The organism is Comamonas odontotermitis (assembly GCF_040396735.1).
Lineage (GTDB): Bacteria > Pseudomonadota > Gammaproteobacteria > Burkholderiales > Burkholderiaceae_C > Comamonas > Comamonas odontotermitis_C.
In genome coordinates, this window is sequence record NZ_JBEBNZ010000008.1 from 112,646 (window position 1) to 155,684 (window position 43,039).

The following is a 43,039-nucleotide window of genomic DNA, read 5'->3' on the forward strand; positions in this document are numbered from 1 at the left end:
GCAGCACATCGAGCGATACAGTGCGCTCGTTCGTGATGACCTGGAGCGTGAACCAGGGAGAAGGCAGCTGGCGCTTCAGCAATGGCTCGGATGAGGGCGCAGTCTATGCCAACCGTCTGACGCAGGGATCGGGGCGCATCACCGGTATTCTGCGCAAGGTGCCTGCCGAGGCCACGCCAGAGCAGGCAAACAATGACGCCGCGCTGCGTGCAGCGCTGGAAGCACTGGCCGCTTCGCGCTGAAAGCTGCCTCCCATGCCAAGCCCCGGCTCTGCCGGGGCTTTTTTCATGGTGCGGTGGTTCTGCCTGGGGCAACTACGCAGCTGCCGCCGTCGGTCGCGCTGAGTGCGATGCGGGGAATAGTCCTGGCCGCTACAATAACGGCCTCATTATTTGTCGTCCCAATGGGTTCCCTCGCCCCCATTCACCAAAAAGGATTGCCATGACACCCGTTCAGGCATCGCCATCGCGCGTGCCGCTTTACCTTCCCCTCCTGGTGGCGTTCCATATCGCCATCGTCATCGCCAGCAACTACCTGGTGCAGTTGCCCATCACGCTGCTGGGATTTCATAGCACCTGGGGGGCGTTCAGCTTTCCATTCATCTTCCTCGCGACCGATCTGACGGTGCGCCTCATTGGCAAGGGGCCGGCACGGCGCGTCATCGCGCAGGCCATGCTGCCGGCGTTGGTGGTTTCCTACGTTGTCGGCGTGCTGTTTCATGAGGGGCGCTTCAACGGAATGGATGCCCTGTTCGGTTTCAACAGCTTCGTCTTCCGGATTGCATTTGCCAGCTTTGCCGCCTATGTATTGGGGCAGCTGATGGACATTCAGGTGTTCGACCGCATTCGCCAGCAAAGCCGTGCATGGTGGCTGGCGCCCGCGGCCGCTTCGGTGTTCGGGCAGGCACTGGATACGGTGGCGTTTTTCTTCATTGCCTTCTGGCGCAGTGACAACGCCTTCATGGCCGCGAACTGGGTGGAGATTGCCATGGTCGATTACGTCATCAAGCTCGCTGTGAGCCTGCTGCTCTTCGTGCCTGCGTACGGCGTGCTGCTGGCGGCCATCGTCCGCAACATGCGGCAGGGTACCGTACCTGCGGTGGCAGCGCCATGAATTCGTCACGGCGAGCGCTGGTGCTGTTTTCGGGCGGGCAGGATTCGGCCACCTGCCTTGCATGGGCGTTGTCGCGCTATGGGCATGTGGAAACCCTGGGCTTCGACTATGGCCAGCGCCACCGTGTCGAGCTGGACTGCCGCACCAAGCTGCGCGAGGGGTTGCTGGCCATGCAGGCACAGTGGACAGGGCGACTGGGCGATGACCATCTGCTGCATGTGGATGTGCTGGGCCAACTGGGCGCCAGTGCCATGACGGATGACGTAGCCATCGCCATGCAGGCCGACGGGCTGCCCAACACCTTTGTGCCAGGGCGCAACCTGCTGTTCTTCACCCTGGCTGCGGCACTGGCTTACCGGCGTGGGCTGGACGTGCTGGTCGGCGGAATGTCGCAGACGGACTACTCGGGCTACCCGGATTGCCGCGACAACACCCTCAAGGCGCTGCAAGTGGCATTGAGCCTGGGTGTGGACCGGCCGTTGACCCTGGAAACCCCGTTGATGTGGATCGACAAGGCGGAGACCTGGGCGCTCACGCACGCGCTGGGTGGCGATGCACTGGTGGAGCTGGTGCGGCGCGACTCGCATTCCTGCTACCTGGGGCAGCGAGAGCAGCTGCACAGCTGGGGTTATGGTTGTGGAACGTGCCCCGCCTGCCAGTTGCGCGCCCGGGGGTGGGAGCAGTGGAACGAGCTGTCTTGAGCGGGAAGCTGCGAGGCGGAAATCTGCAGTTTTCTGTGCCTGCTGTGAATGGATGAAAAGATGCCCTGTGTAGAAACAGGGCGTTTTTCTTTTGCGGTAGACGCAGTCGTTCAGTCGACCCGCGCGCCCGTGGCCTTGACCACGGCTGCCCACCGGTCGATTTCGCGCTGAATGTGCGTGCCCAGCTCCTGCGGCGTGGAGCCCACAGGCTCATAGCCGCTGGCCGCCAGCTGCGTCTGTACCTGCGGGTTCTTCAGCGCCTTGGCAATTTCCTGGCTCAGTTTGGCGGTGATGTCGGCGGGTGTGCCCGCAGGTGCAATCACGGCATACCAGCCGGTGATGTCGAAGTCCTTCAGGCCTTGCTCCTGCACCGTTGGCACTTCGGGTGCCAGCGCTGACCGCTTGGCGCTGGTGACCGCCAGGGCATGCAGCTTGCCACTGCGCACATGCGGAATGGAGGTGGAAATGCTGTCGAAGGTCAGGTCGATATCGCCCGCCAGCATGGCGTTGACCACGCCCGCGCTGCCCTTGTAGGGCACATGCGTCATCTTGATCCCTGCGGTGCTGGCAAACAGCTCGCCCGCCAGGTGGCCCGTATTGCCATTGCCAGCCGAGCCAAAGGTCAGTGTGCCAGGGTTTGCCTGCGCGGCCTGGATCAGCGCAGGGATGTTCTTGGCTGGCAGTTTGCTGCTGCCCACCACGATCATCGGCAGATTCGCCACCAGCGAGACCGGTGCAAAATCCTTGCGCGTGTCGTAGGGCAGTTTGGGGTAGAGGCTGTCGTTGATGGCATGGGCGGCCAGCACCATCAGCACGGTGTAGCCGTCAGGCTTGGCGCGTGCCACATACTGCGATGCCAGGGTGCCGCCTGCGCCAGGTTTGTATTCCAGCACCACGGATTGGCCCAGCTGCTGCTGCAGCTGCATGGCCAGCGGCCGGCCCAGCAGGTCGGCGCTGCCGCCGGGCGGGTAGGGAATGACCAGCTGTATGGGCTTGCTGGGCCAGTCTGCAGCGTGGCCCAGGCCGGGCTGCAGCGAGCAGGCGGCGAATGCCAGGCTGGCGAGCAGTGCGCGGCGCATGGTGGAAGGGCGGGGGTGGTGCATCCGTGTCTCCTGGGCCATCGTCAATTGAGAGGTCATGCAGCGCTGGTGTGCGTGCGGGCATACAGTTCGCGCAGCTCGCGCTTCAGTACCTTGCCGATCTCGCTGCGGGGCAGTTGTTCGGCCAACACCACGTCAGCCACGCGCTGGGTCTTGCCAACGCGGCTGTTGAGCCAATCCTGCAGCGCCTGTGCCGCAGGCCCCGTGCCTGGCTGGGCCACCACATAGGCCACGGGGGTTTCACCCCAGGCGTCCGAAGGCACGCCGACCACGGCGCATTCGCGCACCTCGGGGTGCTGCAGCAGTACGCTTTCAATGTCGCTTGGATAGACGTTGAAGCCACCGGTGATGATCATGTCTTTCTTGCGGTCGCCCAGCACGATGAAGCCGTCTTCATCCAACTGGCCGACATCGCCGCTGCGTATGAAGCGCTCGCCGCTGGCGCTGAACCATTCGGCTTCGCGGGTCTTGTCGGGCAGGCGGTAGTAGCCCGTCATCATGCCCGCAGAGGCGCCGACGATCTCGCCCAGGGCGCCGGACGGTAGCTCGTTACCCTGCTCGTCGATGAAGCGGATATCGGCACCGGGGCCGGCACGCCCCACGGTGTGCAGCTTGTCCGGAAAGTCGTGGCAATGCAGCTCGCAGCGCACGCCGCCTTCGGTCATGCCGTAGTACTCGATCAGCTTGCCAGGCCAGCGGCGCAGCACCTCGGCCTTGAGCGAGGCCTTGAACGGCGCACTGGTGCAGAACTTGTTCTGCAGGCGGCTCAGATCGGCTGCATCGAATGCCGGGCAATCGAGCAGGCGCTGGTACTGCACCGGCACCAGCATGGTGTGGGTGGCATGGTGCTGCTGGGCCAGTTGCAGGTACTGGGCCGCGTCAAACTTGCGCATCAGCACCAGGGTGCCGCCCAATGCGAGCGTGGGCAGGGCTGCCACCAGGGTGGTGTTGGAATACAGGGGCGTGGCGCACAGCGAGACGGCGTCGGGCCCATAGCCATTGGTGACGGCGCGTTGCACATGGGACCAGCGCATGCCCCAGCTTTGCACGATGCCCTTGGGCACGCCGGTGGTGCCCGATGAGTAGATCAGGTTGAAGGGCCAGTCAGGTTGCGGCGCAATGGGGGCGGGCTGCACATCAGCGGCAATGCCGTGGAGCCATGCAGACCAGGACATGCCTGCCTGCGGTGCATCGTCCAGCGCAATGCATTGCACCTGGGTGCTTTCCTGCACCGGCCATTGCGCTGCCACTTCGGCATCGCGCAGCACCAGCCTTGCTTCGGAATTGGCAAGCATCGCGCTCAGATGCGCTGCCGTGGCGGAAGGCGCGAGCGGCGCCACGACCACACCGGCACACAGGGCTCCCAGGTAGGCCAGCACATAGCGGGGCGAGCTGCTGGCGCAGATGGCGACGACATCGCCTGGCTGCAGGCCCTGGCGTTGCAAGGCGCATGCCACCTGGCGCATGCCTTGCGCCACCTGCGCGTAGTTGAGCTGGGTGTCGCCCAGGACCAGGGCGGTATGGGTCGGGCGCTCTTTGGCGTTGGCCTCCACCATGGCGGGAATGGAGCCAAAGGCCTGGGCCAGTTGTTCGGATACGGAAGCAGTCATGACAGCAGAAGAAGAATGGAGGGAAGGATCAGTCCAGCGAGAGGTTGGCGGCCTTGACGATCTGCGCCCAGTTCTTGCGCTCCTGCGCAATGAAGGCGTCGTGCTCGGCAGCGCTTTCGCCACCTGGCACGCCGCCCAGCTCGGCAAACTTGCTGCGGATCTCTGCGGTCTGCATGGCGTCGTGCGCCACCTGCTGGATACGGTGAACGATGACGTCCGGCGTCCCTGCGGGTGCCAGCAGGTCGAACCACGCCGTCACGTCCATCGGCACCCCGGCTTCGCGCATGGTGGGAACATCTGGCAACTGGGGCGAGCGCTCCTTGCTGGTGATGGCCAGTGCGCGGAACTTGCCCGATTTGATGTGCGGGATGGAGCTGGGCAGGTTGTCGATCATGAAATCCGTCTGCTTGCCCAGCAGGGCAGTCACGGCAGGTGCTGCGCCGCTGTGCGGCACCAGGGTCACATCCAGCCCGGCTTTCTGGCGGAACATTTCGGTGGACATGTGTGGTGACTGTCCGATACCCGAGGTGGCCGCAGTCAGTGGCTTTTGCTTGCCCCAGGCAATCAGCTCCTGCACGTTCTTGACCGGCGTTTCGGCGTTGACGACCAGGATGTTGGGCACCGAGATCACATTGGTGATGCCACGCAGGTCCGTCTCCTTGTACTGCAGCTTCTTGTACAGGCTGAAATTGATGGCCACCGGGCCGATATTGCCCATCAGCAGGGTATAGCCATCGGGCTTGGCGCGGGCGACGAACGCGGTGCCAATGCTGCCACCGCCGCCGGCCTTGTTTTCCACGATCACACTGGTTTTGAGCGCAGAGCCCATCTTCTCTGCCAATACGCGGGCGGCGATGTCGGTCGTGCCGCCTGCGGCTGCCGGCACGACGATGGTGATGGGGCGTTCGGGCCAGCTGGCCGCCAGCGCCATCAGTGGCGACAGCAGCAGGGCTCCAAGGGCGTGGCGGCGCAGCATGCGCATGGCAGTCTCCATATTTCTCGGTAGGGACCCACCATACGGAACCTGGCCCCGATGCGTGATGGGGTTTGCCTGCAAAACCACACCCAGAGGCTTCGCACTTGCGAAAGCCATGCTTCAAGCGACTGGAAGCATCGCCGGCGCGCGGCAGCAGCAAGCTCCCAGTTTGGTGGGCCGCATGGCTGCAACGAAAAAGCGGCCCGAAGGCCGCTTTGCTGTATTGAAGAACCCTTGCTTTATGGGTACAGACCGCGCATTTCGCGTGCGTGCAGAATACGGCGGCAGGCGATGATGAAGGTCGCCGTACGCAGCGATACCTTGTTCTCCTGGGCCACTTGCCATACGGCGGCAAATGCCTCCTGCATGATGCGCACCAGGCGGGCGTTGATCTCGTCCTCGCTCCAGAAGAAGCTGGAGAAATCCTGCACCCATTCAAAGTAGCTCACCGTCACGCCACCGGCGTTGGCGATCACGTCTGGCAGCACCAGCACGCCCTTGTCGGTCAGGATGTCGTCGGCCTCAGGGGTCGTCGGGCCGTTGGCGCCTTCGATCACCAGCTTGGCCTTGATCTTGCCAGCATTCTTGGCGTTGATCTGGCCTTCCAGTGCGGCGGGGATTAGGATTTCGCAGTCCACAGACCAGAAATCGTCGTTGGCCATCTTGTCGGCGCCCTTGAAGCCGCCTACGCCGCCGGTATTGGCCACGTGTTCCAGCACGGCTGGCACATCCAGGCCCTTGGCGTTGAAGATGGTACCGGTATGGTCCTGCACGGCCACCACGATGGCGCCAGCTTCGGCAAACAGCTTGCCTGCGGTGCCACCCACGTTACCAAAGCCCTGCACGGCAACACGTGCACCCTGCAGCGCCAGGCCGGAGAGCTTGGCAGCTTCCACGCCTACGGTGAACACACCACGGCCGGTCGCTTCCACGCGGCCGAGCGAGCCACCCAGGTCGATAGGCTTGCCGGTGACCACGCCGGTTGCGGTGGCGCCGGTGTTCATCGAGTAGGTGTCCATCATCCAGGACATGATCTGGCCGTTGGTGTTCACGTCTGGCGCAGGAATGTCCTTGGAAGGGCCGATCAGCAGGCCGATCTCGCTGGTGTAGCGGCGGGTCAGGCGTTCGAGTTCACCCTTGGACAGGGTCTTGGGGTCGACGCGGATGCCGCCCTTGGCACCGCCGTAAGGCACGTTCACGGCGGCGTTCTTGATCGACATCCAGGCAGACAGGGCCATCACTTCGGACAGCGTCACATCCTGGTGGAAGCGCACGCCACCCTTGCCAGGACCACGGCTGAGGTTGTGCTGCACGCGGTAGCCTTCGAAGTGGGCGATGGTGCCGTTGTCCATTTCAATCGGCACATCCACGATCAGCGCGCGCTTGGGGCGCTTGAGGGTTTCGACCCAGCGGGCCAGCGAGCCCAGGTAAGGAGTGACGCGATCGACCTGTTGCAGGTAGATGCCCCAGGGGCCCAGGTGCTTGGGATCCAGGTACGAAGGCAGCGGATGGTTGGAGGCTGCTGCGGGGGTGCTGTTGGATGTCATACGATCCATGCGGTTGAAAAGGTATGCATAGCTTAAATTCTCTCCCCCCGTCTTGTCCAAGGCCGGATGATAGGCGTGAAATGCAATATATGCATAATCATGATTAAAAAATAATCATCAAAAACAAGAGCTATCAGTCCCTACGATATATGGGATTGAAACCTGTTTGATTGATATTTCAAAGTGGCGTTCGCCACCATATAGTTTTTGAAAGTTTTCCTCACCATGCCGCACTTCGATTCGCCTCTCGCTTTTGCACCGACCGATCTGGCGCATGCCTTGCAACATGCCACCGTCTCGGGCCTTGCGCTGGATGCTGCCGTATGGCCGCAGGTACAGTCCGCAGCCGATGTGCTGGGCGTGCACCAGGCGCGGGCACATATGTGGGGCGACACGGAGCGCGCACCCCTGCACTGGAAGAGCGGCGGCGCAAGCCGCAGCCAGCCGTTGTCCCATGCGCCGCTGCCTCCTCAAGGCGTACGCGGCACTGACGCGGATCTCAAGGACATCCCTTTTCTGCTGCGCGGGGTGGAAGCGGAGATAGCACTGCGCATGGGCCGCGATGTGGATGCCGACGCTGCAGCGCGCCTGGACGAAGCGGACGCCGTCGCACTGGTGGACGCAATGGCTGTCAGCATCGAGATCGTCGATTCGCGCTGGCAGCAGCAATTGCAGGCGCCCGAAGCACTCAAGGCGGCCGATCTGCTATGCCATGGTGCCCTGGTGCTGGGCGAATGGCAGCCCTATCACGCGCGGGATTGGGCGTTGCAGCGCTGCGCCGTGCAGGTGGGCAGACAGCCATGGGTGGAGCGCCAGGGCAGCCATTCGCTGCAGGACCCTGCCTGGCTGCTTTCGCAGTGGCTGCGTCATGCCACCCGCCATTTTGGCACCGTGCAGGCCGGCACGGTGGTGACGACCGGCAGTTGGTGCGGTTTGCTCCTGGCGGCAAAAGGGGATGCCATCCGCGTGCGCTTCGATGGCATCGGCGAAGCGGCTCTACAGCTATGAGAAAAGCACCGATTGCCGAAGTGATGTGAGGTGGCTGTGCCTGGGTTGGCAGTTTCGGGTGCTGAATGCGCTGGTGCGTTGCAGCAGGGGCGCTCAATAGTCCGGCGAGGGCGCCAGGCTCATGAACAGTCCGTAAATGCCCAACTGCCCCACAATCTGCGGCAGAAAGCTGAACAGCATGTACAAAGGCACCGCCACCAGCAGACTGCATTGCTGTGCCAGCCAGGCCAGGGACGCCGCCTGCAGCGGAATGCTGACGACCAGGAACAGCAGCCCAGCGAGCGTGGCACCTATCTTGTACAGCACCGGCATCGGAAAGATGTACAGCACCAGGGCATGCACGGCCGGCAGCAGCCACAGCATGGCCAGGCCCATGTCCAGGATGTTGTCTGCCAGCAGGCGATTGACATCACTCACGGCGAGGGCCGGGAAGAACTCATAGGACAACAGGCCGACGATCGCCAGAACGGCAACGATGCGCAGGCCGTAGATCAGTGGCAGGCGCTCCCGGGACAGGAGCAGCGAAATGGCCATCAGGGCGGCGGATATACCGGCCCCCAGCCACCATTGCAGGAGACTGGGGGGCGGCACATAGAAACGCGTGCGCACCACTTCGACGGACAGCCACAGGAAGGACACGACAGAGGCCTGCACATCGCTCGCATCCCCCAGGCCCAGGTGCGGCCACGCCCATGCCAACACCTGCGACCACAGCTGCACCGCCAGCGGCGCACCCCACCACAGCACCAGCCAGAAAACGGCCAGCAGCAGCACAAGCTGGATGGCGTGTTGCCAGGTCCAGATATAGCTTCTGAGCCCGCGATGCTGACGGGTCATGCGAAGGTGTGGCACGTTGCTGGGTCCTAGAAATCAAAGAAAAGCGCGGCGCTCAGTCCCTTGCGGTTGTAGTAGGGGTTGCGATAGAACTGCCCGCCCACGACGTATCCCCAATCCTTTGCCAGCCACTGGCGCCACTGCAGGCTGAGTTCGGTGGATTGAAAGCCGACATGGTTGCCGCTGTCGGCGATGGCGCCGGTGGGCAGATAGCCTTCCTTGCCATGGTCGATGCGCGCCGTGAAATAGTGCTGCTTCTCGGTGCCCAGGGTCAGCGCTGCAAAGCCGCGAAAGCCATCGACCGCACCGGGGTTGGACTTGTTGTAGACCACGCCGCCTTCGGCAACCCATGCATTGGTGGAGTAGTACGCCACCGATGCGGTGACGCCGGTGTCGCGATGGACGCCGTCACGGCTGGCAGATTTCATCAATGCCAGGCCGGTGACCCACTGCTGGGTGTCGGTCCATTTGCGGTAGATGGCAATGTCACCCCGGTACTTGTTCTGAAAATCGGCAGAGCCCGCGCTGGCGCCGACGGACATGTACCACCAGGGCGACAGGGTATGGGTCAGCGACAGGGCGCCGACCGTGCCACGCTCGTCGAAGTGGCGCTGGCTGGACAGATCCCAGTTCAAGGTGGTTCCGGGCTTGAGTCCTATATGGCCACGGACGAACTGGTCGTTCCAATTGCTGTTGCCACCCGTCAGCGTGGAATACCCCATGCCGACGTCCACCCGGCCACGGCGCCCGGGCTCGAAATCAGCGGGTGGTGCTGGCGCTGGCGCCGCTTCGGGCGCCGTGGCTGTGGGCGCCGCAGCTTCGCCTTCTGCGGTCTGGGCGGATGAGATGCCGGGCATCCACAGACTGGCTACGCTCAGTCCCACGAATGCAAGGGTGGTGAGATGCTTCATAGTGATCGGTTGTTGGGGGTTGCGGCAGGAGCGTTGTGCAGGTGTCTGTGCAAGACGGCGGCAATCTGGGCGCCGCTGGTTCCGTCGCCAAAAGGATTGGCCTGCCCTTGGGTGGAGGCAAGGCCGGGTAGGCGACCATCGGCCAGAACGCTGGCTGCAGCCGACACGATACGCAGCGGGTCGGTACCGACCAGCAATCCGCCGCCGCAGGTAATGACCTCCGGGCGCTCGGTGACATCGCGCATCACCAGCAAGGGCTTGTGCAGAGACAGCCCTTCCTCCTGAATGCCTCCCGAGTCGGTGAGCAGCAGGTTGGCGGCATCCATGATTTCTACCATGGGAGGATAGTCGAGCGGCGCGGTGAGGCGCCAGCGTTGCTGGATATCGGGCGTGCTGGCGGCATGGACGGCGCGCACGCTCTGCTGTACCAGAGGGTTGAGGTGCAGGGGCCAGATGACGGCGGCATCCGGGCATTGCTGCAGCAGGGTGGCCACGGCACTGGCGATCTGTTCCATGGGCGCCCCCCAGTTTTCGCGCCGGTGGGCGGTGACCAGCACGAGCTTGCGCAGGCCGCTGTCCAGAAACCACTGGAAGTCCGGGTTGGCGATGGGCTGGCCCGCCAGACGCTGGGCGCGCACATGCTGTGCCGCCAGCAGTACGGCATCCACCACGGTGTTGCCGACGATGGAGATCGTGCCCGGTACATTTTCCTTTTCCAGGTTGCTGCTGGCCTGGGCAGTCGGCGCAAAGTGCCAGTGGCTGACGCGACCGATCAGGCTGCGGTTGATTTCTTCGGGGAAGGGCTCATCCATGCGTCCCGAACGCAGACCCGCTTCCACATGGCCCACGGGAATCTGCAAAAACGCGGCGGCCAGCGCTCCCATGGCAGCGCTGCTGGTGTCACCGTGCACCAAGGCGGCTGCGGGCTGCAGGCGGGAGAGCTGCGTGCCGATGGCCGACATCAACTCGCTTGCCAGGGCCGGCAAGGTGGGTACTTCGCGCTTGAGACGGATGATTTCCTCTGGCTGGATACCGAAGAATTCATACAGCGGCCAGGCCATCTCTTCGTGCTGCCCGGTATGCAGCACATGGGTCGGTATGCCCTGTTCGCGCAGTGCGAGGACGACAGGTGCCATCTTGATGATTTCGGGGCGGGTGCCCATGATGGCTACAACGGATGAGCGGGTGGGTGATGTCATGGAAGACGGTGCAATACCATTATGAGTTGTTGGCCGGCTTTTGCGCGCACCAGCCAGGTCTGGTCTGTGCCTTGCACATTCGCCTCCCCGGACTGTATCTGGACGCCGGAATACCGGGCTTTGGGAATCGACCAGGCCATGGAGGCGAGGGATTGGGGATGGGAGGCCGTCAGGACGTCGTCGTCGCCCTGCTCCTGCAATGACCACTGCACCTGCGCCCGGCTGCTGAGAAAGTCGGCAGCTTCGGTCATCGATATGAACTGGCATTGCGCGCGGTCTGCACAGCCCTGCATGGTCTCTATATACGCCTTGACGGCCGGCAGGTAGCTGACGGCGCCGATGGGGTGAAAATAACTCAGCCGGATGGTTCGTGTCTGTTCAATGAACCGGGCAAGCTGCTGCAGCCATTGCCCGAATTCATTGACGGACATGTGCTGGAACGAGGCCTCTTCGGCCGACGCCACCTGGCCATAGGTCAGCACGGGGAATGCCCAGGCATCGGCGACCTGTCGAAACCCCAGCCACAGGCGGGTCGGTGGCATGCCCACGCTGCCGGAGGTGTAGTAGGCCTGCACCCCATGGGCAGACATCCAGTCATACACCCACAGGGGCTGGTTGCCGGTCGGCGCGGAGTATTCCTTGGGCTCCTGGCCGCCGTTGGCCTGGGTCACGGCCTGGTTGTTCAGATCCAGGTATTGCTCGAAGTCGTCACCATTGCGGTCGTTGGCATTGGCGCCGAAATAGTTGTGGATCCATCCGCCATGGTTGCCGATGGTGTGGCCCTGGTTGCGCAGCTTCTGAATCATCTCCTGCGCGTCCTGGTTGTGTTCAAGGTCCATGCCCAGGCCATCGCCTTCCCGGTTCACATCGGGGCCGGCAGTGAAATGCATGGACTGGTGGCCATGGTCAAAGATGCCCTCATCCTGCAGGGTATGCAGAAAGCCGATGGCCTTGCGGTCATCGTTGTGCCAGTTCAGGACCAGGGAGCCAATGCCATCGGGCGTAGCCAGCAGTGATGGCTGCCGGGCCATCTCGCTGGAGAAGTAGGCCAGGAACCCATGAAGAAAAATGCCGTCGGTACGTTCGAGCAGGTAGGTGAGGGGAAGGTTGACGAACATCGCCTCGCCCTGGCCCCAGCGGTGAATGCTTGCCACCACGTTGCCGTCGGCAGACTGGAGCAGGATGCGTGGTGCCGCAGGGCGGTCTGTCTTCAGGACCGCAAAGCGCTGGGAATCCTTGGTATAGCCTGCAACAAAGGTGTCGAACTGCGGGTTCGCGCGCGCCAGATCGGATGCGGCAATCGATGTCAGGCTGGCCGCCGCCTTGGCATTGAGATAGCGGCCTGGCGGTATGCCCAGGGCTTCCATGGTGGAGGCAGAGCCCATGATTTCGTCATAGTCGGACAGGTTCTCCTTGTACTGGCCGTAGTCGCCATAGCGCACGCCCAGCATGGCGGAAAAGCGCGCCTGCCCGGGGCTGTAGTAACCGCGTTCGTCCAGCAGACCCCCATCCTGCACCACCATGGCCTTGCCACCGGCATGCACCACGTCCATCAGCGTCTGCGCGGCGGCGTCGGATATGCGGCGGTGGAATGTATCCGGAATGATGACGGCTTGCTGAGCTGCCTTGGCGCCATAGTTCACCCCACGCATCCAGGTGCTGATGGACAGCGGCGTCAGAAGCACGCCGCGCTCTGCGGCCGCCTGTGTCCAGATGCTGACTTCGGGCGCATCCATGGCCATGGAGTCGGGGATCAGCAGGGTAAGGCTGCCATAGCGCTCACTGGCGTGGCGGCTGGACATCTGGTGCCAGGCGACGGCTGCCAACACACAGAGCACGGCGACGGAGGCTGCCAGCCATTGTTTCCAGGACAGGGACTTCGTCATCGGCTATGCGCTCACGGAGTGGCTGCAGGCAGCGCGCTGGCGCATTGCTTGGCAATGCCCAGGTGTGCCAGGGACCGATCGACCATCGCATCCAGAACGGTCCAGCCGGTCTTTTCCTGAAACGGCCGCAGGGACGCGCGCCAGCATGCGGCTTGCAGAGGTGCAGACTGGCGCATGTTCCATGCAACCAACCCCCAGGCATAGCGATCACCGCTGCGTGCAAGCCAGGTATCGCGGTGCTGAGCCAGCCACTGGGCGGTTGCGTTGTCGGATTCCCTGACGGGCAGGATGCCGGTGTTCCACAGATAGGCGCTGGCCAGCGTATGGGGATAGAACTGGACCTGGGCATATTCCGGAATGGCGGGCTTCCATTGCTGGCCTGTCCAGAACTGCTTGCGGATGGCCGCCGCCAGCTGGTTGGCAGGCCCTGCGGCGTGCATGTCCGACCGCAATGCCTCATACACCTCGATGTTGTCCATCAGGTAGTACAGCTCGGTACCCGGGAAGACTCTGTAGAGCTGGCTCTGCGGGTTGCGCAGGCTGGCCAGCAGTCGCTGGCTGGCCGCAATGGCCTGCGCTGCTGCCCGTCGCTGTGGGGCTGGAACCCACGCCTTTTGCAACCCCATGTTCAGCATCTGGATCGTGGTGGCTGCCATGGAGTCGTCGGCATCGGCCGCCATGCAGTTGCGCCATGTCTTGTCGGCCTCGCGGCAGAAACGGTCAAAGCCGCCATCCTTGCGCTGTCTGGGAAGCAGCCATTGAATCCATTGCGCAAACTCGGCCTGCAGCGGCGCGCTGGCCTGCATGGAAATGATGAAGCTCTTGTTGATGAAGTAGGGGTCCACCACCGGGCTGCCCAGTGTGGTGTAGTAGGCACCGTCGCCGGTCGCAAAGGCGCCGAGGGCCGGTGGCTCCTCCGCGCACGCCATGCCTGCTGCCCCCATGGCAAGGCCAAGAGCGACGGAAGTGCGGGCGAACAATGCATGCAACAGCTTCATAACACCACCTGACCTGAGCGTACGGCAGACATGCTGCCATAGACGCGAACGGATGCCAGCAGCGCAATCGTCCATGCGGACACACTGCATGGCACCTGCTTGCTGCCGACCTGGCTGTTGGGCCCCAGTTGCAGGTGCTTGCCTGCACACAATGGGCCCTCGATATAGTTGTTGCCCAGCGTATCAATGTTGTCCAGCGCGAACAAGGCACCCTTGACGCAAGCTCCTTTGGCCAGGGTGATGCTTCCATGCACCTTGACATGGCCCGTCACCACCGCCATTTCCTCGACCCGCAGGTTGCCAGTGACCACCAGCCCGCCCTGAACCACGGTGCCCGCCGGTATCTGCAGGTCGCCATGGTGGCGTTGCTGAACGACAGTCAGGGGCATGCCGTCGCCCAGGCTGTCCAGCGGAAAACCCAGTGACCGCTTCAGCGGCCAGGTGAAGATGCAGGTGGCCGACAGGCGCTGGAAGCGGCTGCCGGGCGAGAGAACGATATTGCGTACGGCGCTGCTCAGGCGTGCCAGATGCACCGGGCCCAGGCAATGGATGTTGTTGGCGTGGAGAAAATGCAGCACCATGCTGTTGGCCTGCAGCTCCACCGTATCGCTGGAGATCAGTGCCTTGATCTGAGCGCGAAACCCCAGCACCACCGAGTGCATGGTTTTGGCCATCAGGCGCGTCTGCCCCCGCGGGATGACCAGTTGCCCACGGTCGTCCCGCTGCCATTGCGCAGTGCGCGGCATCTCTTCCAGCACAGGCAGTTGATCGAGCATGCGCAACGCAGCATAGTCGGTGCGGCCATTGTCGAGATGGTCGATTTCCAGAGCGCCGGCGTCGCTGCGCGAATACAGCTCCCGCAGCGCGGGGTACAGCGGAATCAGGAAGACCGCCGCTGTAACGAGTAGCCATGTGACGCCAAACAGCCAGGAATGCGGAACCTCACTCACTGGTTGCCTCTTGCAGCGGCGTTGGCGAGGTTTGGCGGTAGCGCACGGTCTTGTCCCATTTGAACTGGCGCTTCAAGAGTCTGTCGAGCACCAAACCATCGAGCGTGGCCTTGGACACTGCAATCATGCTGACCACAAAGCCGGTCAGCAGCAGGGGCAGCAGGCGCAGGCGCCGCTGATGGCCATCCAGGTGCACGGCAGCAGCCACTTCGAAAAAGGCCGCAAAATTACCCACGCATGCAAAGCCGGTGGTGATCAGCAGCATCAGCAAGGCGATATTGACATTGGCATCGATGCCGTAACCTGTGACCGTCACGATCAACGCCAGGACCCAGCCAATCAGCAGGATGGGCGACATCAGGAACACCCCCAGCAAAGCGAGGCCGTCGACGCGTTCCATCATCGTCAGGCTCTTGCGTGTGACCATCTGCTGCCAGAATTTGGCCAGCACCTGGTTGTGGCCCTTGGCCCAGCGGCCAATCTGGCGAAAGCGCACCGCCCAGCTCTCCGGTACTTCCTCGTAACATTCGGCATAGCCCAGGTACGCGGTCTGCCAGCCCTTGAGCAGCAGGCGATAGGTGAGATCGGTGTCCTCGGCCAGCACATTGGGCGTCCAGCCGCCAACTTCTTTCAGCGCACTGAGGCGAATGCCGCCTACGGTGCCGCCATACTGTGCAACCGCGCCAATGTTGTAGCGCGCCTGCTGGTCCACCTGGTAGCCGCCCGAGCGCTCCAGATCGAGCAACCGCGTCAGCAGGTTGACACCTGCATTCTGCGGTACCACCCGGCCCATGACGGCGCCGATTTCGGGGTCCAGGAAAGGGGCGACCAGCTGCTTGATGATCTTCTTGCCGGGCAGGTAGTCCGCATCGAAGATCACGATCAGCTCGGACTGGCCCTGGGCCTGAACGATGCTGGTGGCGTCGGCCAGCGCTGCCGCCTTGCCGGGAGGGCCGTCCTGGCGGTGGAAAAGCTGCAGGCGGCCCGGGTTGCGGTCTGCATAGCTGTCGATGATCTGGCGCGTTCCATCGGTGGAGCGGTCGTTGACCGGCATGATGGTCAGGCGATCGCGCGGGTAGTCCACGTTCAGCAGCGCCTCGATGCAGCCGGAGATGACGGCCTCTTCGTTGTGCGCGGCAATGAAAACGGTGATGTGCGGCCAGTTGGCCTGCTCGATCCCGGCGTAGATGGGGCGCTGCCGCGCGAACAAGCGGTTCAGTGTGAAGGCGTAGTGCCGAAAGGTGTAGAGCGCCTCCAGCGCCACGATGACGAACAGCGCGGCCAGGCACAGGCCCAGCACCCACCCCAGCCAGCCGTAGCTTTGACCCGCCGCCCCAGATTGGGCGTGGGCCAGTATCGGCAGCCCGCCTATGGCAAACGCAAAGGCTTTTCCTACCCCAAATTGTGTTGCTATATGTTTCAGCACGGCATTGATAGAAGAATACTCTCTGAATGAGAGTTGTGATTCTATCAATCAATTGTCAAAAATAAATAGCTATTTTCTAATCATCCATAGGGAATTGGCTTTTATTGACATTGATTCCGTGCTGAGGGTTATGAAAAGGCGGTGATTGATATGGTTACAACTTGATTCCCGCCTGCGCGATGATCTTGGCATTGGCTGCACTTTCCTTGCGCAGCAGCTCCGTGAACTCGGCGGGGCCCATCTTGAGTGGCACGTTGTCGGTGCTGCGCATCAGCTCCTGGATGCCGGGCTCGTCGAGCTGGGTCTGTATGGCCTTGGCGAGTTGGGCCACGATGGCAGGCGGCGTCTTGCCGGGCGCCATGAAGCCGAACAGCGACGTCAGATTGGCCTCGGGCACGCCCAGTTCCGCCAGCGTCCTGGCCTGGGGTTGGTTGGGCGCGCGCTGGGGCCCGGTGGTGGCCAGCAGGCGCAGTGTGCCTTGCTGGAGCAGGCCGTTGATGGTGCCAAAGGGATTGCCCAGCATGATCTCGAAGTGCCCGCCCACGGCATCGTTCACGGTCTGGCCTACACCTTTGTAAGGCACATGGATCATCTTCGCGCCTGTTCTCGCCTGGATCTGCTCGAGCATGATGTGGCCTACCGAGCCGATACCGGACGTGGCAAAGCGGATCGTTTCGGGCTTGGCCTTGGCCTGCGCGATCAGGTCTTCCCAGCTTTTGCCGCTGAAGGCAGGCGTAGCCAGCACATAGACGGGGGAGTACATCATCGGCGCAATGGCGGCGATCGAGGTGGCCGGCTCATAGGCCAGCTTCATCAGATGGGGCGACAAGGTGAGCGGGCTGATGGCCGACAGCGCCAGGGTGTAGCCGTCGGCTGGCGCACGGGCCACATCGCCCATGCCCAGCGTGCCGCCGGCGCCGGCCTTGTTGTCCACCACCAAGGCTTGGCCCAGGGCCTTGCCCAGGTTTTCGCACAGCTTGCGGCCCACGCTGTCGGTCACGCCGCCTGCGGCATAGGGAATGACCACGCGGATCGGCTTGGTGGGGTAGGCATCGGCAGCGAAGCCAAGGCTTGGCGCTGCGCCAAAGGCGCCGAGCGCGGAGAAGGAGAGAAAGTGGCGGCGTTGCATGGATCGTCCTTTTGGGAAAGCAAAAACCTGCGCGGCAATGCGCTGCGCAGGTTTTCGAGGCGGTTGTGTTGAAATGCTATTGTTTGTATAGCTGCTTGCGCAATTCATGTTTGCGCTAGTGCGATATTGAGCGCTAGTGTTTGGCGCCAAAGCTCGCCATGTAGGCCTGGGGCTCGCCGGTCTTGAAGGCATTGGCGAACTCCTGCACACTGTCGTCAATGGCTGCGTCGATGGACTGTTTTTCCCACGCGCGCAGCATGCGCTTTTGCTGGCGCAGGGCCTGAGGGCCATAGCTGGCCAGTTGCCGGGCAAGGCGCTCCACTTCTTCGTCTAGGCGATCGGGCGCCACCACATGGTCGAGCAGGCCCCACTGCAGCGATTGCGCGGCATCGATGTTGTCGCCGGTCAGCAGCAGCCACTGCGTGCGGGCAGCGCCAATCAGGCGGGGCAGCAATGCCGCGTGGATGACGGAAGGGATGCCCACCTTCACCTCGGGCATGCCACATTGCACCCGGTTGCTGGCCACGCGGATGTCGCAGGCGCAGGCGAGTTCCAGCCCGCCGCCCAGCGTCCAGCCCGGAAGGCGTGCAATGACGGGGGTGGGAAACTGGCGTGCGGCCTCGCACACTGTGCGCAGGCGCGTGATGAAGGCGGCTGCGTTGTCAGCATTCAGGCCGCGCATCTCCTTGATGTCGGCCCCAGCGACAAAGGCCTTGTCGCCACTGCCGCGCAGCACCAGCACGCGGATGCGCTCATCTTTTGATAGTGCATCGAAGGCCTGCGCCAGATCAGTCAGCACCGGTGACGACAGGATGTTGAGGCTGCCCGCATTGCGGAAGGTGAGGGTGGCAACGCCGTTGTCCTCAAGGGAGGCGTGGGCGTGGTGGAGATCAATCAGGTGCATGCTGGCATTGTGCAAATGCAGCGAGCCAGCGGCCGTCCCGCCAGGGACATAAGAGCACACACCACGTGCGGGCTGCCAAACGACTCAGGATATCAAGGGATGCGAGGTCGCCCGCCACTGGGCGCAGGCCGCTCCTGAATCCCAGGCGAAAAGCCGGTGGCTTACCGATACACTGTGCCGATGCGAGCCTCCCTTCCGTCGATTCCTGCCCGATTGCGTCTGCCGCGCACTGCAACACGCCGGTCATGGGTGCTGTATGTGCTGCTGGTGCTGTGCGCATCGCTGCTGCCCCTGGCTGGCGGCTCGGCGCAAACCTTGCCTTCACTGGGAGGGTTGGCCATGGGCAAGTCAGGCAGCAGTGGCTCGGAGGAGGAGCGCGCCCTCCAGGCACAGCGGGATGCGGCCAAGACCGCCGAACAGGAAGCCGACGCGCTGGCGCAGTCATTGGAGCGCCTGCGCAGCCGTGTGCAGACACCCGCCCCGGGATTGCCGGCGCCGCTGAGCGACATGGAGCTGGGCCAGATGCTGGCGCGTTGGGAGGAGCGTGTTCCCGCCAATGCCAGCCAGGAAGTGCTGGAGCGCCTGCTGACCGACGAGCGGGAAGCCATTGCTGCCCTCAAGACCGGTATCGAGAAAACGGCAGCCGAGCAGGCCAATCTGGTGACGCAACCTGGCACGGGCCGCACCGATCTGGCCACACTGCAGCAGCGGGTGCAGGACAGCGCACTTCCCGTGACGGCAGAACCCGGCGAATCGCCTGCGCTGACCCAGGCGCGCCAGTTGCGGCGCAGTGCCGAGCACCGGCGTGACACGCAGGAGCTGGCCTTGCGCCAGGAGGAACAGGCCACCATCGAGACCCGGCAGCGCCTGCTGGATGCACAGTTGCAGACGCAGCGCCGGGAGCTGCTGGAGCGCACACCACGCGTGGCCTGGCTGAACCAGCGCATTGCCGAGCGCAGTCGCCAGCAGCTGGAGCAGCAGGTGCAGCAAGCGCAGGCAGCCGAAAGCAATGCCGCAGATGCAGCGCCTGCCATCCGCGAACTGGCCCAGCAAAACAGCAGCCTGGCGGCCCAGATCCTGGAGCACACCAACAGCCTGGTGCAGGAGCGCCAGGCACTGGCCGCCGACGAATACCGCCAAGGCCAGCTGGCATCAGCGCTGCGCGATACACAGGCACGGCTGCGCTTGGGCGGCAGCGCATCGGTGGGCCAGTGGTTGTGGAAGCAACGGGTAGCGCTGCCCACCGCCAACACCATCCAGGCGCGGCGCAAGGCCACGCAACGGGAACTGGCCGAGTTGCGCCTGTCGCTGTTCAATGCGAGCGAGTGGCGCTTCAACCTCAATGGCATGGCGGCCAGCTCTGGCGGCGCTGGCGCGGGAGCGAGCGCAGGCAGCATTGCCCAGCGTTCGGCCCTGTGGATCAAGCAGGCGGCGCTGATCGACCAGCTTCAGCCGCTGCTGTTGCGGCGCATTGCGGTACTGGAGCAGACCGACGCCGCGCTGCAGGCCACGCTGCGCAGCGGCAGTGCGTTGCGGCAAGTCATGGACAAGGAACTGTTGTGGTTCCCGAGCCACCAGGCCATGGATCGCGCCTGGCTGGGGGAATGGCGCACCGTGCTTCGGGGCGCGGAAGACGTTGGCGTGGACCAGGCGGGAAGCGCGTCACCATGGAATACGGTACGCGTACTGGGCGCAAGCATTCTCCGCAATCTCTGGGTGTACGCCGGCATCTTTGCGGGCGTGCTGGTGCTGCTGGGCCTGCGCCGCTATGCGTTGCGGCAGTTGCAGGCCATTGCGGTGCGGGTAGACGATTTCTCGCAGGACCATTTTGGACTGACCTTGATCGCATTGGGCTGGAGCCTGCTGTACGCGCTGCCCTGGAGTTTTGCCACTGCCGCGCTGGGCGTGCTGCTGCAATCGGCTGGCGCGCCTGCGGCGCTGGAGCCGCTGGGCCAGGCGCTGGAGCAGTTGAGCGATTTCGTCTTTCTGGTCACCTTGCTCCATGTGTTGTTCCGCCCCGGCGGGTTGGCGCTGGCGCACTTTGGGTGGCATCGGGAACGCGTGCAGGATTTGCGCCAGATGGTGTTGCGGGCCACCTGGCTGATTGTGCCAATCGAGCTGCTGGGCGGCATGGCATTCTTCAGCCACGACGATTCGGCCATTAGTACCTGGGGGCGGCTGTGCCTGCTGGTGCTGACGGTGGGGCTGGCGTGGATTGCCTTCCGGTACCTGCGGCAAAGCGTCCGGAAGCGGCGTCCCGGTCTGCGCTGGGGCCAGGTGGTGAGTGTCGCGGTGCTGCTGGTGCTGGCGGGTACGCTGGCCGGGCTGGTGCTGGGTTACGTCTACACCGCGACGGAGGTCATCCAGGCATTGCTGAGCAGCTTCGTGTTCCTGGCTGCGGCCGAGGTGCTGGTCAGTCTGCTGCGGCGCTGGCTGCTGCTGGGCGAGCGGCGGCTGGCGCTGAACCGGCTGCGTGCCGCGGCTGTCCAGACGCATGCGGGCGGCACGGCAACTGCAGCCGACACGCCGGGCAAGGCGCCTTCCGATGAGCAAAGCCAGATGGCCCTGGTCACGGTGAGCACGCAGGCCCATCGGCTGCTGGGCCTGCTGCAGCGGGTACTGGTGGCGCTCAGCCTGGTGTACGCCTGGTCGCCGGTGCTGCCCGCGCTGTTGCGGTTCGAAGGCGTGGTGCTCTGGTACACCACCAACACCGAGGCGGGCGGCGTTACCCGCTCCGCTCCCGTGAGTTTGATGGATCTGTTGCTCGGCATGCTGATCCTGCTGTTGACGTTCAGCCTGACGCGCAACCTCCCAGGCCTGGTGGAAGTGGCGTTCTCGGCCTCGCTGCGCCTCAGCAGCTCTGCCCGCTACACCATGGCCACGCTGGCGCGCTATGCCATCACCATTGCAGGGACGGTCAGTGCGCTGACATTGCTGGGGCTGCGCTGGAGCCAGTTGCAGTGGATGGCCGCCGCGTTGACCGTGGGCCTGGGTTTTGGCCTGCAGGAGATCTTTGCCAACTTTGTCTCGGGGCTCATTCTGCTGGTGGAGCGGCCTTTCCGCGTGGGCGACATCATCACCATCAACCAGCACACCGGCACGGTGACGCGCATCCGCACCCGGGCCACCACGGTGCTGGATTTCGACAACCAGGAAATCGTCATTCCCAACAAGACCTTCATCACCGGCCAGGTGACGAACTGGACGCTGAGCGATGATGTGACACGTCTGGTCATCGATGTGGGTGTGGCCCACGGCAGCGACCCGGCCCAGGTGCAGAGCCTGCTGCTGTCCATCGCAGCCGAGCACTCCCTGGTGCTGCGCGAGCCGGAGCCCAACTGCTGGTTCATGGCGCTGGAAGGGCAGGGCCAGAAGTTCGAGCTGCGTGTCTATGTGGGCGCGGTGGGCGACCGGCTGCAGGTGCGCAACGACCTCAACCGCAGCATCAATGCCAAGCTGGCGGCAGCAGGCATTGCGATCGCGTTTCCGCAGATGGACATCCATGTACGCGACGTACCTCCAGGGGCCGTGGAGGGCGCGAAAGGGGCGTAGCGATTCGGTGCCTGCCCTGTTCCATCTGGTTTCCTAAAAAGAATAGCTGTCTGCGCTGATCGTTATTGGGTTGAAGGCATAAAACCCATGAAACGCATGATCATTCCGCGCTGACTGCTCACTTTTTTGAAGCCGATATCACGCATCCGCAAGGGCGGCAGCCTGCACCAGCGCTACAAAGCGCTTGGCAGCAAGGCCCAGGGGGTGTTCCTTGGACCAGACCACATCCACACATAGCTGGTTGCCATTGCTCAGGTTGGCAAATTCCATCGCTACCAGCGCGCCCGATTGCAGCTGCGGCGCCACCAGTTTGCGCGGCAGCCATCCCCAGCCGATACCGGCGCTGATCATGCGCAGCGCGGCTACATGGTTGTCCGTGCGCCAGACATCGCGGGCATAGACCAGCCGCTCGTCGTTCAGGCTCCAGTCGCGGCTGGCCACCACGATCTGGCGCGTGTTGGTGAGGTGGTGCTCGCGCAACAGTGGCGCTGTCTGCTCCACTCCGTGGCGCGCTGCCTGCATCACCGGGTGGGCGGGTGCGATCACCGCCAGCAGGGTCTCGCTGGCCACTTCCTGAAAGCCTTCGCGGCCATCGAGGCTAGGCCGTTCAAAGACCAGCGCCAGCTGCGCGCGGCCGGTGTGCAGCATGGTCAGTGCATCGGCCTGCGGCGCGGTCAGCACCTCGACAGCCAGTTGCGGATACTCCTGCGCCAAGGTGGCCAACGGCTCTGCCCACGGGGCCGACAGCAACTCGGGCGCGATGGCCACCGTCAGGCGTGTCTCCAGGCCCCGCTCCAGAGCGAGCGCATGGGCATTGAGCTGCTGCAACTGGGCGGCCAGCAGGCGTGCCTGAGGTTCGAGCGCCAGCGCAGCGGGCAGCGGTGTGGGCTCGCGCCCGCTGCGGGCAAACAGCGGCATGTTCAGTGCCGCTTCCAGCTGCGCAATCTGCATGCTGACAGCGGACGGCACCTTGCCCAGTGCGCGGGCGGCGGCAGAAAAGCTGCCGTGGTCCAGCACCGCCAGCAAGGTCTGGATGGCGTCGGAATCAAAAGGGGCAAAGGTGGCTGACGACTCGGTCATGGGCAAATCGGGGGCGGCGCGGGCAAGTGCAGCCCGGCTGGGGGTTCACGGTTTCGCATCTTGGCGGGTCGATCTGTCATATTTTCTGAAAGATTCTGACTTATGTTATCAGCACAAGGCACATACCATTGCGAGCCATATGTCAGTTCAAAAAATTCAAGGCAGCCCCTGGTCGCTGCAAGGGCCGTTGCGCCGCGTCACGTATGTGGGTTTGTATGAGGCCATTGCCATCGTGGCGGCAACGGCGGGCCTGTCCGCGCTGTCGGGCCAGGGCGCTGCGCATTCGGGCGTGGTGGCGGTGGTCTCGTCGGTCATCGCCATCTGCTGGAACGTGGTGTGGAACCACCTGTTCGAGATGTGGGAGGCGCGTCAGGACACGCGCGGCCGAGGCATTGGCCGCCGCATTGCCCATGCCATGGGCATGGAAGGGGGCCTGGTCTTCATGCTGGTGCCGCTGTTTGCCTGGTGGTTCAAGGTCAGCCTGTGGGAAGCGCTGGTGATGGACATCGGCCTGCTGCTGTTTTTCCTGGTCTACACCTTCGTCTTCAACTGGAGCTTTGACCGCATTTTTGGCCTGCCGCGCTCCGCGCAGTGAGGGTCTGAAGCGATACTGCAGACAGGCGTTCAACAAGGCATTCAAAAAAGAAGCTGCCAGCGCTTGGTGGGCAAGGTTTTCAGAAGGTAGATGATCTGAAACCCTTATCCATCTAGCGCTGGCAGCTATTATTTTTTAGATTCCTCAGCGCAGCAAGGCAATCATCATCTGCAGCACAAAGGCGTTGATGATGTCGATGAAGAAGGCGCCCACCAACGGAACGATGAGAAACGCCTTGTGCGACGGACCGTACTGGTTGGTGATGGCCTGCATGTTGGCCACGGCCGTGGGCGTAGCGCCCATGCCGAAGCCACAGTGGCCGGCCGCCAGCACGGCAGCGTCGTAATTGCGGCCCATGACGCGGAAGGTCACAAAGGCCGCAAACAGCGCCAGTGTCAGGGTCTGCGCCGCCAGGATGATCATCAGGGGGCCAGCCAGGTCGGTCAGCTCCCAGAGCTTGAGCGAGAGCAAGGCGATCGCCAGATAGATCGACAGGCCTGCGTTGCCGAACACATCGATGGCGCGGTCGAACACCTTGAAGCCAAAGGCATAGTCCAGCACGTTGCGGATGACCACGCCGCCACCCAGCGCCCAGACGAAGGTCGGCAACTGTATGGCGGTGCCTTGGGTGACGCCGGTCATGAATTCGGCAAAGGCCAGGCACCCGGCAAACAGGGCCAGGGTCTCGATGGCGGCCTCGGCGGTGATCAGGCGCGGCGCCGTGTTGGGCGATTCGAAATTGGCCACATCGCTGCCCTCACTCACGGTGGCGCTGTCGCTTTGCTGCTGCTCTGCATTGGTGCGCGGGCGTGCCAATTGGTGGCGGGTGATCAAGCGCTTGGCCAGCGGCCCGCCCAGCAAGCCGCCAATGACGAGGCCGAAGGTGGCGCAGGCAATGCCCAGGGCCGTGGCACCGCTCAGGCCATATTGCTGCTCCAGCACCGCGCCCCAGGCGCCTGCGGTGCCGTGGCCGCCCAACAGCGTGATGGAGCCCGCCACCAGGCCAATCAGCGGATCCAGCCCCAGCAGGGTGGCCAGGCCCACGCCCACGCCGTTCTGCACGACGATGAAGGCCACGATCACGCCCAGGAAGATGATGAGCCCCATGCCGCCTTCGCGCAGCTTGGCAAAGTTGGCACTGAGGCCAATGGACGAGAAGAACACCAGCATGAAGGCCGACTGCAGCCCGGATTCAAAGGACAGGGTGAGCCCGGTGAGCTGGTGCAGCGCAAAGATCACGGCCGCCACGACCAACCCGCCCGAGACAGGCTCGGGGATGTTGAAATCGCGCAGGAAACGGATGTGCCGGGTCAGCAATTTGCCCAGCAACAGCACGAGAACGGCCATGATCAGGGTGTAATAAGCACTGAAGCTCAGGTGCAAGATTTTCTCCTCAGGTGCAGGCCTTGGGCCTGATTGGATACAAAAGTGCAGGTGTTCTCTGCTGATCGGCATATTTTGCCGACAAAACCGCGCAATATGCTCGAAATGCGATGGCAGCGTTCGCAAACGGCGATATAACCCGGGCGGGCGGCGGCATTTGCGGCTGCCATGGCCCTCGCGCGTGCTATAGAGCAGCGCTTGGCGTACTGGCTTAAAATGGCTGGCCTTGTCCCAAGGAGCGCTGCAGCAGGCCGGTGGTATGACCATCGCGGACCTGTCAGGCTTGGGCAGGTGGCTGGGCAGGCTTTGCACTGCCCGCAGCAACGGCGCTCACCTGTTCTATCGTGTATTTCTGGTTTTCACAGGTGAGCCCCATGTCCGCGTCTGATTCTCCCATTTCCGTCCCTCCCATGCGCCTGTCGGGCCTGGAGCCCGTCTTCATCGGCGAGGGCACGCTGTTCGTCAACGTGGGCGAGCGCACCAACGTCACCGGCTCCAAGGCTTTTGCACGCATGATCCTCAACGAGCAGTACGAGGAAGCGCTGTCGGTGGCACGCCAGCAGGTGGAAAACGGCGCCCAGGTCATCGACGTGAACATGGACGAGGCCATGCTCGACAGCAAGGCCGCCATGGTGCGCTTTCTGAACCTGATTGCCTCCGAACCCGACATTGCCAAGGTGCCGGTGATGGTCGATTCGTCCAAGTGGGAGGTCATCGAGGCCGGCCTGCGCTGCCTGCAGGGCAAGGGCATCGTCAATTCCATCTCCATGAAGGAGGGGGTGGACAAGTTCAAGCACGAGGCCAAGCTCATCAAGCGCTACGGCGCAGCCGCCGTGGTCATGGCCTTCGATGAAAAAGGCCAGGCAGACACCTACCAGCGCAAGGTCGAGATCTGCGAGCGCGCCTACCGCGTGCTGGTCGATGAAGTGGGCTTTCCGCCTGAAGACATCATCTTCGACCCCAATATCTTTGCCGTCGCCACCGGGATCGAGGAGCACAACAACTACGCGGTTGAGTTCATCGAGGCCACGCGCTGGATCAAGCAGAACCTGCCTGGCGCCAAGGTGAGCGGTGGCGTCTCCAACGTGAGCTTTTCCTTCCGCGGCAATGACCCGGTGCGCGAGGCCATCCACACCGTGTTCCTCTACCACGCCATCCAGGCGGGCATGGACATGGGCATCGTCAATGCAGGCATGGTGGGCGTCTACGACGATCTGGAGCCGCAACTGCGCGAGCGCGTGGAAGACGTGGTGCTCAACCGCCGCCCCGACGCCGCCGAGCGCCTGCTGGAGATCGCCGAAGCCGCCAAGGGCGCAGCCAAGGACGACAGCAAGAAGCTCGAATGGCGCGGCACGCCCGAGCACCCCAAGACCGTGGGCGAGCGCCTGTCGCATGCGCTGGTGCACGGCATCACCGATTTCATCGTCTCCGATACCGAAGAGGCCTACCAGCAGATCGTGGTGCAAGGGGGCGGACGCCCGCTGCACGTGATCGAAGGCCCGCTGATGGATGGCATGAATATCGTGGGCGACCTGTTCGGCGCGGGCAAGATGTTCCTTCCCCAGGTGGTCAAGAGCGCGCGCGTGATGAAACAGGCCGTGGCCCACCTCATTCCCTACATCGAAGAAGAAAAGCGCCAGCAGGAAGCAGCGGGCCTGGACGTATCGAGCAAGGGCAAGATCGTCATCGCCACCGTCAAGGGCGATGTGCACGACATCGGCAAGAACATCGTCACTGTGGTGCTGCAATGCAACAATTTCGAAGTCATCAACATGGGCGTGATGGTGCCCTGCCATGAGATCCTGGCCCGCGCCAAGGCCGAGGGCGCAGACATCATCGGCCTGTCGGGCCTGATCACCCCCAGCCTCGAAGAGATGCAGTACGTGGCGGGCGAGATGGACAAGGACGACTACTTCCGCATCAAGAAGATTCCGCTCCTGATCGGCGGGGCCACCTGCTCGCGCGTGCACACGGCCGTCAAGATTGCCCCCAAGTACGACGGCCCCGTGGTCTATGTGCCTGATGCCTCGCGCAGCGTAAGCGTCGCGCAAAGCCTGCTGGGCGAAGGCAAGCAGGCCTACCTGAGCGAGCTGGAGGCCGATTACGACAAGGTGCGCCACCAGCACGCCAACAAGAAGAAGACGCCACTGTGGCCGCTGGAGAAGGCACGCGCCAACGCCACGCCGATGGATTTTGCCGCCCACCCCCCCGTGGTGCCGCGCGCGCTGGGTCGCCGCGTGTTCAAGAATTTCGACCTGGCCGAGATCGCCCGCTACATCGACTGGGCCCCGTTCTTCCAGACCTGGGACCTGGCCGGCCCCTATCCCGCCATTCTTGACGACGAGGTGGTGGGCGAGGAAGCGCGCAAGGTGCTGGCCGATGCGCAGGCCATGCTCAAGAAGATCATCGAGGGCCGCTGGCTCACCGCCAATGGCGTGATGGCGCTGTACCCTGCCAACCGCGTGGGCGACGACATCGTGTTCTACAGCGATGAATCGCGCACGGCGGAACTGATGACCTGGTATGGCATGCGCCAGCAGACCGAAAAGCAGGTGGTCGATGGCCCGGATGGCCGGCCCTTGATGCGCCCCAGCCGCTGCCTGTCGGATTTCGTGGCGGCCAGGGAATCGGGCATCGCGGACTACGCGGGCCTGTTTGCCGTGACGGCCGGCATCGGCGCCGAGAAGAAGGACAAGGAGTTCCAGGACGCGCTGGACGACTACTCGGGCATCATGTTCAAGGCACTGGCCGATCGCCTGGCCGAGGCCTTTGCCGAATGCCTGCACGAGCGCGTGCGCAAGGACCTGTGGGGCTATGCCGCTGATGAGGCCTTGAGCAACGAGCAGCTCATCAAGGAGCAGTACAAGGGCATCCGGCCCGCGCCCGGTTACCCCGCTTGCCCCGACCACACGGCCAAGATCGACCTGTTCCAGCTGCTGGACGCCAAGGACATCGGCATGGAGCTGACCGACAGCCTGGCCATGTTCCCGGCATCGAGCGTGAGCGGCTTCTACCTGGGAAGCCCCGAGGCCACCTATTTCAACGTGGGCCAGATCGGCGAAGACCAGCTGGCCGACATGGCCGAGCGCCGGGGCATGGACATCGAGGAGTTGCGGCGCAAGCTGGCGCCCAACCTGGGGTGATGGCATAGCGGGCAAATCGCTGGCTGTACATGCGAAATCTACATATCGATTGAATGAAAGCGTCGTTGCCTAACGACGGTTCGGCTTTCTACACTGACTTCACTGTGCTGCGGCCCGAGGGGCTGCACACGGGTTTGTTCAAGAAAGCATCGATATGAAAAACAAGACACTGGCGCTGGTCGCCACCGCTGCGCTGGCAGCACTGGCATCGGGCGCCGCCTGGGCGGATCGCCTGCAGGACATCAAGCAGGCAGGGGTGCTGCGCGTGGCGGCGTTTGATGCCAACCCGCCTTTCGGCTTCGTCGACCCCAAGACTCGCAAGATCGTGGGTCTGGACGTGGACTATGCGCAGGAGTTCGCCAAGCGCCTGGGCGTGAAGCTGCAATTGGTGCCGACCAATCCGGCCAACCGCGTGCCGCTTTTGCTGGCGGGCAAGGTCGATCTGGTGCTGGCCAACTTCACCATCACCGACGAGCGCGCCAGGCAGGTGGGCTTCAGCATTCCGTACTTTGCTTCGGGCACGCAGTTCATCGCACCCAAGGGCACATTGACCACGCCGCAGCAACTGAGTGCGCTGCGCATTGGCGTGGACAAGGGCACGACCAACGAGATCGTGCTGCGCGAAAAGTACCCCCAGGCGACCCTGGTGGCCTATGACGACACGCCGTTTGCCTTTACCGCGTTGCGCAATGGCAATGTGCAGGCCATTTCGCAGGATGGCCCCAAGCTGGTGGGCCTGCTGGCCACCATCAAGGACAAGCAGGAGCGTGACAAGTGGGAGGTTCCGGCCTTCACGATCTCCAGCGACTACATCGGCGTGGGCATTCCCAGGGGCGAGGCTGCTCTGACCGATTTCGTCAACACTGCCTTGCAGGAGCTGGAAGTCAATGGCGGGGCCGGCAAGATCTACGACACCTGGTTCGGCCCGCAAAGCGCGACGCCGCTGGTGCGCAATTTCAAGATTGGCGACAAGCGCTGAGTCCTGCCATCGGCCATCGCCATCGCCATGGCACCTGCCTGATCCCGGCCTGCGCCGGGACTCGGGTTTTGTGCGCTGACAGACATGCATCCTCTCCTTCTCTGGCTCGATCCGGTCTGGCAGCACCTGCTGGCCGGTAAATACTGGCACTGGCTGCTCGGCGGCTGGTGCGTCACCATGCTGACCTCGCTGCTGGCCATTGCCGCAGCCACGCTGCTGGGCATTGGCTTTGCCCTGGCGCGCAATTCCAGGCTGGCGCCGGTGCGCGGGCTCGCCCTGGTCTATCTGTCGGTGTTCCGCAATACACCGCTGCTGGTGCAGCTGTTCTTCTGGTACTTCGGGGTACCCAGCCTGCTGCCAGCCGAGTGGATGGCCTGGCTCAACAGGCCACACCCGCTGGGCGGAGGCTGGTTCAGCCTGGGCTGGCCTTCCTTCGAGTTCATCTCGGCGGCGGTCGGCCTGGTGTTCTATTCCACCGCCTATGTGGGCGAGGAGGTGCGTGCAGGCATTCGCAGTGTGGCGCCCAGCCAGGTTCAGGCCGCGCGTTCGCTGGGTATGACGGGCTGGCAGGTGCAGCGCCACATCGTGCTGCCGCAGGCGCTGGCCACCATTACCTCGCCGCTGCTGGGGCAGTACATGAACATCATCAAGAACACATCGCTGGGCATGACCATCGGCCTGGTCGAGCTGTCCTACCGCGCGCGCCAGGCCGAGGCCGAGACCTTCCAGTCCTTCCAGGTGTATGGCATCACCACACTGCTGTACATCGTGCTGATTCTCGCGCTGGAGGTGCTCGGCCGGCACCTGGAACGTCGGCGCCGCTGGGGCCGGGTACAGCTGAGGCGGGCATGAACTTTTCCGCATTGGAAGACGATTGGCTCTACCTGCTGGTGGGGACCTTCCCCGAGGGGCCGCCTGGTGGCGCGCTGCTGACGCTGATCCTGAGCGCCAGCTCGGGCCTGCTGTCCGCCGTGCTGGGCCTGGTGCTGGGTGTGGCCCTGGTGATGGGTACCGGGCGATGGAGCGGATGGTTGCGCGCTGTGCTGGGCTTTTTGCGCGCCATTCCGGTGCTGCTGCTGATCTTCTGGATCTACTTTCTGCTGCCGGTGCTCTTCCATATGGATGTGCCCGGCAGCGTCTCGGTGGTCTGCGCGCTGTCGCTGGTCAGCGGTGCCTACCTGGCGCACGGGGTGGCGGCGGGCATTGGCGCCGTAGGGCAAGGCCAGTGGGATGCGGGGGCTGCGCTGGGCCTGACGCGCTGGCAGGTGCTGCGCAGCCTGATCCTGCCCCAGGCCTTGCCGGTGATGCTGCCGTCGTTCGTGAACCAGTGGGTCACCCTGATCAAGGACAGCTCGCTCGCCTACATCGTGGGAGTGGGTGAGTTGTCCTTTCTGTCCACCCAGGTCAATGCGCGGCTGATGGTGCATCCTGCCGAGGTGTTTTTGCTGGTGGGCGCCATCTACTGGTTGCTGTGCTCGCTGCTCAACCTGTTGGCCTGGGCGGTGGAGCGCAGGGGCAGGGCGGGTTGGGCACATGCATAGGCAAGAAAAAAGGACGCATGGCGTCCTTTGCATTGTGCGGGCACAGGCTTGCGGGCTTACTTGCCTTTCAGCTCGGCAATATAGGCGTCGCGCGCCTTCACTCCGGTCGGGGTGAAGTCGGTGAAAACGCCATCGATGCCCAGGCGGTAGTAGGCGAGGAACTCCTGCACCGGGTCTCCCTTGTAGATACCGGCAAGGCGCCCCGCCTCGTTGCGGAAGGTGAAGCTGTGCACCACCAGGCCTGCCTTGTGCGCGTTGGCGATCAGGCCGGTGTCCTTGAGCGTGTTCACGTCCTTGAGGCCCGCGCCTTCCTTGTACGGCACCACCGAGTGGGCCAGCACCTGGGGTTTCCAGGGGCCGATGCCGTCGGCATAGGTCTTGATCTCGGCGAGGCCCGCCGGGGTCTGCATGACGGCGAAGGTGCGCGCATCACCGGCCAGCGTCCAGCTGTAGGGGCGGCCGCTGATGAAGGTCCACTCATCGGTGGTGATGTAGACCATCGAGCCGTCCTTGAGGTCGAAATCATTGCCGTCGATCAGCTGCACGCCCTTGGCCTTCATGCCGGCTTTGCGCAGGTATTTCAGGCTTTCGGGGTCAAAGCTCTGGATGTAGATGGGGGCATCCTTGCTGTTGAGCTTGTTCTTCTCCAACAGGGCCAGGGTGGCGTCTTCCAGCGGATGACTGCCGGGTGCGCCGCAGCCATTGGCGATGGCCTGCTGGTTGTTCCAGTAGGGGTTCTTGGTTTCGGCGTAGACCGGGATGGTGCGGCCTACCGCCTTGCCCTTGGCCGTGGCGATGTCGATCACATCCTGCGCGCTGATGAGCGGCAGCTTGCCGTTCCACTCGGTGGGGCGATCCGCACGGTTGTCCAGGGTGGTGCCGCCGATCCAGTCGCGCAGCTCCTGCATCGTGAAGTCGCTGATCGACCAGTCGTTGCTGTGGTCTTCGCCATCGACCACCAGGGGCTTGAGCACCGACTTGGGATCGCTGGGGTTGATCTGGTCGCTCAGGTACTGCGCGGGGCCGTTGGCGGGAATGGCAGGGTACTTCACATCCACCAGCACGCCCTTGGCCGTGCGCTTGCGGGCGGCTACGGCGGCATTGGTCTTGGCAACATCGGCGATGTTGGTGCTGTCCCCCAGCCACGCATTGTGGCGTGCCACCAGCTGGCAGTCACGCGTCAGGTGCATGTCCAGCTCGATCATGTCGGCACCGGCGTCAATGGCCTTCTCGTAGGCCATGCGTGTCTGCTCGGGGTACATGCCGGAGTAGCCACGGTGCGCGATCACCTGGGGCTGGTAGCCGTCCAGGGTGAGGAAGCGCACACCATCATCGCCGCCGCCACCGCCGCAGGCGGTCAGCAGCAGGGCGCCACACAGGGCCGTGCCCAGCGCTGTCAGGTGGAACTTGGGGTTACGTGTTGTCATAGGAATCGACCAAGGGTTGAGAAAGCGAAAGGTGGGAGGATGCTGCGGGCGCGGTATGACTGTGGTGTGACAGTGTGCCCGGCCGTCAGCCTGCGCCAACGGCAACGCCGCCATGTGGCAGCTCGCTTGCGCAAACTGCTGCATGGCAGCGTACGGGATTGCGGGCGCTTTACCCAGAACTTTCGATATTGCGTCGCAGCAAATGTGGCATAAACACTTTCTCGACTTTCTCAGGCGCGTTGCAGCAGCCAGACCAGTACCAGCGCCAGCGCAGCGGGCACGGCAAAGTTGAGCAGCAGGATGGGCAGCTCCTGCGCCACGGTGTAGCCTGCCTTGCTCACACCCACCCACATATTGGCCAGGGTCATCGCCAGCCACACAGGGATGAATGCCTTGGCGCCGGTCGCCATGCTGGCTGCATCGGCCCCCCATAGCTTGCCCAGCAGCACGAAAACGGCGAGTTGCAGCACGCCCGTCACCATCACCAGCAGCATGTGCATGGCGGTCTCCTCTTGGTTGAAAGCTATGCGGCCTGCCGCGGGTGCAAGCCGTGTCTGCTTATTTTGTCGTGTAGCCGCCGTTGATCAAGATGGTTTGCCCGGTGATCCACCAGCCGTCGCTCACCAGGTGGCGCACAAAGGGCACCACGTCTTCGATATCGGTGAGCCCTGTCTGGCTGAAGGGCGAGAGGGCCGCTGCGCTCTTGTGGTAGGCCTGGGCATCGGTGCTTTCCTGGCCGTAGAAGAACGGTGTATCCATCGGGCCGGGCCCCACGGCGGTCACCGAGATGCCGCGTGCGCCGAATTCCTTGGCGGCGGCGCGGGTGTAGTGTTCCACCGGTGCCTTGGTGCCGGCATACGACGAATAGAACGGTGTGAACGCTCCGAGCAGCGACGTCACCAGGGTGCAGACCTTGCCGCCATCGTTCACATGCTTGCCCGCTTCCTTCAGAAAGAAGAAGGCAGCCTTGTTGTTGACGGCGTCCATTTCGTCAAATTCGGCCTCGCTGATCTCGGCCATGGGTTTCTTGAGTACCTTGCCCACGGTGTTGATGGCGATGTCCGGGCGTCCCACGGCGGCAACGGCGTCGGCAAACAGTTTTTCCACCGCTGCTGCCGTCGTCAGGTCGCCCTGCAGGATGACAGCCTTGGCGCCGAGCTTTTGCACGGCAGCCAGAGTCTGCTCGGCATCGGCCTTGCTGGCAGCGCTGTTGTAGTGGATGGCAATGGCCTTGGCGCCGTGCTGGGCGAAGTCCGTGGCAAGCAGGCCGCCCAGGTTCTTGGCGCCACCGGCGATCAATACGGTCTTGCCCTGCAGGCTGTGTTTGGAGGAAGAAGACATGAACGAATACTCCTGTGCATGAATCAGAGGTACTCAGCGTAATTGGTTGTAAATCAAAGATAAATATAGAATTTAGTCCATATTTATTCAGAATTTACTAACAATCTACGCCTGTTCTGCGCACCATGGACCGTATAGACCTGCTCCAGATTTTTCTGCGCGTGGCCGCAACTGGCAGCTTTTCGCAAGCGGCCGATCAGCTGTCGCTGCCGCGGCCTACGGTGTCGCTCGCCGTGCAGCAGCTGGAGGCGCGCCTGGGCACAAGGTTGCTGCACCGCACCACGCGCAAGGTGGCGCTCACGCTCGATGGCCATGCCCTGGTGGAGCGCGCCAGCAGCCTGGTGGATGAGATGCAGGATCTGGAACAGCGCTTTCGCCCCAACCACCATGCGGTGGCGGGACGGCTGCGCATCGATGTGCCCAGCCGCGTGGCGCGCCTGCTCATCGCGCCAGCCCTGCCTGCCTTGCTGGCGCAGCACCCGGGGCTGGAGGTGGATCTGGGCTCCAGTGACCGCGCGGTCGATCTGGTGCTGGAGCATGTGGATTGCGCGCTACGCGTGGGGCCGCTGGCCGACAGCAGCCTGGTGGCCAAGCCGCTGGGCAGCATGCGTCTCATCAACTGCGCAAGCCCTGCCTATCTGGCGCAGCATGGCACGCCTCAGGGCCCGGCCGATCTGGTGGCGCACCAGGTGGTGCGCTACAACTCACCCACCACCGGCCGCGCCGCACCCTGGGAATGGGTGGAGGGCGGCAGCGAACACAGCCGGGTGGTGCCCGGCGCCGTGGGCGCCAACCATGTGGAGAGCTATATCGCCTGCGCCCTGGCCGGGCTGGGGCTCATCCAGATTCCGCAGTACGACGTGCGCGGCCACCTGCAAGCGGGTGAGCTGGTGGAGGTGCTGCACGATTACCCACCGCCCGCCTTGCCGGTGCATGTGCTCTACCCGCACCGCACGCACCTTTCGCGCCGGGTGCGTGTGTTCATCGACTGGGTGGCGCAGCTGCTGGTGCAGGCGGGGGCAGTGGATGATGCTGTTTAATAAATCGCTTGCAAATCAACGCGCACCAGCTGCGGTCAGCATTTTTTCCATGGCCTGGTAGCCCCGCTGCCTGGCATGGGCCAGCGGTGTCACGCCGTCCTTGTCGGCCAGGTTCACATCCGCCTTGGCATCGATCAGCAATTGCACGATCTGCTGGTGGCGCGGCCCGCCATCTGACAGGATGATGGCTTCGAGCAGGCCCGTCCATCCCAGGCGGTTGACATGGTTCACGTCGGTGCCTGCGGCGATGAGGGTACGCACGGTCTCGACATGGCCGCGCTCGCAGGCGGGAATGAGCGCGGTGCCACCGTAGCGGTTGGTGCTGCGCAGATCGGCACCATGGGCCAAGGTCATTTTCAGAATTTCCAGATGACCGCGCGCACCGGCGTACAGGTACGGACTGTCCTGCATGTCGTCCTTGGCATTCACATCGGCACCCGCCTCGATCAGCGCCCTGGCCGCATCCACACGGTTGCCATGGGTGGCCACCAGCAAGGCGGTGCGGCCCTGGGCGTCACGGGCGTCAATGGCGGCACCTTCCCTGATGCGCTGGCGGATCGTGGAGACATCATTGGCCGCAGCGGCCTGGTGCAAGCGGAGGCTGGTCATGGCAGGGGTGGATGGACGGGTTGGTGCGTTTGTGGTGGCCTGGGCATGGGCTGTTGCTGCCCATGGCGCGCTGAGTGCGCCCATCAGGCAGAGTGCGAGAAAACGGTGCAAGGCTTTCCTCCTGGTTGTTGGGCGTGAGGAGATCGCGTGGTGAGTGCGAAAGGTTTTGGGGATCGTAGCATTGCCTGAACCCATATACTCACAAATTAATAGCTGCTGGTGCACAACTGGTGAGCACCAGCAGGTGATTTATATCTATATCGATGCTGACCGAATGAGGTGCAGCGAACCCATCATCCCTCCAAGACATGCTGAAAAATGCAGCACGCGCCCATCCTTGCCGCGCAAAGTGCTATCAAAAACAAAGTGGAAACGCAGCGCTGCTGGGCCTGGGCTGGTGCGTGATGGCGGTGCTGGCGCTGGTGATGCTGTGGCTGCTGGCGCCGCTGCTCATTGGCATCGTGGTGGGCCTGGGGGTGACCGTGCTGCTGTGCCAGGGCATTCGAATCGGACGGGCGTTGCAGGCAAAGTCGCTGGCGAGTGCCGAGGCCGCCGAGGAGGCGGCGCGTATGCCGCGCTGGGTGCCGTTTGCGGCAATGCTGTTCACGCTGATCGGCGGCGCAACGGGCTGGCTCACCCTGTTGTGGCTGCCCGAGGGCCTGCATCCGCAGCAGGTGCTGCCCCTGGGTACGGCGCTGTTCTGCGCGCTGGTGGTGTTCGTGCTGGTGTGGTTGGTGGGCCAATTGTCCACCGGTTGGGGCCTTCTGCGACAGGGAGAGGCCTGGAATGCGGCCCCCATGTCTTCGGATTGGTGGGTCTGGGCGCTGTTGTGGGCCCTGCCTACTGGCGTGGTGGTGGGACTGGCGGCGCCCAATCAGGCACGCCAGAAAGCCTGGGGCGAGCAATGGCGTGGGTACTACAGCGTGCCTATCCGCATTGCGCTGGTACCCGTGGGCAACAGTGCATCACGCCAGCAGCGCGATGCCGCCCTGCTGCAGTTGGTGGGCCCCTTGCTGGAACAGGGCAGCCGCCGGGTGGAGGCCCGCCTTCGCACCCGCAATGGCACCACGGTCATGACAGCTGCCATTCCGGCGCGCTACCGTTGGGCAGACGACGCGCTGGAGATTCGGCTGGCTGGCGAACTGGAGTCCCAAGCGCTGGCCTTGCATATGCAGGCGATGCAAGGGGCCGCCCACGGCGATGCGAGAGCGTGGATGCTGCTGGGTTTGGCGCAATGCCAGCCAGCACCCAGTGCGCTGGCAGCGCTGAGCATGGAGCACCGCCGCGCGCAGTGGAAGCGCACCCAGGCCTGCGCAAGAGAGCGGAGCGCCGAAATTCAACGTCTGGCGGCTGCGCTGCAGGGGCAGATCAGTGCCGTGCAAGTGTTGCCGGGCGTTCACTTTCGCCCCTGGCCGCTGCGGCAGGGTTGGCGTGCGGTGGATTTGCCCTCTGGCGAAGCGCTGGAGGCCGTACCTTTGATGGCGCGTTAACCAATTCTTGCGAGATGCTAGGCCGCAGGTTGCAGGCAGTCTGCCCATTCACCCGGGAGCAAGCCATCCAGCGTATAAGGCCCGATGGCCATACGCACCAGCCGCAAGGTCGGGTGGCCGACGGCTGCAGTCATGCGGCGCACCTGGCGGTTCTTGCCTTCGCGGATGATGAGCTCAATCCAGCAATCGGGAATGCTCTGCCGTACCCGGATCGGCGGGTTGCGCGGCCACATCTCCGGCTGGGGGGCGAGCAGGCGCACCTGCGCGGGCAGCGTCTTGCCGTCTTTGAGCACCACGCCCTCGCGCAGCTGCTGCAACGCAGCATCGGTAGGAATGCCTTCCACCTGCACCCAGTAGGTCTTGGCCATCTTGTGGCGCGGGTCGGCGATGTGCGCCTGCAGCCTGCCGTCATTGGTCAACAGCAGCAGGCCTTCGCTGTCGGCGTCCAGGCGGCCTGCCACGTACACGCCCGGTACGTCGATCCAGTCCTTGAGCGCCGTCCAACGCCCTTCGGGGGTGAACTGGCTGAGTACGCCATAGGGCTTGTGAAAGCGCAGCAGACGTGGCGCGGCTGCGGATTGGGGCTGGCGCCTGTTCATCGCAGCACCGGAGCCAGGGTGGCACGCAGGCGTTCGCTGGGCGCGGGTTCCGGCTCGGGCGAGGGCGGTGCAATCTCCAGCGCCTCTTCCACCTGGCCGATGTGCGCCAGCATCAGCGCGCGGGCCTGGGCGGTGTCGCCGCGCTCCAGCGCCGCAACGATGCTGGCATGGTCGGCGCAGGATTGCTCGGCACTGTGCTGCGACTGGTAGAGCGTGGCGGCCAGTGTGGTGCGGGCGGTCAGGTCGCGCAGGGTATTGGCCAGCAGGCGGTGGCCCATCTGCTCGGCCAGGCATACGTGAAAGTCGGCCAGCAAAAAGGCGCGGGTGGCGGCATCGGCGCCCCGGATGGCGCGCTCTTCCTCGCCGATGTGCTGGCGCAGCTGCCCGATCACCTTCTGCATCGGGCGTCCGGCCGCATCGATGATGCCCGATTCGATGATGCGGCGCGCGGCAAAGGCATCGCGCGCGTCGTCGGCGCTGGGTTGCACCACATACCAGCCGCGTCGCGGCTGCACCTGCACGAAGCCGCGCGCCTGCAATTGCATCAGCGCTTCGCGCACCACGGTGCGGCTCACGGCAAAGTTATCCGCCAGCTCCTGCTCCCCCAGGCGCTCTCCGGGCGAGAGCTTCTGCGCCAGGATGGCTTCGACAACGCGCTCGGCGATGGAGGTAGGGGTGACAGGAGACATGGACTCAGGCGTGGGATTCGGACGTACCCGATTGTGCCGCCGATTGGGGTGCATCTTCGGCGATGCGCTCGCCATTGAGCACGCGATGGGCACGTTCGCGGTCGATATCGCCTTCCCAGGCGGCGATGGCTACCGTGGCCACGCAGTTGCCGATCAGGTTGCCCAGCGCACGGGCGATGCCCATGAACCAGTCCACCGACAGCACCAGCACCAGGCCGATGGCGGGAATCGCGGGGATCGCATGCAAGGTGGCTGCCAGCACCACGATGGCCGAGCCCGGCACGCCGTGTGCGCCCTTGGAGGTGACCAGCGCAATGGCCAGGATGGTCAGCAGGTCGGACATGCTGATGGGCGTGTTGGTGGCCTGGGCGATGAATACCGCGGCCAGCGTGATGTAGATGGAGAACGCATCGAGGTTGAATGAGTAGCCGGTGGGGATCACCAGGCCCACGGTGGAATCGCGCACGCCCATGTTGCGCAGCTTGGCCATCACCTGCGGCAGCACGCTGTCGGACGAGGTGGTGGCGAACACGATGGTCAGCTCTTCACGCAGGTAGCGCAGCAGCTTGATGAGGCTGAAGCCGGACATTCGCATCACCAGGCCCAGCACCACGAACACGAAGAACAGCACTGCTACGTAGAACAGGCCCACCAGCATGCCCAGCTGCTTGAGCGAGCCGATCCCATACTTGCCCACGGTGAAGGCAATGGCACCCAGCACGCCCAGCGGCGCCAGCTTGATGATGATGCCCATGATCTTGAACAGCGCGAGGGCGGTCATGTCCACCAGATCGGCCAGCGGCTTGACGCGGTCGCCCAACAGGGTGAGCGCACAGCCGAACAGCACCGCAAACAGCAGCACCTGCAGCACATCGCCCTTGGCAAAGGCATCCACCACCGTCGTGGGGATGAGCTTCATCAGGAAATCCACCGTGCCGCCGCTGGTCAGCTTGTCGGCATTGCTGGCGTAGGCTGCCATGGCCGCCGGATCGAGCTGGCTGACATCCACGTTCATGCCGACACCGGGCTCGAACACAAAGGCCAGCACCAGCCCCATGGCCAGTGCGATCGTTGTGAGCACTTCAAAGTAGATCAGTGATTTGACCCCCACGCGACCCACGCGTTTCAAGTCGCCCGCCCCGGCAATGCCGTGCACGACCACGCAGAACACCAGCACGGGGATGATCATCTTGATCAGCTTGATGAAGCCGTCGCCCAGCGGCTTGAGTTTGACGGCGTATTCAGGCGTCAGCAGGCCAACGATCACACCCACAATGAGTGCGATCACCACCTGCCCGAAGAGGGATTTGACAAAGCGGCGCATGGGAGGGATTCCTTGAAAAGTATTTGCATACAAGATTTATTTATCTTGTGTACAAGAATGTACTCAAGGAGTTTGTGGCGCATGCAGCGGGTATTCCCGGTAGTGCGGCCGCAGTTGCCAAAAGCCAAAAGGCATACCCGGGAAGTGTTTCCATGGGCATGCCTTTTGGCAGAGCGCAGCCTCAGCAGGGCAAAGGCCTGCGCTGGCGCATAACAGTCATTCCTGCGCGGGAATGCTTCAGCGGGCTGATTCCACTGCTGCCACCACCACCACCTCGATCTTGTAGGCGGGGTTGGCCAGCTGTGCCTGCACGGTGGCGCGGGGCGGCGTGTGACCTGCGGCGACCCAGGCGTCCCAGACTTCGTTCATCTGGCCGATTTCGCTGATATCGGTCAGGTAAATCTGGCACTGCAGGATGCTTTGCTTGCTGGAGCCGGCCTCGCCCAGCAGGCGGTCGATGTGGCCCAGCACTTCCTGCGTCTGCGTCTTGATGTCGGCACCGGGGCTGTTTTCCGGAATCTGGCCTGCCAGATACACGGTGCCGTTGTAGATGGCGGTTTCGGACAGGCGGGCGCCCACATGGCGGCGGTCGATGGCAGAGGTCATGCGTGTCTTTCTGTGGATGAAAAGATTTTCAAAAATCATAGCGCATGGCGCGCACTGGTGGAGCGCCTAGGGCTGTTTTGGTGCGGATGCGGCACAATGGCGTTCTTACCGCGCAGGAGTCTGCGCCAACGAGACCATGCCATGAGCCAACGATTTTCCGAGTCCCTCAAAGAACTGAACCGCACGCCGTGGCAGGCCTGCACCCAGCACCGCTTCATCAACGAAATGTTCGCAGGAACCCTGGACGACGCCGTGCTGCACCGCTACCTCGTGCAGGATTACCAGTTCATCAACCAGTTTGTCGCCCTGCTGGGCGCGGCCATTGCCAGTGCCGACCAGTTTGCGCCGCGCGTCACCCTGTCGCAGTTTGCGGCCATGATCACGAGCGACGAAAACACCTATTTCATCCGCAGCTTTGACGCGCTGGGCGTGGCCGAATCCGACCGCCACCTGCCGCAGCTGAGCCTGCCCACGGTGCAGTTCCAGGCGCTGATGCTGGAGGCCGCGCGCACCCAGCAATATGCCAACTGTCTGGCCGTGCTGTGCGTGGCAGAAGGCCTGTACCTGGATGCATTCGACCGCGAAGGCGCTGCATTGCCGCCCCGCTTCGAGCATGCCGAATGGATACATCTGCATGCCAATGACTTCTTCCGCGGCTTTGTCGGCTGGTTGCGCGCCGAGCTGGACCGCGTGGGCGAGGGCCTCGATCCCCAGGCCCGGGCCGACGCGGCAGATTTTTTTGCCCGCGCCGTTGCGCTGGAGCAGAACTTCTTCGACCATGTTTATGCCGTCTAGCGCTTGTTGACAGGACAACATACCGTCAAAAAAAAGAGCAAAACGGCCCGTGCCTCATGACGCGCACATCGCTTGCAGGCGCGGCCCTTCTTCCTGACAATGCCATCCACCATGCTCAGCATCCAAGACATCCGCGCTGCCGCGCAGCGCATCCAAGGCAAGGTCGAACGCACGCCTTGCCTGTATTCACACACCCTGTCGAACATCGTCGGCGCCAAGGTGTACCTCAAGTTCGAGAACCTGCAGTTCACTGCGGCCTTCAAGGAGCGCGGTGCCTGCAACAAGCTGATGCAGCTGACCGGCGAGCAGCGTTTGCGTGGCGTGATCGCCATGAGCGCAGGCAACCATGCGCAGGGCGTGGCCTACCACGCCCAGCAGCTGGGCATTCGTGCCGTCATCGTGATGCCGCGCTTCACGCCCGGGGTGAAGGTGGAGCGCACGCGCAGCTTTGGGGCCGAAGTCGTGCTGCATGGCGATACGCTGGAGGAAGCACGCATCCACGCCTACGCGATGGCGGATGCGCAGCAACTGGTGTTCGTGCACCCGTTCGACGACGAGGACATTGCCGCTGGCCAGGGAACGCTGGCGCTGGAGATGCTCGAAGACCATCCCGATCTGGACGCCTTGCTGGTGGCCGTGGGCGGCGGCGGTTTGATTGCCGGCATTGCCACGGCGGCCAAGGCCATCCAACCCGGGATCGAGGTGGTGGGCGTGCAGACATCACGTTTCCCCAGCATGCTCAATGCCGTGCAGCACAAGGACTTGCCCGTCGGCGTCTCCACCATGGCCGAAGGCATTGCGGTGGCGACGGCGGGCATGATCACCCGCCAGATCGTGGCCGAGACGGTGGATGATCTGGTGCTGGTGGAAGAGGGCGATATCGAGCAGGCCGTGCTGATGCTGCTGGAGATCGAAAAGACCCTGGTGGAGGGCGCGGGCTCGGTGGGCCTGGCGGCGCTGCTGCGCTATCCGGACCGCTTCAAGGGCAAGAAGGTGGGCCTGATCCTGTCGGGCGGCAACATCGATCCGCTGCTGCTCGCGTCCATCATCCAGCGGGGCATGGTGCGTTCCGGGCGGCTGGCGCGGCTGCGCATCAGCTCGCGCGACGTGCCAGGCATGCTGGCGCGCATCACGGCCATCGTGGCCGAGGCGGGCGCCAATATCGAAGAGGTGCACCACCAGCGCGCCTTCACCAAGCTGGCCGCACAGAACACCGAAATCGACATCGTGCTGCAGACCCGCAGCAATGCGCATATCCAGGAAGTGATGGATAAGCTGCGCGCAGCAGGCATGCAGGTGGAGCTGGCCTGAGGCAACGCTGGCGCTGACGACGCCCCTCCGGGCGCCGTCGGCATGCGGCATCGGGTAACGGCGTTGGCCGTGCAGAGCGGCTCGCCAACGTGGCGAAAAACCTTTTATCGTGCTTGCATGATGGCACCGCGCATTTGATGCAGATCATGTATCTGAAGGATTTACGGCGCAGTAGTTCTTCAGAACGATGGCATGGCGGCGGCCATCGTTCTTCTGGCGCGGCGTGATGCACTAACAGGTGGATGGTGCAGCGCGGCCTGGCGCGCGACAGTGGAGGCAGATTCAACAACATCTGCCCCACCATGGATTCCGCCTCCGCACCCCCCGCTGTCTCCCGCCAGGCCTGGAGCGTTCTCGCCGTCAGCACGCTGGCCTTCACCGTCTGCTTCATGGTGTGGATGATGTTTGGCGTCATCGGCATTCCGCTCAAGAAGCAGCTGGGCCTGAATGCCACCGAGTTCGGCCTGCTCACCGCCATGCCTGTGCTCTCGGGCTCGCTGGTGCGGGTGCCGCTGGGCATCTGGACGGACCGCTATGGCGGCCGCATTGTGATGACCCTATTGATGGCCGTCACCGTTCCAGCCATCTGGCTCATGGCCTTTGCCACGCAGTACTGGCAGTTTCTGGTCATCGGCCTTTTCGTCGGTCTGGCTGGCGGCTCGTTCTCGGTGGGCACGCCTTACGTTGCACGCTGGTTCCCCAAGAGCCGCCAGGGCATGGCGATGGGTGTGTACGGCGCCGGCAACTCGGGCTCGGCGGTCAACAAGTTCCTCGCGCCCGCACTGCTGGTGGTGGGTGGCTGGGCGCTGGTGCCCCAGGTCTATGCCGCCATCCTGGCGGGCACCGTGGTGCTGTTCTGGTTGTTCAGCTCGCACGATCCAAGGCATCTGGTGGCCAGCAATGTGCGTTTTGTCGACCAGCTCAAGGCCTTGAAGGACCCGCGTGTGCTCAAGTACTGCCAGTACTACAGCATCGTTTTCGGTGGCTATGTGGCGCTGGCACTGTGGATGGTGCAGTACTACGTGGGCGAATACGGCCTGGATATCCGCGTGGCTGCGCTCCTGGCGGCCTGCTTTTCGCTGCCCGGCGGGGTGCTGCGCGCCATTGGCGGTGTGCTGTCGGACAAATATGGCGCCCACAAGGTCACCTGGTGGGTGATGTGGGTGAGCTGGATTTGCCTGTTCCTGTTGAGCTATCCGCAGACCGATTTCACCATTGCCACCATCAACGGCCCCAAAACATT

General features: G+C 63.6%; 38 protein-coding genes and 1 riboswitch (1 of these 39 only partly in view). Of the genes, 15 read left to right on the forward strand and 23 right to left on the reverse strand.

Annotated features, from left to right (window positions below; translation table 11 throughout):
- The 3 genes from ACH2DG_RS09680 to queC form a co-directional block, all read left to right on the forward strand.
- Positions 1-242, forward strand: the 3' portion of a protein-coding gene (locus ACH2DG_RS09680) for a hypothetical protein (protein WP_395025766.1). 619 nt of this gene lie to the left of the window's left edge; only the last 242 of its 861 coding nucleotides appear in the window; the start codon falls outside the window, past its left edge; the stop codon is at positions 240-242.
- Between the two features lie 199 nt (positions 243-441).
- On the forward strand, positions 442-1,113 hold the full coding sequence (locus ACH2DG_RS09685) for a 7-cyano-7-deazaguanine/7-aminomethyl-7-deazaguanine transporter (protein ID WP_395025767.1): 672 nt from the start codon (positions 442-444) through the stop codon (positions 1,111-1,113).
- A complete protein-coding gene (gene queC, locus ACH2DG_RS09690; RefSeq protein ID WP_395025769.1) occupies positions 1,110-1,814 on the forward strand; it encodes a 7-cyano-7-deazaguanine synthase QueC in 705 nt (234 codons plus the stop codon). Before ACH2DG_RS09685 ends, queC begins: the two co-directional genes overlap by 4 nt.
- 110 nt (positions 1,815-1,924) lie before the next feature.
- Here queC and ACH2DG_RS09695 read toward each other — a convergent pair whose 3' ends face one another.
- From ACH2DG_RS09695 to ACH2DG_RS09710, 4 genes are all read right to left on the reverse strand, one after another.
- A complete protein-coding gene (locus ACH2DG_RS09695) occupies positions 1,925-2,917 on the reverse strand; it encodes a tripartite tricarboxylate transporter substrate binding protein (protein WP_395025770.1) in 993 nt (330 codons plus the stop codon).
- A 32-nt stretch (positions 2,918-2,949) separates the two neighbouring features.
- Complete coding sequence (locus ACH2DG_RS09700; protein WP_395025772.1) at positions 2,950-4,524, reverse strand: class I adenylate-forming enzyme family protein; 1,575 nt, start codon at positions 4,522-4,524, stop codon at positions 2,950-2,952.
- 28 nt (positions 4,525-4,552) lie between these two features.
- Positions 4,553-5,506: a Bug family tripartite tricarboxylate transporter substrate binding protein gene (locus ACH2DG_RS09705; RefSeq protein ID WP_395025773.1), complete on the reverse strand. Its 954-nt coding sequence runs from the start codon at positions 5,504-5,506 to the stop codon at positions 4,553-4,555.
- Positions 5,507-5,739: 233 nt separating this feature from the next.
- A complete protein-coding gene (locus ACH2DG_RS09710) occupies positions 5,740-7,047 on the reverse strand; it encodes a Glu/Leu/Phe/Val dehydrogenase (protein WP_184705103.1) in 1,308 nt (435 codons plus the stop codon).
- 225 nt (positions 7,048-7,272) lie between these two features.
- Between ACH2DG_RS09710 and ACH2DG_RS09715 the strand changes: the two genes are divergently transcribed.
- The gene (locus ACH2DG_RS09715; RefSeq protein ID WP_395025775.1) at positions 7,273-8,055 is read left to right on the forward strand and encodes a fumarylacetoacetate hydrolase family protein; all 783 of its coding nucleotides are present in this window, start codon (positions 7,273-7,275) and stop codon (positions 8,053-8,055) included.
- 93 nt (positions 8,056-8,148) lie between these two features.
- Here the strand turns inward: ACH2DG_RS09715 and ACH2DG_RS09720 are convergent, their stop codons facing one another.
- From ACH2DG_RS09720 to ACH2DG_RS09760, 9 genes are all read right to left on the reverse strand, one after another.
- Complete coding sequence (locus tag ACH2DG_RS09720; RefSeq protein WP_395025776.1) at positions 8,149-8,892, reverse strand: hypothetical protein; 744 nt, start codon at positions 8,890-8,892, stop codon at positions 8,149-8,151.
- Positions 8,893-8,918: 26 nt separating this feature from the next.
- Positions 8,919-9,800 carry a YaiO family outer membrane beta-barrel protein gene (locus tag ACH2DG_RS09725; protein ID WP_395025778.1) on the reverse strand — a complete coding sequence of 294 codons (882 nt, stop codon included), beginning with the start codon at positions 9,798-9,800 and terminating at the stop codon, positions 8,919-8,921.
- Positions 9,797-10,999, reverse strand: coding sequence for a non-hydrolyzing UDP-N-acetylglucosamine 2-epimerase (gene wecB, locus ACH2DG_RS09730; RefSeq protein ID WP_395025779.1), 1,203 nt, complete (start codon positions 10,997-10,999; stop codon positions 9,797-9,799). Before wecB ends, ACH2DG_RS09725 begins: the two co-directional genes overlap by 4 nt.
- Positions 10,996-12,885 (reverse strand): polysaccharide deacetylase family protein, encoded by a 1,890-nt coding sequence (locus tag ACH2DG_RS09735; RefSeq protein WP_395025780.1) that lies wholly within the window; start codon positions 12,883-12,885, stop codon positions 10,996-10,998. The genes wecB and ACH2DG_RS09735 overlap by 4 nt, the downstream gene beginning before the upstream one ends.
- A gap of 11 nt (positions 12,886-12,896) precedes the next feature.
- Complete coding sequence (locus tag ACH2DG_RS09740) at positions 12,897-13,883, reverse strand: hypothetical protein (protein WP_395025781.1); 987 nt, start codon at positions 13,881-13,883, stop codon at positions 12,897-12,899.
- A complete protein-coding gene (locus tag ACH2DG_RS09745) occupies positions 13,880-14,833 on the reverse strand; it encodes a polymer-forming cytoskeletal protein (protein ID WP_395025782.1) in 954 nt (317 codons plus the stop codon). The genes ACH2DG_RS09740 and ACH2DG_RS09745 overlap by 4 nt, the downstream gene beginning before the upstream one ends.
- On the reverse strand, positions 14,826-16,259 hold the full coding sequence (locus tag ACH2DG_RS09750) for a glycosyltransferase family 2 protein (RefSeq protein WP_395025783.1): 1,434 nt from the start codon (positions 16,257-16,259) through the stop codon (positions 14,826-14,828). The genes ACH2DG_RS09745 and ACH2DG_RS09750 overlap by 8 nt, the downstream gene beginning before the upstream one ends.
- A gap of 154 nt (positions 16,260-16,413) precedes the next feature.
- Positions 16,414-17,388 carry a Bug family tripartite tricarboxylate transporter substrate binding protein gene (locus ACH2DG_RS09755; RefSeq protein ID WP_395025784.1) on the reverse strand — a complete coding sequence of 325 codons (975 nt, stop codon included), beginning with the start codon at positions 17,386-17,388 and terminating at the stop codon, positions 16,414-16,416.
- Positions 17,389-17,521: 133 nt separating this feature from the next.
- Positions 17,522-18,292: an enoyl-CoA hydratase gene (locus tag ACH2DG_RS09760; protein WP_395025785.1), complete on the reverse strand. Its 771-nt coding sequence runs from the start codon at positions 18,290-18,292 to the stop codon at positions 17,522-17,524.
- 180 nt (positions 18,293-18,472) lie between these two features.
- Between ACH2DG_RS09760 and ACH2DG_RS09765 the strand changes: the two genes are divergently transcribed.
- Positions 18,473-21,844 (forward strand): mechanosensitive ion channel domain-containing protein, encoded by a 3,372-nt coding sequence (locus tag ACH2DG_RS09765; protein WP_395025787.1) that lies wholly within the window; start codon positions 18,473-18,475, stop codon positions 21,842-21,844.
- A 138-nt stretch (positions 21,845-21,982) separates the two neighbouring features.
- Here the strand turns inward: ACH2DG_RS09765 and ACH2DG_RS09770 are convergent, their stop codons facing one another.
- Entirely contained in the window at positions 21,983-22,924 is a 942-nt protein-coding gene (locus ACH2DG_RS09770; RefSeq protein ID WP_395025789.1) for a LysR family transcriptional regulator, read from the reverse strand.
- Between the two features lie 139 nt (positions 22,925-23,063).
- Between ACH2DG_RS09770 and ACH2DG_RS09775 the strand changes: the two genes are divergently transcribed.
- Complete coding sequence (locus ACH2DG_RS09775; protein WP_395025790.1) at positions 23,064-23,519, forward strand: PACE efflux transporter; 456 nt, start codon at positions 23,064-23,066, stop codon at positions 23,517-23,519.
- A gap of 144 nt (positions 23,520-23,663) precedes the next feature.
- Here the strand turns inward: ACH2DG_RS09775 and gltS are convergent, their stop codons facing one another.
- Positions 23,664-24,902, reverse strand: coding sequence for a sodium/glutamate symporter (gene gltS / locus ACH2DG_RS09780; RefSeq protein ID WP_395025792.1), 1,239 nt, complete (start codon positions 24,900-24,902; stop codon positions 23,664-23,666).
- A 227-nt stretch (positions 24,903-25,129) separates the two neighbouring features.
- A riboswitch (S-adenosyl-L-homocysteine riboswitch) is annotated at positions 25,130-25,241 on the forward strand.
- Between the two features lie 35 nt (positions 25,242-25,276).
- On the opposite strand from gltS, the gene metH reads away from it, so the two are divergent.
- From metH to ACH2DG_RS09800, 4 genes are all read left to right on the forward strand, one after another.
- The gene (gene metH, locus ACH2DG_RS09785) at positions 25,277-28,045 is read left to right on the forward strand and encodes a methionine synthase (protein ID WP_395025793.1); all 2,769 of its coding nucleotides are present in this window, start codon (positions 25,277-25,279) and stop codon (positions 28,043-28,045) included.
- Between the two features lie 154 nt (positions 28,046-28,199).
- Positions 28,200-29,024, forward strand: coding sequence for an ABC transporter substrate-binding protein (locus ACH2DG_RS09790; RefSeq protein WP_395025795.1), 825 nt, complete (start codon positions 28,200-28,202; stop codon positions 29,022-29,024).
- An 84-nt stretch (positions 29,025-29,108) separates the two neighbouring features.
- Entirely contained in the window at positions 29,109-29,876 is a 768-nt protein-coding gene (locus ACH2DG_RS09795) for an amino acid ABC transporter permease (protein WP_395025797.1), read from the forward strand.
- Positions 29,873-30,565 (forward strand): amino acid ABC transporter permease, encoded by a 693-nt coding sequence (locus ACH2DG_RS09800; protein ID WP_395025798.1) that lies wholly within the window; start codon positions 29,873-29,875, stop codon positions 30,563-30,565. Before ACH2DG_RS09795 ends, ACH2DG_RS09800 begins: the two co-directional genes overlap by 4 nt.
- 56 nt (positions 30,566-30,621) lie before the next feature.
- On the opposite strand, the gene ACH2DG_RS09805 is transcribed toward ACH2DG_RS09800, so the two are convergent.
- From ACH2DG_RS09805 to ACH2DG_RS09815, 3 genes are all read right to left on the reverse strand, one after another.
- Entirely contained in the window at positions 30,622-31,992 is a 1,371-nt protein-coding gene (locus ACH2DG_RS09805) for a glycerophosphodiester phosphodiesterase family protein (RefSeq protein ID WP_395025800.1), read from the reverse strand.
- 230 nt (positions 31,993-32,222) lie between these two features.
- A complete protein-coding gene (locus ACH2DG_RS09810) occupies positions 32,223-32,492 on the reverse strand; it encodes a hypothetical protein (RefSeq protein ID WP_224150927.1) in 270 nt (89 codons plus the stop codon).
- A gap of 58 nt (positions 32,493-32,550) precedes the next feature.
- Positions 32,551-33,333, reverse strand: coding sequence for an SDR family oxidoreductase (locus ACH2DG_RS09815; protein ID WP_224150928.1), 783 nt, complete (start codon positions 33,331-33,333; stop codon positions 32,551-32,553).
- Between the two features lie 125 nt (positions 33,334-33,458).
- Between ACH2DG_RS09815 and ACH2DG_RS09820 the strand changes: the two genes are divergently transcribed.
- On the forward strand, positions 33,459-34,373 hold the full coding sequence (locus tag ACH2DG_RS09820) for a LysR substrate-binding domain-containing protein (RefSeq protein ID WP_395025801.1): 915 nt from the start codon (positions 33,459-33,461) through the stop codon (positions 34,371-34,373).
- Between the two features lie 15 nt (positions 34,374-34,388).
- Here the strand turns inward: ACH2DG_RS09820 and ACH2DG_RS09825 are convergent, their stop codons facing one another.
- Entirely contained in the window at positions 34,389-35,066 is a 678-nt protein-coding gene (locus ACH2DG_RS09825; protein ID WP_395025818.1) for an ankyrin repeat domain-containing protein, read from the reverse strand.
- A 224-nt stretch (positions 35,067-35,290) separates the two neighbouring features.
- Between ACH2DG_RS09825 and ACH2DG_RS09830 the strand changes: the two genes are divergently transcribed.
- Positions 35,291-36,472 (forward strand): hypothetical protein, encoded by a 1,182-nt coding sequence (locus ACH2DG_RS09830; RefSeq protein WP_395025803.1) that lies wholly within the window; start codon positions 35,291-35,293, stop codon positions 36,470-36,472.
- A gap of 17 nt (positions 36,473-36,489) precedes the next feature.
- On the opposite strand, the gene ACH2DG_RS09835 is transcribed toward ACH2DG_RS09830, so the two are convergent.
- The 4 genes from ACH2DG_RS09835 to ACH2DG_RS09850 form a co-directional block, all read right to left on the reverse strand.
- Positions 36,490-37,071 carry a pseudouridine synthase gene (locus ACH2DG_RS09835; RefSeq protein WP_395025805.1) on the reverse strand — a complete coding sequence of 194 codons (582 nt, stop codon included), beginning with the start codon at positions 37,069-37,071 and terminating at the stop codon, positions 36,490-36,492.
- Entirely contained in the window at positions 37,068-37,760 is a 693-nt protein-coding gene (locus ACH2DG_RS09840; RefSeq protein ID WP_395025806.1) for a GntR family transcriptional regulator, read from the reverse strand. Before ACH2DG_RS09840 ends, ACH2DG_RS09835 begins: the two co-directional genes overlap by 4 nt.
- A 4-nt stretch (positions 37,761-37,764) precedes the next feature.
- Positions 37,765-39,084: a C4-dicarboxylate transporter DctA gene (locus tag ACH2DG_RS09845; RefSeq protein WP_395025808.1), complete on the reverse strand. Its 1,320-nt coding sequence runs from the start codon at positions 39,082-39,084 to the stop codon at positions 37,765-37,767.
- Positions 39,085-39,321: 237 nt separating this feature from the next.
- A complete protein-coding gene (locus ACH2DG_RS09850) occupies positions 39,322-39,690 on the reverse strand; it encodes a RidA family protein (protein WP_184705051.1) in 369 nt (122 codons plus the stop codon).
- A 141-nt stretch (positions 39,691-39,831) separates the two neighbouring features.
- On the opposite strand from ACH2DG_RS09850, the gene ACH2DG_RS09855 reads away from it, so the two are divergent.
- The 3 genes from ACH2DG_RS09855 to ACH2DG_RS09865 all read left to right on the forward strand — a co-directional run.
- A complete protein-coding gene (locus ACH2DG_RS09855) occupies positions 39,832-40,485 on the forward strand; it encodes a TenA family protein (protein ID WP_395025810.1) in 654 nt (217 codons plus the stop codon).
- Between the two features lie 111 nt (positions 40,486-40,596).
- A complete protein-coding gene (locus ACH2DG_RS09860; RefSeq protein WP_395025811.1) occupies positions 40,597-41,796 on the forward strand; it encodes a threonine ammonia-lyase in 1,200 nt (399 codons plus the stop codon).
- A 302-nt stretch (positions 41,797-42,098) separates the two neighbouring features.
- Positions 42,099-43,039 (forward strand): nitrate/nitrite transporter (locus ACH2DG_RS09865; protein WP_395025812.1); only part of this gene is annotated, 941 nt, incomplete at its 3' end.

Coding starts and splice junctions, on each gene's coding strand:
- ACH2DG_RS09685 (WP_395025767.1), top strand. CDS start 442: ATGACACCCGTTCAGGCATCGCCATCGCGCGTGCCGCTTTACCTTCCC.
- queC (WP_395025769.1), top strand. CDS start 1,110: ATGAATTCGTCACGGCGAGCGCTGGTGCTGTTTTCGGGCGGGCAGGAT.
- ACH2DG_RS09695 (WP_395025770.1), bottom strand. CDS start 2,917: ATGCACCACCCCCGCCCTTCCACCATGCGCCGCGCACTGCTCGCCAGC.
- ACH2DG_RS09700 (WP_395025772.1), bottom strand. CDS start 4,524: ATGACTGCTTCCGTATCCGAACAACTGGCCCAGGCCTTTGGCTCCATT.
- ACH2DG_RS09705 (WP_395025773.1), bottom strand. CDS start 5,506: ATGCGCATGCTGCGCCGCCACGCCCTTGGAGCCCTGCTGCTGTCGCCA.
- ACH2DG_RS09710 (WP_184705103.1), bottom strand. CDS start 7,047: ATGACATCCAACAGCACCCCCGCAGCAGCCTCCAACCATCCGCTGCCT.
- ACH2DG_RS09715 (WP_395025775.1), top strand. CDS start 7,273: ATGCCGCACTTCGATTCGCCTCTCGCTTTTGCACCGACCGATCTGGCG.
- ACH2DG_RS09720 (WP_395025776.1), bottom strand. CDS start 8,892: ATGACCCGTCAGCATCGCGGGCTCAGAAGCTATATCTGGACCTGGCAA.
- ACH2DG_RS09725 (WP_395025778.1), bottom strand. CDS start 9,800: ATGAAGCATCTCACCACCCTTGCATTCGTGGGACTGAGCGTAGCCAGT.
- wecB (WP_395025779.1), bottom strand. CDS start 10,999: ATGACATCACCCACCCGCTCATCCGTTGTAGCCATCATGGGCACCCGC.
- ACH2DG_RS09735 (WP_395025780.1), bottom strand. CDS start 12,885: ATGACGAAGTCCCTGTCCTGGAAACAATGGCTGGCAGCCTCCGTCGCC.
- ACH2DG_RS09740 (WP_395025781.1), bottom strand. CDS start 13,883: ATGAAGCTGTTGCATGCATTGTTCGCCCGCACTTCCGTCGCTCTTGGC.
- ACH2DG_RS09755 (WP_395025784.1), bottom strand. CDS start 17,388: ATGCAACGCCGCCACTTTCTCTCCTTCTCCGCGCTCGGCGCCTTTGGC.
- ACH2DG_RS09760 (WP_395025785.1), bottom strand. CDS start 18,292: ATGCACCTGATTGATCTCCACCACGCCCACGCCTCCCTTGAGGACAAC.
- ACH2DG_RS09765 (WP_395025787.1), top strand. CDS start 18,473: ATGCGAGCCTCCCTTCCGTCGATTCCTGCCCGATTGCGTCTGCCGCGC.
- ACH2DG_RS09770 (WP_395025789.1), bottom strand. CDS start 22,924: ATGACCGAGTCGTCAGCCACCTTTGCCCCTTTTGATTCCGACGCCATC.
- ACH2DG_RS09775 (WP_395025790.1), top strand. CDS start 23,064: ATGTCAGTTCAAAAAATTCAAGGCAGCCCCTGGTCGCTGCAAGGGCCG.
- metH (WP_395025793.1), top strand. CDS start 25,277: ATGTCCGCGTCTGATTCTCCCATTTCCGTCCCTCCCATGCGCCTGTCG.
- ACH2DG_RS09790 (WP_395025795.1), top strand. CDS start 28,200: ATGAAAAACAAGACACTGGCGCTGGTCGCCACCGCTGCGCTGGCAGCA.
- ACH2DG_RS09795 (WP_395025797.1), top strand. CDS start 29,109: ATGCATCCTCTCCTTCTCTGGCTCGATCCGGTCTGGCAGCACCTGCTG.
- ACH2DG_RS09800 (WP_395025798.1), top strand. CDS start 29,873: ATGAACTTTTCCGCATTGGAAGACGATTGGCTCTACCTGCTGGTGGGG.
- ACH2DG_RS09805 (WP_395025800.1), bottom strand. CDS start 31,992: ATGACAACACGTAACCCCAAGTTCCACCTGACAGCGCTGGGCACGGCC.
- ACH2DG_RS09810 (WP_224150927.1), bottom strand. CDS start 32,492: ATGCACATGCTGCTGGTGATGGTGACGGGCGTGCTGCAACTCGCCGTT.
- ACH2DG_RS09815 (WP_224150928.1), bottom strand. CDS start 33,333: ATGTCTTCTTCCTCCAAACACAGCCTGCAGGGCAAGACCGTATTGATC.
- ACH2DG_RS09820 (WP_395025801.1), top strand. CDS start 33,459: ATGGACCGTATAGACCTGCTCCAGATTTTTCTGCGCGTGGCCGCAACT.
- ACH2DG_RS09825 (WP_395025818.1), bottom strand. CDS start 35,066: ATGGGCGCACTCAGCGCGCCATGGGCAGCAACAGCCCATGCCCAGGCC.
- ACH2DG_RS09830 (WP_395025803.1), top strand. CDS start 35,291: ATGCTGAAAAATGCAGCACGCGCCCATCCTTGCCGCGCAAAGTGCTAT.
- ACH2DG_RS09835 (WP_395025805.1), bottom strand. CDS start 37,071: ATGAACAGGCGCCAGCCCCAATCCGCAGCCGCGCCACGTCTGCTGCGC.
- ACH2DG_RS09840 (WP_395025806.1), bottom strand. CDS start 37,760: ATGTCTCCTGTCACCCCTACCTCCATCGCCGAGCGCGTTGTCGAAGCC.
- ACH2DG_RS09845 (WP_395025808.1), bottom strand. CDS start 39,084: ATGCGCCGCTTTGTCAAATCCCTCTTCGGGCAGGTGGTGATCGCACTC.
- ACH2DG_RS09850 (WP_184705051.1), bottom strand. CDS start 39,690: ATGACCTCTGCCATCGACCGCCGCCATGTGGGCGCCCGCCTGTCCGAA.
- ACH2DG_RS09855 (WP_395025810.1), top strand. CDS start 39,832: ATGAGCCAACGATTTTCCGAGTCCCTCAAAGAACTGAACCGCACGCCG.
- ACH2DG_RS09860 (WP_395025811.1), top strand. CDS start 40,597: ATGCTCAGCATCCAAGACATCCGCGCTGCCGCGCAGCGCATCCAAGGC.